The sequence below is a fragment of the Pseudoalteromonas sp. NS-SX12 genome, assembly GCF_057367955.1.
In genome coordinates, this window is the sequence record NZ_CM170634.1 from 115,344 (window position 1) to 173,014 (window position 57,671).

Consider the following 57,671-nt stretch of genomic DNA (forward strand, 5'->3'; position numbering starts at 1 on the left):
CATATCGCCCATTTATCAACCACCCCTGCTCCCGGTCAAAATTATCTCGAGAATCAATTAGACGGTGACCTAACTGTGACACTGAAAAATCATAAATCGAAGTCCCCTTATCTAAACTTGTACCATCAACCACAAACTGCTCCTGCTTGCGTTCGACTTGTCCTTGAGGACCATACAAAATCAATTCGAAATCGTTAGAACCAAACAATAGCTCTACATTTTCAAATAAGTAACGACCATCAGTGATCGAGTTTTGTTGAGCTAGCAATAAACCATTTCGATACAACTCAACATCCCAATTATTTTGAACAGGACCACTAATTGTGATTTTGTTATTTTCTTTTTGCTGAAATAGCGGGGCATTACTTAATTGAAACCCGCGAGAGTAATCACCACGCTGATTTGTACCTACTTTTGATGCAATAACATCACCCAAGCTAAAATTTGTTGCACTTATAGGCCCAAATAAATCTGCATTAATTGACTCCCGATTAAATGTAAACCGCGAGTCTGTTAAAAGATCATCATTATCACCTGTAAGAAAATATTCAAAATTACTAAAAGCTAAATCAAAGGCACCTAAAACAGAATAGGATGAACGCGTGTTTTCGTTATCTTGCTGGACATTCAACTGCACATCAGCAACAGGAGATGAAATAGCCTTATATGGACTCTCTTTCCAAGGCATAACTGATTTTTGTTGATTTGAGTATTGTGTAATTTGTTTTGAATTACGTTTAATTTTCTCGATGGAAGGTATTTTATTTTTTGTAGTCAGATAAACTCTAAGAAGTCGATAGTCTACACTTAGCTCAAGGCCAAACCAATCCTCTAGCAAACCGCCGTCGACATACAAATAACCATTAATTTCTTGAATATCAGGCGAGTTAATCTGAAATTTGTCGTCACCAACCACTACATTGAATAGTGACGATGTTTGCTGACTTACTAGAAAGTAATTTTGTTCAGTGTAGAACCATCCATTTGCATTTGTACCATTGATTTGAATTGCAAAGCCAAGTGTTTCAACCAGACTCAATAACTCAAACGAGACGCCATTCGCCGTTTTTACACCGAATAACTCTCCTAAATACTGCTTTTCGAAAAAAAGAGAAAGAAATAGCTCCTCACCAAGAGGAATTTCACTGACACTTTGAGCATCTTCAGATAAATCTATAAAAATATTTTCATCAAGCTCAGTTTGATATTTTAAAGCAATCTGGTTGATAAGCTGCTTAACCGATTCGGCATTCGCAATGCTACTAAAGGTTAAGCACAAAACTATTATAACTAGTTTAAGCAAGTTAAACATAACTAAGGTTTTATAATATCTTTTGGTGTAGTAAAGAATGATGTCTCAGCAAATATTTTATTTTTATATTCCTTTTTTCCCCTGTAAGTTACTTTAAACTGCCCAGGCTGCAGTAAAGCACTATTATCAATCAAGGGGATTGTAACAAACCTTTTATTTGAATCGGGATAAAGTGCAATATCATTTATAACTGCAGCTTTTATTGCCTTACTAGCACCTTGAGGTGTGAAGTAAGCTTCAATTATTCCAAAAGTACTTTTACCCGATGTACGCTCAAACTCAAGCGCTAACGATCCTTTACCATCGCGATGTAATAATGAGTGATTTGTGATTGCTAATTTTGCTTCCCTGTTTGTATTCCTAACGATAACAGGAACGTTGTAGCTCAGAATCATATTAATTCGAATACCAATGTTGTCCGTTACTTTTTTCTGTTCATTGGGTAGTGCTTTAAAATGCAAATATGAACGATATTCTTTGTCTTCAAGGTTACTACTGCGGCGCAAAGCTACTTTGATAATCTGTCTTTCGCCTGGCGCTAAGCGAACTTGCTTGGGGCTTACACGAACCATACTTTGAATACTCGTATCGAGAATCTCTGGTGGCAATATTTGCTTTAAACTACCGTCTGGGTTCATCACCTGATCAAGCCACTCTAAGCGGTAACTCTTTGTCTGGTCAGTTGTATTGATAACAACCAATTGAGCGGTTCGTTGCCTCTCATCGAAAACAACTCGTGTTGGCGAAATCATTAACGCTGCATTAGCAAAGTTTGACCAAATAAAAAGTAAAACAAAAAAAACTTTCCAACTCATTTTTAATCTCTTTTAAAACGTAATATCAATTGCAACAGTTGCTTGATAACCACCATCAAAAAAAGCGCTACCATCACCACTTGTTTGTAATTTACCACCAATAAAAAACAAAGCTTGCCCCCTATTGTCTGTTGATATAACCGCTGGATAATCCAAATTCACCAAGTTGAAACTTGCACCACTCAACCCTTGATTATGTGAAAAGTCATTAACAACAGTGGCATTAATATTCAAAGCAAGATTAGCGCCAAGATTTTCAACAAAAAGTTCTGCACGATTTCCGGGAATGATGACAAACAGGTGGTTGGTGCTTTGAATTGTATTATTACGTGTAACTATAAGTTCGCTAACACTCGTGTTATTAGCTACTGCAACTTTACCAAAGGATAGTGGCTCAACAACTGTGACTTCTGCTATTAAACTGCTGGAAACGAAAAGAGTTAAAGAAAGGAGTGCTCTATAAAACATATAAAAAGGGAATCAAAAAAGTGATTCCCTTTTATACACTAAAAAGTTTAGATTATTCAATAAATCGATGTTTATTGATAATTTACTGTCATTACGAATGAGCCTTCATAAGCAGCATCTACATATGCTGTACCTGCAGCATCATCTGTTGAAAGAGTTGCACCTACATTAAAAGTAACAGCTCCAGTTGCGTCTGCTTGAAGGTCACCAGCAGCAGCATATGCTGTGTTAGCGTTAGGGCCTGATGTAATGTAGTAAGTAAAGTTGGTTACATCAAACACAGATGTGCCTGGAGGAGCTGCAGACGCAGCTAATGAAGCATCAGCTGGGTCTGTGATAGTAAGTGTAGCAAATGGGCTAACACCTGAAATGCTAAACGCTCCTGGAGCGCCAGGTACTAAAACTGCCAAACTAGCCACTGTCGCATCAGTCGACGTTGGTGTACCTGTAGGAGCATTTGGATCCGCACTAAGTACATAACTAGCAACCTCAGTACCAGTTGCATCAGCCGTAGCTCTTAGTGTACCAAAATCTAAGTCTGCATCTTTAGTCAAAGTAAACGCATTTTGTACAGTAATGCCAACATTAAAGTTAGCTGTTTCTGCTGAGGCAACAGAAGAAAACGCAAACATACCGGCCATAACACTGGCACCTAAAACCTTGATTTTTTTATTCATCGGTTTTTCTTTCCTTATGTAAATTTGGATTAAGCTCAGCCCCAACTTGTTAAGGCTTAGATACTTAGTCGGCCAACATTTACTTAACTTTAGCAAAAAATACACTTTTTTTAGCTTAACTTACAAATGCCACCCTTTTTCATTAGTAGGTAACAAAATGCTTTGGCTTGTTCAATGCTATTAAAACCCAAAACCTGTATATCATACAGCGTAATATCTCTCTGCTGCCTTGTGCTCGTCTCAACTTGCAAAACAGAGAGCAAATCAGGAAATTTGGTAACCAGTTTATCTTTTTGTTGAGTGGCTCTAACACCACTAAGGTAACTGCCAATCGTAACAGATATCTCCGATTTCGACGTCCCTTTCGGCGCTACTTCCTTATTTATTGTCGTTTCTTCAATTACGTCATCTTTTAAAGCACCATGAACGACAATATCTTTTTCAGAGTTGAGTGCCTGTGGCAAATCTGAGAGCTGGTTGTTCGCAGATATAGCTTTTACTAACATTTGTAAATCTGACTCTAGCGCTGATAGTCTCTCCAGCTTTTTCTGTTTAGTTTGCCACTCATTATACTGCTGTGATACTTCTTCAAGAGATACTTTTTCCCCATTATTAGTTACAAGTGTAACTTCAGATGAAGCGCATGATATTAAAAATATCACCATCCCAATAACAAATACGTTTGTTGCTCTCACTATTTCAAACCTTTTTTGGCAATTCCTGAAAAATATCAGCAAAAAAAATGCCACTTTGAAGTGGCATTCTCAAAAAGCATTGAAAAACTAAAGTAACGACTGAATGTGCGCCTTTAACTCATCTTTAAGTTCATCACGACGCAGTGCATATTCAATATTAGCTTTCATATAGCCAAGCTTTGAGCCACAGTCGTGGCTTTTACCTTTCATGTAGTAGGCATCGACTTGCTGCTCTTTCATTTGCATTGCAATGGCATCGGTAAGTTGAATCTCATTTCCAGCGCCCAATGGCGTTTTCTTAAGGAGCGGCCAAATGGATTTATCTAAAACGTAACGCCCTACCACAGCAAGATTAGAAGGTGCTTCATCGCGCTTTGGCTTTTCAACAATATTTTTGATTGCTGTACTGCCACCAGGTAGTAGTTCATTGCCGTTAATATTCACAATACCAAATTTATCCACGTCTTCATCAGCAACCTTTTCAACCATTATTTGACTGTGGCCAGTTTCATTGAAACGGGTAATCATGTCGGCAAGATTATCTTTATTTAAGTCGCAGCTCGCGTTATCTAAAATTACATCAGGTAACACCACGGCAAACGGCGCATCGCCGACAATTGGTCTGGCACACTCAACAGCGTGCCCTAACCCCTTTGCTTCACCTTGGCGTACGTGAATAATTGTCACATCTTTTGGACAAATCGCCTGAACTTCTTCAAGTAATTGACGTTTAACACGGCGTTCTAACGTCGCTTCCAGCTCAAAACTCGTATCAAAGTGGTTTTCAATCGAGTTTTTACTCGAGTGCGTTACCAATACGATTTCTTTGATGCCAGCTGCGGCAACTTCTTCAACAATATATTGAATTAATGGTCTGTCGACGATCGGAAGCATTTCTTTTGGAATAGCTTTGGTTGCTGGCAACATACGTGTGCCTAAGCCTGCTACAGGAATGACTGCTTTCATTATTATTCTCTTCCTTAATTGTAGTTATACGGCAAATGGGTATTTAATCGCCTCGTGATATTGATAGCCTTCCACTGTAAAATCATCGGTGGTCACCCACGTTTCAATATCTTCTAGCGTTTTAATATTTGGATTAATGGTTAAGCTTGGTGATTCAAACGGCTCGCGTTTTAGCTGCACATCACGCATTAACTCAAGTTGGTTTTCATAAATATGGGCATTTACAATTTTATGGTATGCCTTACCCGCTTTTAATCCGCAGATTTGTGCCATTAATGCTAATAAAACAAAACACTGAATCTGATTAAAATTAAGACCAAGCGGCACATCACAGCTGCGCTGGTAAGATGTTAAGTAAAGCGTATCACCTAACAGCGAAAAAGTATGAGTGTGCATACATGGACGTAAACAGCCCATATCAAACTCACCTGGATTGTAAAAAGTTAAGATTTCGGCGCGATCATCAACGCCATTTTTAAGGTTATCAACAATCTTTTTCAATTGATCGAGCGTTGTACCATCGGGCTTTTGCCAAGCACGCCCCTGAACACCATAAACACGGCCCATATCATCTTCACCTTTACGGTGCGGATTGTTTAGCCACGCACTATTTTCATTCGCATTGGCGTTCCAGGTATTACAACCAATTGCTCTAAATTGTGCGGCGTTATCGTAGCCACGTAAATAACCCAATAACTCGGCAATCGCCGCTTTATAAAAGCTTTTACGTGTCGTAATTAATGGGAATTTGTTGTTGGCAACATCGTACTCTAAATCAGCATTAACGACGGTTAAACAACGAATTCCCGTACGTTTATTTTCCACCCAATGGCCTTCATCAACAATACGCTGACATAACTCTAAATACTGTTTCATGCGTTACACTCTTTTTGTTGGCGTTTTGCAGCCCAAAACATTAAACCAAGGCCAGCTAAAATCATTGGAAGCGACAAAATTTGCCCCTGCGAAATAATACCGCCATAAAGGCCTATATGTGCATCGGGTTCACGGAAATACTCAACAATAAATCTAAAGAAGCCGTAGCCAAATAAGAATAAGCCACCAATAACGCCTTCAGGGCGCGGCTTTCTATTTACAAACTGAATGATCGCAAAAAGCACTAAACCTTCTAAAATAGCTTCGTAAAGTTGCGACGGGTGGCGCGCCACAGGGCCACCTGTTGGAAATACCATCGCCCACGGCACATCAGAGGTGCGGCCCCATAACTCACCATTAATAAAGTTACCTATGCGGCCGAAAAACAGACCAAGCGGTACAAGTGGCGCAACAAAGTCACCTACTCCCAACAAGGTTTTATTTTGTTTTTTGGCAAACCAGGCAATCGCCGTTACCACACCAATTACACCACCATGGAACGACATGCCGCCTTCCCAAATTTTAAATAAGTACAGTGGGTTTTCTAAGAAGTAGCTAAATTGATAGAAGAATACATAACCAAAACGGCCGCCTAAAATAACGCCAAGCATACCGTAAAATAATAAGTCACTCGTTTGCTCTTTAGTCCAACCACTATTTGGTTTGCTTGCCGCGCGAGATGCTAAAAATGAAGCTGTCACAAACGCAATCAAATACATCATGCCGTACCAGTGTACTTTTATTGGACCTATCTCAATAAACACTGGATCAATATTTGGAAAATCCACTTATTTCCACCTTTCCTTTTTAACTACTTAACATTCTAATTGCGACAATCACTAACAGTGCCGCAAAAATACGTTTTATTATTTTTACTGGTAAATACTGCGCCGCTTTTGCACCAAACTGTGCAAAAAACGCCGACGTTAACACAATTCCGATTAATGCGGGTAAATAAACGAAACCAATAAAGCCTTCGCTTACATCATGGTATTGCAAACCTAAGCTAATATAACCGACTACGCCAAAAGTAGCGATTAAAATGCCACTCAATGCCGCACAACCGATGGCTTTTCGCATATCGAGTTTAAAATGCGTTAAAAATGGCACTAATAACGCACCGCCGCCGATGCCCACCATGCCAGACACCGCACCAATAACACTGGTTCCCAAAGTTAAAATACTGCCGTGAGGCAATGCTGATTGTGCTTTTGGTTGATGCGGTAAAATCATCCGTAGAGCGATAAAAATAACGCAGCTGGCAAAAATCAACTGTAGCGTATCGTTACTGATACCTGTGGCAATCACGCCACTTAATAATGCACCAACTGATACACCAACTAATACCCAAGGGGCTATTTTCCATGGAATATTTTGATTTTTATGATGAGCGTAAGCAGAGCTTGAGGAGGTAAATATAATCGATGCCAGCGATGTAGCGATAGCAACGACCATAGCTTGATCGGCAGGCACTAAATTTAGCGCTAATAGAAGGTAGCTCAACACCGGTACAATAATTAATCCACCACCAATACCAAGCAGTCCAGCCAAAAATCCAACCAAGCAGCCAAGCGCCATACAACTAAAAAAAACTATCGAAATATCAGACATGAACAACCTAAGTTTTAGTGGACTGCGCTAGTATACAGAATTTGGCTTAATTTGTGATGAATTATAAATTCCCTTAATAACCGATGCACTTGTTTTGCGTTTTTTGCCGCCAGACAGGTTACTAACAGTTGTTCCATATCGCTGGCGTTTAAGCGTCGTAATACGTATTTCACTTTATTAATCGCGCTTGGACTCATACTTAAATCACGATAACCCATAGCCACTAACAACAGCGCGCCTTCAGGGTCGGCAGCCAGCTCACCACACAAACTAAAAGGCAATTCATAGTCAATGCATTGAATGGCAATATCATTTAACACTCTTAAAATTGCAGGATGGTAGCTGTCAAATAAATTAGCAACGCGTGCGTTAGTTCTATCAACCGCCAGCATATATTGCGTTAAGTCATTACTTCCCACCGAGCAAAAATCAACGCACTTAGCCCACTCAGGTAATAAATAAACACTCGAAGGTACCTCAAGCATAATACCTACTTGTGGCATTTCTAACTTTCCTTGCTCAGGAAGCCACTCATCTTGCAACTCAAAAAAGGCTTGTTGAATAAGGCGCTTTGATGACTCCACCTCATTTACGTCAGCCACCATAGGCAACATAATTTTTAAATTACCAAGCCCCATATTGGCTTTCAGCATGGCTTTTACTTGCTCTAAAAACAGTTCAGGGTGATCTAAACTAATACGAATACCACGCCATCCTAAAAATGGGTTTTCTTCCGAGAAACTAAAATAGCTTAAGCATTTATCACCACCAATATCCAAGGTACGCATGGTCACAGGCGACGGGTGATAGGCAGCTAGTATCTCTCGATACCAGGCTTCTTGTTCTGCCAAACTTGGAAATGCATTTTGTTGCATAAACCAGGCTTCGGTACGGTATAAACCTATGCCATCCAAATATTTGGCATTTATCAGATCATTTGAAACTTCAAGCCCAGTATTGGCATATAAGCTTATTTCTTCCCCATCAAGCGTAACCGCCTCAAGCTGATACTCGGCATCAAACGCATCGTGTAAACGCGCATCTTCTCGCTTTAACTTAGCATATTCGCTTATAAGCGCTTTGGTGGGCGAAATATAAACACGGCCAGCATACGCATCTAAAATTAAAAACTTATCTGCCACATGGGAAATCGGTAAGCCAGATAACCCCCAAATTGCGGGAATACCCATTGCACGCGTCAAAATAGACGCATGTGAGTTTGCCGCACCACTGATGCTCACTACCCCTGCTAACATCTCTCTTGGAATTTCCGCAAGCATAGTAGGCGTTATGGTATCGGCGACCAAAATAATTGGCGCATCAAAATGATGCTTTTTATATTCACTGTTAAGCAAATGATGTAATACGCGAATACCAATATCTTGAATATCAATGGCGCGTTCACGAATGTAGGTATCTTGCATTGCCATAAATTGAGCAACCAAGCCTTCAATCACTAACTTTAATGCACTTTTAGCACACCAGCCTTCATAAATTTTAGCTTCAACTTGGTCGCCTAAACTCTTTGCTTCAAGCAGTTGTTCATAAACGGTAAACACCGCCAACGTTTCTTGACCAAGATCGCTATCAAGTTGCGCAGCCATGCGGCGAAACTCTTTACGCGTGGTTATAACTGCGTGGTGGAAAAGTCGAATTTGTTCGCTATGAGCGTCGCATTTCATCAACTCTAATTGACTAAAATCGATACTTGGCGCCATCACATAGGCTTTACCAAGTGCGATGCCTGGGGCTGAGCTTAATCCTTTTAAACAGGTAGTCTTTTGCTCAGATTCACTAAATTCGAGTAAATGCTGGATTTCCGCATTCGCTAACTGCGCTGCCAATTGAGCTGATAAGGTAACTAAAAAAGACTCTTCATCTTGACTGAAAACTCTTGCGAGTTGTTGCTGCACCACGATAACACCGAGGATCTTGCCTTGATGCACAATCGGTACTGCTAAAAACGCGTTATAGTTTTCTTCGTCAACTTCAGGTGCAAGTTTGAATCTTGGGTGGGATTTTGCAAAAGCAAGGTTGATGGCTTCTTCGCGCTGGGCAACTAACCCAACTAAACCTTCGGTGAAACCAATTCTAAATTCACCAACCGCTTTAGGGTTAAGACCATCTGTTGCCATCAAAACAAATGCGTCTTGTGCATAATCAGCAAAATAGACCGAGCAGCACTGTGTTTTCATAGTGCTTTTAACACTTGAAACAAAACACTCAAGCGCCGCTTTCAAATTACTTTGCTGCGACACTTTTTGTGCGATTTCTCGTAATGCTGTAAGCACAGTTACCTCATTAATTAGCGCCTGTTCCGCCAGCCTTGGTCTTTTTTATGAAATGGCATTGCATGAGGTGCAAACTCTTTCATAACGCGGCGGTAAACATCTCGTTTAAACGAAACAACTTGGCGTACTGGATACCAGTAACTGACCCAGCGCCAATCATCAAATTCAGGATGATTGGTTTTAGACAAATCAACGTCTTCATCGGGACAGCGTAATTTAAGTAAAAACCATTTTTGCTTTTGACCAATACACACTGGACTTGAATCTCGGCGAATTAAACGCTTTGGTAACTTATAACGTAACCAGTGTTTAGAGCTTGCAATGATTTCAACGTCTTCGGGTTTTAATCCAACTTCCTCATTCAGTTCTCGGTACATGGTTTGCTCGGCAGTTTCACCTTGGTCAACTCCACCTTGTGGAAATTGCCACGAGTGTTGACCATAACGTCTAGCCCAAAATACCTGTCCCTGATTATTACAAATAACTATTCCAACGTTGGCACGGAACCCTTCGGCATCTATCACCCGCATGTGCCTCTTTTAATTCTTAATATAGCTCGATTGTTCCATAATCCGTATCTAACAGCAAATGAAAAACCAGCATATACTCAGGTTACCCACAAGTTGTGAATAAAACTAAAAATAAACGCACATTTCTCAAACAAATCCACAATCATCTCTTCAAAAAGCACACTTCTCCACAGATTCTGTGGATAACATTGTTTATATTTGTGTATTTAGTGCATAAATACAGCAGAGCAGTTGGTAAAACCACAACACCATAAAAAATATTTCTTTATATATCAGTCAATTAAGCGAGTTAATCACAATAAAATAGGCACACTCAAAAAGCAGTGCATTTTATAACCAAATAAAACAATCCTTTAAGGTTATCCGTAATCGGTAAATTTGCTAAACTGCGATTTTAATTTATCGCGCTTACTGTATGAATAAACCCTTACCACCTGCTAGCACCTCTGAACTTATGACGCGCGTTAACGATATCGCTGGTTTAACGTTAGGAGAAGTAGCAGCAAGCTATGCATTCAACACACCGGAAAACTTATTAAGAGAAAAAGGCTGGATAGGCCAACTTATTGAATATGTGTTGGGCGCGACCGCAGCTTCAAAGCCTGAACCTGACTTTGAGAATTTAGGTATAGAACTTAAAACATTACCCATTTCATACAGTGGCAAACCGTTAGAAACAACTTATGTGTCAATTACACCGCTTACCAATTTACACGGTGTAACGTGGCAAAACTCAGTTGTGAAAAAAAAGCTGGCGCATGTTTTATGGTTACCGATTTTATCAGAGCGCGACCTAGCACCAACAGACCGCATTATTGGCAATGGTTTTTTATGGCAACCAAGTGCGTTGCAAGAGACACAGCTAAAAAAAGACTGGGAAGAACTGACCGAGATGATTGCGCTTGGCAACATTGAACAGATTAACGGTCATTTTGGTCAAGTACTGCAACTGCGCCCAAAAGCAGCCAATAGCAAAGCACTTACCCAAGCTATTGGACCTAATGGCAAAGAAATTATGACCTTGCCACGGGGGTATTATTTAAAAACAGAATTTACCCGGCAAATATTAGCCGAACAGTTTGGTGCTGGGTAAAAGAAAGCGTTTAGAGTTCAAGATTAAGAGAGAAAATCTGAAATCTGAAACCTGAAACCTGAAACCTACAAAATAAAAAAACCGCTGCAAAACAGCGGTTTTTTTCAGCTACAAATTAAGTGTCAATTACTGACCTTTAATTTCGCTACGACCATTGTAAATCGCTTTTTCAGCTAGCTTTTCTTCGATACGAAGAAGTTGGTTGTACTTAGCAACACGGTCAGAACGACACAGTGAACCAGTCTTAATTTGGCCTGCCGCAGTACCCACAGCTAAATCAGCAATAGTTGCATCTTCAGTTTCACCTGAACGGTGTGAGATAACTGCTGTAAAGCCAGCTTCATGCGCCATTTGAATTGCTTCAAGTGTTTCTGTAAGTGAACCGATTTGGTTGAATTTGATTAAGATTGAGTTACCAATCTTTTCATCAATACCACGCTTTAAGATCTTAGTATTGGTTACGAATAAATCGTCACCAACTAGCTGTACTTTGTCGCCGATCTTATCGGTTAGTACTTTCCAACCTGCCCAGTCGCTTTCGTCTAAGCCGTCTTCAATTGACACAATTGGGTAACGTGCAGAAAGATCCGCTAGGAAGTCAGCAAAACCCTCTGAATCGAATACTTTTCCTTCACCTTTCAGGTCGTACTTTCCGTCTGTGTAAAATTCAGATGAAGCACAGTCTAGCGCAAGCGTTACATCTTCATTCATTTTGTAGCCAGCAGCTTCAACCGCTTCAACGATTACAGCAAGTGCTTCTTCGTTAGATGATAAGTTAGGTGCAAAACCACCTTCATCACCAACAGCTGTGTTTAGGCCACGTGCACTAAGTACTTTCTTCAGGCTGTGGAAGATTTCTGCACCCATACGAAGTGCTTCTTTAAAGTTAGGTGCGCCTACTGGCTGAACCATGAACTCTTGAATGTCTACGTTGTTATCCGCGTGCTCACCACCGTTGATGATGTTCATCATAGGTACTGGCATTGAGAACTTGCCCGGTGTACCGTTTAGTTCTGCAATGTGTTCGAATAACTCTTGGCCTTTGTCTTGTGCTGCTGCTTTAGCGTTTGCAAGAGAAACAGCTAGAATCGCGTTCGCGCCCAGTTTTTCTTTGTTTTCTGTGCCATCAAGATCAATCATGATGCCATCAATGTCTTTTTGCTGGTGAGAGTTTTTGCCGATTAAAGCGTCAGCGATTGGACCATTGATGAAATTCACCGCATTTAAAACACCTTTACCTAAGTAACGGCTCTTGTCACCATCACGAAGTTCTAGTGCTTCGCGGGTACCCGTTGATGCGCCCGATGGTGCACATGCACGACCCCAAATGCCGTTTGCTAAATGTACTTCAGCTTCAACAGTTGGGTTACCACGTGAATCCATTACTTCACGACCAATGACTTTTACGATTTCAGACATCTTATATCCTCTTTCCCATAAAGGTTGTTGTGCTAAGCCTGCGAAGGGTTCAAAATCACAGGCAGTTAAAATAAAAAAGCCGCGACACAGGTCACGGCTTAGTAATTAATTTTCGTCTTTTTGTTGCGCGTATGCTGCACCCACGAAGCCTTCAAATAAACGGTGGCCATCGCGAGGTCCTGAGGTAAACTCAGGGTGGAACTGAGCTGCTACAAACCACGGGTGGTTCGGATGCTCAATCATTTCTACTAGCTTCTTATCTTCTGATAAGCCAGAGAACACCAAGCCAGCTTTCTCAAGTTGTTCTACGTAGTGGTTATTCACTTCATATCTGTGACGGTGACGTTCGAAGATTTCTGGCGCGCCGTATACTTCACGCGCTTTAGTGCCTTCAACTAAGTGACACTTTTGCGAACCTAAACGCATTGTCCCGCCAAGGTCAGACTCTTCAGAACGCTGTTCAACGTTACCTTCTTTATCTAACCACTCAGTAATTAAGCCAATTACTTTATGTTCAGCGTCTGCATCGAATTCTGATGAATTTGCGCCTTCAAGGCCAGCAACATTTCGTGCAAATTCAATTAAAGCAACCTGCATACCTAAACAAATACCTAGGTATGGTACTTTGTTTTCACGTGCGTATTGTGCAGTTAAAATCTTACCTTCAACACCACGACCACCAAAACCACCCGGTACTAAGATACCGTCAAGGCCCGCAAGCATCTCAACGCCTTTTGTTTCAACGTCTTGTGAGTCTACATACTTAATATTAACCGTTACGCGGTTTTTAAGGCCTGCATGCTTAAGTGCTTCGTTAACTGATTTGTAGGCATCTGGTAATTCAATGTATTTACCAACCATACCAATCGTTACTTCACCGTTTGGATTAGACTCTTGATATAAAACTTGCTCCCACTCAGCAAGATCCGCTTCAGGTCTTTCAATGTGGAAACGACGACATACTAAATCGTCAAGACCTTGCGATTTAAGAAGCGCAGGAATTTTATAAATGCTGTCGACATCTTTTAATGAGATAACCGCTTTTTCTTCTACGTTTGTAAATAACGCAATCTTCGCACGCTCATTCGCAGGAATTTGGCGATCTGAACGACAAATAAGAATATCAGGCTGAATACCAATCGAACGTAACTCTTTTACTGAGTGTTGTGTTGGTTTGGTTTTCACTTCGCCTGCAGCACCAAGGAAAGGCACTAGTGTTAAGTGCATATATAATGCAGCTTCACGGCCAAGCTCAGTACCCAGTTGACGTAATGCTTCAAGGAAAGGTTGTGATTCAATATCACCTACCGTGCCACCAACTTCAACGATAGCAACATCATAACCTTCTGCACCATCCAGTACACGGCGTTTGATATCGTTTGTAATATGTGGAATAACTTGAATAGTTGCGCCAAGGAATTCACCACGACGCTCACGACGTAATACGTCTTCAAATACACGACCCTGCGTAAAGTTGTTACGCTTGGTCATTTTAGTGCGAATAAAACGCTCATAGTGACCTAAGTCTAGGTCAGTTTCAGCACCGTCTTCAGTAACAAATACTTCACCGTGCTGAATAGGGCTCATAGTGCCAGGATCAACATTAATGTAAGGATCAAGCTTTAGAATCGTTACGTTTAGACCGCGCGCTTCTAAAATTGCAGCCAATGATGCTGCAGCAATACCTTTACCCAAGGAGGAAACGACCCCGCCTGTAACGAAGATAAATTTTGTATTCATGTGAACCCTAAGATGTCAGGAATTAATAGACAATATTGCCGTTAAAGGCAATCAACAAGACGGGAAAACATTATACTAAAAGTTGCCATTTTGCTCAAATGAAATTTACGCTTTCTCAAGCTTTTTAACACGCTGCCAAACCGCTTCCATTTCTTCAAGGCTTGCTTCTTTAATTGGTTTTGATTTCGTAATGGTTAATTCAACTGAATTAAAACGCCTTACAAACTTATTATTAGCGTTACGCAGTACCTGCTCAGCGTTAAACCCTGAATGGCGAATTACATTTACTAAAGCAAACAGTAAATCCCCCAACTCTTCAGCTAACTTTTCATCTGGCCCGTGTGATTCTAACTCTTCGCGTACTTCTTGAAACTCTTCTTCTACTTTATCAAGCGCGCCTTTGACTGATGGCCAATCAAAGCCAACACTGGCAACTCGTTTTTGAATTTTTTGCGCGCGAGTCAACGCTGGTAATCCATGTGGGATATCATCGAGGGTATTCGTTTTTGACTTTTGTTTACGCTCAGCCGCTTTTTGCTCTTCCCAATTCGCTTTTAACTGCGCTTCAGAAAATACCTCTTGATTGGCAAATACATGAGGGTGGCGGCGCACTAATTTATCGCAAATGGCCGCAACAATATCGTCAAAGTTAAATAACTGCTGCTCTTTGCCAAGTTGGGCATAAAAGATAATTTGAAACAGTAAATCACCCAACTCATCTTTAAGTTCAAGCAAATCCTCTCGCTCAATGCAATCGGCTACTTCATAGGCCTCTTCAAGAGTGTGCGGCACAATTGAGGCAAAATCTTGTTGCAAGTCCCAAGGGCAACCACCATCGGGGTCACGCAGTTTGCTCATTATATTAAGCAGAATTTCAATATTATGACTTTGACTCATTAGGTTCTTACCGCCGAAAAAACGCCATCAACTTGCGATAGCTTAACTAACAGTTTATTCATCTGCTCGATATTGTTGATTTCAATCTTCATTTCAAAAATCGCGGTTTGACGCGCATTATTGGTTTGCAGATTCATATTCAGCACATTGGTTTTCTCGTTAGCAAGCACTGACGAGATATCACGCATTAACCCTTGGCGATCGTTTGCTTCAATGCGAATCGTTACCGCATAGTGCTCACACACTTCATCGGCCCAACTCACATCAATAAAACGCTCAGGAAATTGGCTTCGTAAATGTTCTAACTGCTCACAGTCACTACGATGCACTGCAATGCCGCGCCCTTGAGTTATAAAACCTTGTACGCTATCGCCCGGCACTGGCTCACAACACTTGGCAACATGGCTCAATAAACTGCCTACACCATCAACAACAATACCGTTTTTATCGCCTTTGCGTGGTTTTGTTGATTTACGGAACTTGGGTAGCTCATCATCTTGCGGTAGATGTTTATTTTGTAAAAAGTTAATCAGCTGGTTTATGCGCACATCCGCAGCACCAACCGCAACTTGTAAATCTTCTATCGAATTCAAGTTAAAACGCGTCAATGCAGGTTTTAAGTCTTTGGTTTGCAAACTCAGTTTAGCAAGTTCCGCATCCAAAATTTCTTTACCAGCGGCAAGGTTTTTATCGCGGTCTTGTTGCTTAAACCAGTGATGAATTTTAGAGCGTGCGCGTGACGATTTTACATACCCTAAAGATGGGTTTAGCCAATCACGACTTGGATTAGGTTCTTTCTGCGTAAGAATTTCAACTTGGTCGCCAGTGTGAAGCTCATGAGTAAACGGCACAATTTTGCCGAACACTTTTGCACCAATACAGCGGTGTCCAACATTCGAGTGAATGTAATAAGCAAAATCAAGCGGTGTCGCGCCCTTTGGTAAGTCGAGAATATCGCCGCGCGGCGTAAATACGTATACACGGTCTTCCACAACTTGGTTTTTAAGCTCTTCAGCAAACTCTTCGTCGTCGACAACTTCTTCTTGCCACTGTAGTAACTTTCTTAGCCAACTGATTTTTTGTTCGTAACCTGAATTTTTACCTGGCAATGAACCTTCTTTATAAAGCCAGTGCGCGGCAACCCCAAGCTCTGCATCTTGGTGCATCGCTTGGGTGCGAATTTGAATCTCAACAGTTTTGCCTTCGGGTCCAAATACAACCGTGTGAATAGATTGGTAGCCATTAGCTTTTGGTGTGGCAATGTAATCATCAAACTCTTTATTGAGATGACGCCAGTTAGTATGCACAATACCTAGCGCTGCATAGCAATCTTGTAATTCGTTAACCACTACGCGCATGGCGCGAATATCAAATAGCTGATCAAACTCGTAATTTTTGTTTTGCATCTTTTTATAGATGCTGTAAATGTGTTTCGGTCGACCGTAAACTTCAGCTTCAATACCTGACTCAGCAAGCTTAGCTTTTACTAATGCCACCATATTGCTCATGTAACTTTCACGCGCAATGCGCTTATCATCGAGTAATTTAGCGATTTCCTTGTATTTTTCTGGATGAAGGTAACGCAGTGAAAGATCTTCAAGCTCCCACTTTAATTGACCAATACCCAAACGGTTCGCCAGTGGTGCAAAGATGTTGTCCGTTTCTTTGGCGGCAATTACCCGCTCTTCTTCAGAGGCGTTTTTTAGTTCGCGCAATAAACACACTTGCTGCGCGAGTTTTATTACCACAGCGCGCACATCTTCCACCATTGCCAATAGCATACGGCGAATATTATCAATTTGCGTACTGCCTTTGCCCTGGAAGCTTAGCGCACCGAGCGCCGCCATTTGTTCAACACCTTTTAAAAGTTCTACAACTGATCTTGAAAAATGCTTGCTTAAGTGTTCTTTATCGAGCTTGCCGTTTAAATAAAGCGGCGTTAGAAATGCGGTTAACAAGGTTTCGGCATCCATATTAAGCTCTGCAAGAATTTCGACAATTTCTTTGCTAGCAGGCAAACTGCTTTCAAATTCGTCGTCTAATTTTTTTTGCTCGCAATATGCTAGGCAATAATCATAAGCACGCTCAAGCTGCTGTTGCTTATCGTCGCTTAAGGCCAACATCTCTAGCCACGCTTGAAAGCCCTCTAGATTAGCAAGTAAGTGCGATTGCCTAATGGATACCATGTCTATTAATTCTCCTTTTCAAACAACGCCATCGTTTCAATATGGGACGTATTAGGAAACATATTCATCAATGAAATTTTACTCACCTTAAAGCCCGCGTTAATTAAAAGCTTGCTGTCACGTGCCATGGTTACTGGATCACATGCAACGTAAAGTATACGAGAAAAACGCTTTAATTTAAGTTGAGTTAGAATATCAAACGCCCCCATACGCGATGGGTCTAGCAATAGTACCGAATACTCACGATTAAACCAGTCTTGCGACTTAATATTTTCAGTTAAATCTTGGCAATAGAAATCGATATTGGTTAGTTGGTTATGTGCTGCGTTGCGTTTGGCAAGCTTAATTGCTGAAGCGACCCCTTCCACCCCAACAACACTATTCGATTGTGTTGCAAGTGGTAAGGTAAAATTACCAACACCGCAGAATAAGTCGAGTACATTGTCTTGTTTAGTGAGGTTCAGCCACGTAAGTGCCTGTTTAATCATGGCTTGATTAATCTCGGCATTGACTTGAATAAAGTTATCAAAACCAAAAAACAAGGTTAATTGATAATCATCCAACTGGTAGCAAGGTAATTCATCGCCTGTAAAAGTACCTTTTTCACTATTTAGCACCAACTGCCAATCATTTTCATGACAAATACGCTGGAGCTTTGCAATATCGCTATCTTTAAGCGGCTTAGTATGGCGCACAATTAAATAGTTACCGCTTTGCACCGAACACAATTGCAAATGTGAAATCGCATCACCTGCCTTCAACTCTGGGAGCAAGTTACGTATTTCGGTAAAAACCGATTGCCAAGGTTTAACGAGCACGTCGCAGCGTTCGATATTAATGATTTTCTTTGATTGCTTTTGTCTGTAGCCAACCAAAAAGTTATCTTTTTGCTTATCGTAAATCACCGCAATACGGCCACTACGACGATAATGAGTCGGGTTGCTTGCTAGCGCATCACACCAAGGTAAATTATTTACCTCGGCGAATTTTTCAAACAATTTAGTTACTGCGGCCTGTTTTTCAATTACTTGCTGAGCAACTTCTAAATGCTGCAATTGGCAACCGCCACATTGACCGTAATGTTGGCAAAATGGCGCAACGCGATGCTCGCTTGGCGTAATCACTTTTACTGTTTGGTATTTTTCGAACTTACTTTTATTCGCCAATTGTTTAGCTAAAACAGTTTCGCCTGTTATTGCCCCTTCAACAAATGCCACTTTTTTATTGCTACGCGTTACACCTAACCCTTCATGGTTCATTGAGTCGATGTTTAATGTTTGTTTCTCTGCTGAAAGTTGCTTTTTTTGCGGTTTAAAAAACCTTGCCACTGTGATTACCCTATAAATTGTTTGCCTAATATCGCTTTAGTCTTTAACCTTAACTCAGTGTCATAATAATTTATTATAACAATCGCACCCGATGAGCAGATTTGGCTTAAGAGACTGGATAATACTATTAACTTTAGTACCCACCTTAACGGTAGGTATTATCCTAGGCAGTTATTTTACCTTAACTCGCTATCAAGAACTCAACGATTTTCTCACCGAACAAGGGCAAACCATTTCCACACCGCTGGCAAAAGCCATAGAGCATGCGCTAAACAGCAACAATATTGTTGAATTAAAGTCGGTTATTAGCGATACACACAATCAACACGCGCCACTCATAAAATCAATTGTATTATTCAACGCCGATCATGAACTTATTCTCACCAGTAACTATTACCCAGAGATAGAAGAGTTTAAATTTGAAAACGGCAACGCATTGCCAAAACAGCTTTATATTAAACAATTTGAAAAAAGCATTCTGTTTTCGCTACCAATTTTCGATAAAAACGCACTGTCACAAGACAGCTTATTAATTTCCCAACATTTACCAGTAAAAGCCTATGTAAACGTAGAAATTAGTAACGATCGCGCAGTAATTGCACGCCAAAGTGCTTTGCTGTTTAGTATTGTGATTATTGGTTTAGCCGTAGCCATCGCGTTAGTAATTGCGTTTCGTTTTTCAAATCGCTTAAGCGACCCAATCAAAAAATTAGTGTTTGCAGTTGATCAGCTAAAAAGTGATGAATTAGAAACCGGTCTCGATGAGCGTATGGCAGGCGAGTTTGAAATTTTAAGACGCGGACTCAATGATATTTCGGCCAATATGGTTACGCAAAAAGATGAAATGCAGCGCCATATCGACCAAGCCATTAGCGACTACCGCGAAACGCTTGAACAATACGAAACACAAAATATTAAGCTAAATTTTGCCAAACGCGAGGCGCAAAGAGCAAACCAAGTTAAATCTGATTTCTTAGCGAAAATGAGTCATGAGCTCAGAACGCCACTTAACGGTGTTATTGGCTTTACCCGCCAGTTATCTAAAACACCACTCAATAAGCACCAAAAAGATTACCTCGATACCATTGAGTTTTCGGCTAAAAGCCTGCTCACAATTATTAGTGATATTTTAGATTTCTCTAAGCTTGAAGCGGGTGCGATGGAACTTGAGCATATTCATTTTCAATTGCGCGACACCATTAACGAGGCACTCACTTTATTAGCGCCGAACGCCCACGAAAAGCACATTGAATTATCACTATATGTTGCTGATGGGATTTCAGACCATGTGATTGGCGACCCTACCCGCTTTAAACAAATTTTAATCAACCTTATTAGTAACGCGATTAAGTTTACTGACAATGGCAGTGTTACTATTGACGTAACCGGCCGTATGTTAAGCGACCATAAGCAAGCACTGCTTATTTCTGTCAAAGACACCGGCATTGGCATCGATAGCAATAAACAAGATTCGCTGTTTTTGGCGTTTGGTCAGGCCGATTCCAGCATTACCCGTAAGTTTGGTGGTACCGGTTTAGGTTTGATTATTACCAAACACTTAGTTGAAGCAATGGGCGGTAAAATTTCCTTAAATTCAGCGCTAGGCAAAGGCAGTTGCTTTACCTTTAATGCTGAACTTGAAATTCCAAAACACCAATATGCGGTAGATTTACCACTTGGTCCGTTAGAGCAAAAACGCGTGTTATTCTTTGAACCGTTTGAACACAGCTTTGAAGCCGGCAAAGAATTGTTAGAAAGCTGGCAGTTAAATATGACTGCATGTGCAACATTCGGCGAATTGGAAGAAGCGCAAAATCAGGCGTTTAATTTTGATATTGGCCTGCTTGCTGTGAACATTGACCCCAACGACCTACACGCATGCCGCGAACTAATTAAGCGTGCACGGGAAAAATGTGATTACCTATACGTATTAGTTAATACCATATCGCATAGCTATCGCGAGGTGGTGATTAATGCCGGCGCCGATGCGTGTTTGTCAAAGCCAATGAACCATCGCAAGCTGTGCCATACACTTGCCGCCCCATACAGACTTGATCACCCAACTATTAGCACTCCGGCAACAGATAAAGAAACATTGCCATTAAAAGCGCTTGTGGTGGATGATAACGATGCTAACTTGCGCTTAATGTGTGCACTACTACGCGACAAAATTGAAAGTTTTGATACCGCACATAATGGCGCGCAAGCGGTTAGCCTTGCAAAAAGCCGTAAGTACGATGTGATACTGCTTGATATTCAAATGCCGATTATGGATGGCGTAACCGCATGCAAACTCATTTTGGAATCGTCTCTTAATGAGCAAACACCGATTATTGCAGTGACTGCGCATGCCCTTGCTAGTGAAAAAGAATCGCTGTTAAGCAATGGCTTTACCAGTTACTTAACCAAACCGATCGATGAAGAAATTTTAATGAAAACCATCGCAGAGTTTGGTTCAAAAGATTATCAACCGAAAGTACAACCTGCCAAGTTAATTAGCAGCGAACCACCGTTTTCGAGCAATATGATTGATTGGCAGTTAGCATTACAACGCGCTGGCGGAAAAGAAGATCTCGCGAACGAAATGCTGAGCATGTTACTGCTAAGCATTCCCGAAACACAAAAGTTAATTAGCGAAGCCTTTGGCGATAATGACAGTAAAGAGCTATTAAGTATTATCCATAAATTTCATGGCGCCTGTTGTTACACTGGTGTGCCCAAAATCAAAGATCTCGCAGAAACCATCGAAACCGCGTTAAAACAAGCACAAGCGCTTAAAGACATCGAACCGGAAATATTTGAGCTGCAAGATTGTTTATCGAGTTTAATGCAAGATGCTGGGGCAATTCAGAATGTAGAGTAAAAGTTTACTGTTAAAGTAGAGTGAAGATTTTGACGGGGACTTGTGAGTTTAATCTCTTCTAAATAATGGAATAAGTGCTGGAATGTCGCTGCTTCTAAAAGCAGCGACAAACACAATTTACATTCTTGCTTCTAGCATTAAGCGTTTCATATCTGAAACCGCTTTTGCTAAGCCATCAATCGCTGCACGCGCAATAATTGCATGGCCAATATTAAGCTCGTAGATTTCTGGAATGGCGGCGATTGGTTTTACATTATGATAATGCAAACCGTGACCTGCGTTTACGGTTAAACCTAAATCTGCTGCGTATTTACAACCAGCGGCGATACGCGCGAGTTCTTCATCACGGTCTTTATCGTTTTCAGCGTCTGCATACGCGCCGGTATGAATTTCAACGAATGGCGCTTTTACTCGAGCACATGCATCAAGTTGCGCTTCAATTGCATCAACAAACAGCGATACTTTAATACCGGCTGCACTGAGTTTTGCAACTGCATCGGCAATTTTTGCTTCGTTGCCAACTACATCTAGGCCGCCTTCGGTGGTAAGCTCTTCACGTTTTTCTGGCACTAAACATACGTATTCTGGATTTACCTCAAGCGCTATACCTATCATTTCATCGGTAACGGCCATTTCTAAATTCATACGTGTTTGAATGGTTTTTGCCATTACATATACATCACGGTCTTGAATATGACGGCGGTCTTCACGTAAGTGAATAGTAATACCATCCGCACCAGCGTGCTCTGCAACGGTTGCTGCATGTGCTGGGTCTGGAAATTGCGTGCCACGGGCTTGTCTTAACGTTGCGATATGGTCAACATTGACCCCTAATAAAATATCTTTCATAAATTAAGATCCAAATAATTCTCGGCTTTTCAGTTTTTTATACCCTAAAAGCGGATTAAGTAAATAGCGTGCCAGTTGTTTTGCTAATGTGCGCGTTAGCTTATCAGAAAAGTCTAAGCATGCAATTTGTTGTATTTGCTTTCCACTTAAACCTCGGCGACTACCTTTTAACGACAACCAACCTAGTTCATTTTGATACTGGTAGTACGTATCATCTTTCAATTCAGAGCCGTGAGCGTCAAAAGAAAAATCTAACCCTACACCTAGCGCTTCTAATAATTGAAATTCAAACGAACGTAAAATGGGTTCGTAGTCTTCATCATTCGCTAACTGCGTTAGATGCTGATGATACAGCTCATATATTTCATCAAGTGGTTCATTGATAGGTGTTAAGCGAGCGGTCAATTCATTGAGATAAAAACCACAGTACAAGGCTTTATTTTTGAGTGCGACAAGACTCTCTAGTTCGTATTGGTTTAAGTATTTGATATCGCCTTTGCCAACATATTGTACGCTAAGGCGACTAAATGGTTGCAGATTGGCTTTTTGTTTGATGCTGTTGCGCCCTTTAATACGGGCTAACAAGCGAAGATGACCAACACCTTGTACCAACAGGTCCAACATTAACTGCGAGTCGCTAAATGGACGTGAATGCAGTAAATAAGCTGGCACAAAGTGTTGCATTGATTAGGCCTTAGTCTTCACCATAGCCTAAGCTGCGAAGTGCGCGTTCATCATCAGCCCAACCTGATTTCACTTTTACCCAAAGTTCTAAGAACACTTTATTATCAAGCATATCTTCAAGATCTTTACGTGCTTCGCGGCCGATTACTTTAAGCTTTTCGCCTTTATTACCAATCACCATGCGTTTTTGTGTTTGGCGCTCAACCAAAATTAAGCCATTAATTTGCCAAACGCCGTTATCCATCCATTTAAACTGTTCAATTTCAACAGTCACGGAATACGGTAGCTCGTCACCCATAAAGCGCATTAATTTTTCGCGAATCACTTCTGCCGCTAAAAAGCGCATTGAGCGATCGGTTACGTAATCTTCTGGGAAGTAAAATTCACATTGAGGCAAAGTGTTATGAACGTGCTGTTTGATTTGCTCAACGCGTTTGCCGTGCTTTGCTGAAATTGGGATCATATCAAGGAAATTACCTTTCGTTGCTAACCACTGCAAATGTGGTAGTAACTCTTCTTTTTCCTTAACGTTATCTTCTTTGTTAATAGCAAGAATGACAGGCACGCCACTGCCCATTACCTTAGTAAGTACCATCTCATCGTCGTCAGTCCAACGGGTACCTTCAACCACAAAGATAATCAGTTCCACGTCACCAATTGAGCTGGATGCAGCGCGGTTCATTAAACGGTTAATTGCGCGTTTTTCTTCGCTGTGAAGACCTGGAGTATCAACATACACGGCTTGGTATTTGCCTTCAGTATGAATACCCATAATGCGGTGACGCGTAGTTTGCGGCTTACGTGAAGTAATACTCACTTTTTGCTCAACCAAACGGTTTAACAGCGTTGATTTACCCACATTTGGGCGGCCCACAATGGCAATCATGCCACAGTGAGTATCAATTGGCGCATCTAACAGGTCTTTATCAAGCGTCATCTTTAATCATCTTCAATGCAAGCTCAGCTGCTTTTTGTTCTGCTTTACGACGCGAACTTCCTTTAGCTACTACTTGAGGTTTATTCTCAATTAAGCACTCAACCGTAAATACTTGGTTGTGTGCTTGGCCTTTAGTATCAATTACATTATAGCTAGGCAGAGGGATCTTGCGGGCTTGCAGATACTCTTGTAGCAAGGTTTTTGGGTCTTTTTGATTATGCCCTGGGGTAATTGCTTGTAAACGCGTTTGATACCAGTTAAGTACTAATTCACGACATGTTTCAATGTCTGAATCTAAAAATACAGCACCTATAATTGCTTCAACGGCATCAGCAAGCGTTGATTCACGGCGATAACCACCGCTTTTCAGCTCACCCGGACCAAGGCGAAGAAAATCGCCAAGTTCAAATTCCACACCAAATTCCGCCAATGTTTGACCGCGTACTAGCGTTGAGCGCATACGGCTTAAATCGCCTTCACGGGCTTTTGGAAATTGATGATACAAAGCATCAGCTATAACGAAGCTCAAAATCGAGTCACCTAAAAACTCAAGGCGCTCATTGTGAGCACCTCGGTAACTTCTATGGGTCATTGCTTGCTCTAGCAAGCGAACGTCGTTAAAGCTGTAACCTATCTTCTTAAATAATAAGTTTACGTCTTTAGTCATTATTAACTTGTTAAAAGATTATTGAATTTTGCCAAGGCGTTCAAAGCGCACACCAGTTGGCACCCAAGACGGTAATACACTGTCTTCGTCTTCTGAAAAAGTAAAGCTCATCCAAATAAATACTGCTTTACCTACTAAATTTTCTTTTGGTACAAAACCCCAAACACGGCTATCTTGGCTGTTATCGCGGTTATCACCCATTGCAAAATAATGGCCTTCTGGTACACGCCATTCGTCTTGTGCCGTACCCGCTTGCTGATAATAGCGACCTGATAATTCGGGCATTGCTGGGTTAATTAAAATATCGTGTGTTAAACCTGAAAGCTGTTCTGTCGCGCGAATTTGTGGCACACCAGCGAGCATAAACTCACCTTGATTTACCAGTTCACGTTCCATTTTATTAAACTGACCACAAGTTAAGCCTTGGCTATCACTTTGCCCTGCATCACATTTAGGTTTAATGTAAATTTCTTTATTGCGATAAATAATGGTATCGCCCGGTAAACCCACTACACGTTTAATAAAATCAATTTTATCGTCTTCTGGGTATTTAAATACAAACGGGTCACCACGCTCTGGCGTGCCAACATCCATCAGTTGCGAGCGCCAAACTGGGTCTTTTACACCATAAGAGTATTTTTCCACCAGAATGAAATCACCTTTTAACAAGGTTGGCATCATTGAGCCCGATGGAATTTGAAACGGTTCATACAAAAACGAGCGGAAAATAGTAATGGCGGCAACCATAGGAAAAATCGACTGCGCTGTTTCAGCAATTGAGTGCTGCGGTGCAATCTGCTCGATCACTTCTTCAGTTAACGGCACACCACTTGCGCCTTGCGCCACGGCAATACGCTCTTTACGCTTGGGTGCATAAACTAAGTGATCGATTAACCAAATTAGGCCCGAACCTAAGGTCAACAATACTAAAAATATTGAAAAATAACCCGCCATGTCATTAACTCCTTACTTGCCCACTTTCAAAATGGCTAGGAAGGCGTCTTGAGGTACTTCAACATTACCGAGTTGTTTCATACGCTTTTTACCTTCTTTTTGTTTTTGTAATAGCTTTTTCTTACGTGATACGTCACCACCGTAACACTTCGCGATTACGTTTTTACGAAGTTGTTTTACAGTAGTACGTGCAATTACGTGCCCGCCAATGGTTGCTTGAATCGCAATATCGAACATCTGACGCGGAATCAGCTCTTTTAATGCTTCCGCTAATTGACGACCACGTGATTGAGATGCATCACGGTGACAAATAATTGCCAGTGCATCAACACGGTCACCATTGATAAGAATATCAACGCGAACCATATCGGCTGGTTGGAAATGCTTAAAGTTATAATCAAGAGACGCGAAACCACGACTGGTTGACTTCAATTTATCAAAGAAATCCATTACTACTTCACCCATTGGCATTTCGTAAGTAATCGCTACTTGGTTGCCGTGATAAGCCATTTTTGTTTGCATACCGCGTTTTTCAACGCACAGGGTAATTACGTTACCAAGGTACTCTTGTGGCACAAGAATATTTGCTTCAACGATTGGCTCACGAATTTCTTCAATATTACCAACTGGCGGTAAATCAGACGGGTTGTCGATGTGAATAACGTTGCCGCCCTTTTCAACAATCTCATACACTACCGTTGGTGCAGTAGTAATAAGGTCCATGTCGTATTCGCGCTCTAAACGCTCTTGGATAATTTCCATGTGTAGCATACCCAAGAAACCACAACGGAAACCAAAACCTAGCGCAGTTGAGTTTTCTGGCTCATAGAATAACGACGCATCGTTTAAGCTTAGTTTTGATAGCGCATCACGGAAGCTTTCATATTCGTCTGATGAAATTGGGTACATACCCGCATACACTTGCGGTTTTACCTTTTGGAAACCCGGTAATGGAGCATCAGCTGGCTGACGTTGCAAGGTGATGGTATCACCTACTGGTGCACCGTGAATATCTTTAATACCCGCAATAACAAAACCTACTTCACCCGTTCTTAATGTGCCGGTTTCAGTTTGTTTTGGCGTGAAGATACCTACTTTGTCGGCGATGTGAACTTGACCATTTGACATGATCTGGATTTTATCGCCTTTTTTCAGCTCACCGTGTTTAATACGCACAAGTGATACAACGCCCTGGTATGGGTCAAACCATGAATCGATAATCAGCGCTTGTAATGGTTTTTCTGGATCACCTTCTGGTGGTGGAATATTTTTAACAATGTCTTCAAGTACCGCGTCGATACCTAGACCTGTTTTTGCACTACATTGGGTTGCACCCGTTGCATCAATACCTACGATATCTTCAATTTCTTCTGACACGCGATCTGGATCAGCTTGCGGTAGGTCGATTTTATTTAGAATTGCGAGTACTTCTAAATCCATTTCAATTGCGGTGTAACAGTTAGCAACTGTTTGTGCTTCTACACCTTGACCAGCATCAACTACTAATAATGCACCTTCACACGCTGCTAATGAACGCGAAACTTCATAGGTAAAGTCAACGTGTCCAGGTGTGTCGATAAAGTTTAGTTGGTATGTTTCGCCGTCGTTTGCAGTGTAGTTTAGCGTAACACTTTGCGCTTTAATGGTAATACCACGCTCGCGCTCAAGGTCCATTGAATCCAGTACCTGCTGTTGCATTTCGCGATCAGATAAACCACCACAGACTTGGATTAAACGATCCGATAAAGTCGATTTACCGTGATCAATGTGGGCAATAATAGAAAAGTTACGAATGTGCTTCATATGTTGGATTCAATACTTCTAAATAAATAGGGTTCAAAATCAAAACGCCGATTTTACCCTTAATTTGGGCTAATCACCATTAATTTGCGTGATTGGTAAGCTGATTGGGTGAATTTTTTTTATTTTAATGCGATTTTTAAGGCCCGTTTGCTTCGCTTTTGCTAGCAAAAACCCCGTATAACCACCTAGCATTGCAGATAAAATTTGCCACCCTTCACTAACCACCAAGACATTCGCCGCAACTATGGTAAACACTAAAGCAAGCAGTAAAGGCACCATGTACGTCCACAACGACATTTTAATGACATGAGAATCATCTAAGGTTAAATCGACTTTTTGCCCGACTTCAAGGGCAGCATCACTTACAATCGTAAGTTCTGAACGTTTATTGGCAAATAGTTTAGCAAAGGTAAGCGAGCCGCATTTACCATCACAACCACTGCATGCTTGAGGTTTAGGTAATGCAAAAGTGACCAAAGTATTCTCTACTTTGGCCACCGTAAACGTTTTTTCAATCATTAGTTAGCGCGTTGAACTGATTCTGCTACTAGTTTAGCAGTCATTGGCGGCAATTGACCAATCACAGAGACTTCATAGCCTGGTGCTTGATGAATAAATACCGTTGTAGCACCTGCCGAAAGCGCTTTGCTGCGACTATTACTGGCAAGCGGTCTTTGAATAAAGACCGACACTTCAATTAACCCGTCACTATATAAATAGTAATCGGCAAGCTCACCGTTTAAGTTTAACGTTTGACGCTCTGATTTTACCAGTGCGAAACCGGCAGGCATCGCATCAACTTGCCATGTTTCAATACTTTGCTCTTCTTTTACAGCGGTTACTGGCGCAGGCAGGTTTTGCTGACTCATTTCGATAAGTTCAACACTCGGTTGTTCACTAAAACTAACGTTAGTCATTTGCAGCTGCTCAACAATTTCGCCGGCTGCCGACACATAGGCTGTTTTAAGTGGCAGCTTTGAATGCTCATCAAGCCACAACCAGTAGTTGAATTTTGCTTGGTCTTTAGATTCGATACGTACTAACTGCGCTACACGACCTGATATCCGTGACTTACCACCAATTGCAAAATGATAATTCGGTTCCAGTTCACTGATATCGTTAAAAATAATACTTGGGATCGGGCCAGCTAAAGACGAGCTATTTAAAGAATAAGGTGGGTTTTGTGGCTCGAAGTAGGTAACTACATTACCAACACGCAACATTTCAACACCCGCACCGTCGAGTAGACTTAGGTGCTCAAGTTCGGTGCCTTTGTAATTTGCATGTCGCCACGCGTAAGGTTCTATATTATTTCGCCCTTTTACAACTACAAACGAGGCGGTAAAGTTACTGTTTTTGACCGTATTGGCCATTTCTAATAAAAGCTGTTTCGCTTCATTAGGTTCAGAAGCAAAGCTTGGCAACGCAACTACAAGCCAAGCTAAGACAACGAATATTCGCATCTACTGATTGTTCTCCAACTCGTCTTCTTTCGCTTTTTCAGCTTGAGCAATACGCGATTGTCTTTGATGCTCTAATAACAGCGCACCTAGACGTTTTTCTTCAAGCTCGCGCAGTCCTTTTTGAGCGGTTTCAAGCGCAGGTTCAGTTGAATAACTTACTGGCGTTGCAGTACCACCAAAAGGCATGGTTTCTAAATTTTGCAGTTGTGGCTCAGGGCTAATGATATCTGCATCCTTGGGAACAGATTGCACGCCAATTACCGCAACAGCAGCAACACTTGCTGCAATTGCCATTTGGGCAAACGGTTTTTTCCAATTTGAGATTGCGACTGTGCTTTGTTGATTTACCGCAGCAACTTGCTCAGTAACGCTTGGCGCTTCTGGCACTTGGCTGTAGGTTTCTTCTTGTTCTAATGCCAGTGCAACTTGATCTGCGATATCGATTTGAATAAGTTCTTTGCCTTCGCCACGCATTACATCACCAATCAGTGAATAACGCGATGCAGCGTGCTCTAACTCATTCCCCAAATGTCGGCTTTCGAGGCTGTGTTCGTCATCAAACAGTGCCGATATTTGTTCTTTTCGTTTCTCATTCAAATTAGTCATAAAGTGACCTATGCATTATTTAAAATTGGATTAAGTCGATTATCGATTGCCTCGCGAGCACGGAATATCCGCGATCTCACTGTCCCGACAGGACAGTCCATTATCATGGCAATGTCTTCGTAACTTAACCCCTCTAATTCGCGTAATGTAATTGCCGTTTTAAGATCATCCGGTAAGCCGTCAATGGTCCTAAAAATTACCTGCTTTATTTCATCGCTTAGCAACAAGTTTTCTGGTGTTGAATTACTTCTCAGTGCATCAGCGCCATCATAAAATTCTGCATCATCCGCATCAACATCGTTGGCTGGCGGACGGCGCCCTTGTGAAACTAAATGATTCTTAGCACAGTTAACAGCTATACGATAAAGCCAAGTGTAAAAAGCACTGTCACCGCGAAAACCCGGTAACGCTCTATATGCTTTAATAAACGCTTCTTGTGCAATATCAGAAACATCTCCATGGTTAGAGACGTAACGTCCAATTAAGTTCGCAACTTTGTTCTGATATTTTTTAACTAACACATTGAATGCGTTTTTATCACCCTGCTGAACTTTTCTTACTAGCGCTAAATCCAAATCCTGCTCGCTCATTCGAGCCGGTACTCCTCTTAATTTATAATCTTTCTCTAGTTCCCAAGAGTAATGTCACAATATAGGACTCAAGGAGTTTGAAAAAGTTCGAAACATTTTATAAAAACTTTAAATCAATTTATCTTTGCTAATCTTAAACATAGATAAATAGACTGTCACAGGGTCACTTTAACACTTTTCCTTAAGCAAAATTAGCATAAAATCACGTTATCGCTATTTCTTCGCTGTTTTTCACATTCTTATACTACCTTACAAATAGGCTGTGCGACTTTTGTCTTTTTATCATTGTCATAATTAATGTTATTATATGCCAAATAAATTACCTGCATTGTAAAGTGATACCTGTATGACAAATACACCACAGTTAACAACCGATGTTGTCATCGTAGGAAGTGGTGCTGCTGGACTAACCTTAGCGCTTACCTTAGCAAATCACTGTCACGTCACCGTATTAAGTAAAGGGCCATTAACTGAAGGCTCAACTATGTATGCCCAAGGTGGCATCGCCGCAGTTTTTGATAAAGAAGACAGTGTTGAATCGCACGTTGAAGACACCCTCGCAGCGGGCGGTGGACTATGTGATCGCGACGCCGTTCATTACACTGCAAGCAACGCTAAAACATGCATGAAGTGGCTAATAGAACAAGGCGTACCATTTGATATGGATAAAAACGCCCTTGGCAAAGAGCGCTACCATTTAACCCGCGAAGGCGGTCATAGCCACCGTCGTATTCTGCATGCAGCTGATGCAACCGGTAAAGCTGTACAAACCACGCTTATCGATCGCGTAAAAGAGCATGAAAACATTTTATTGCTTGAACGCTATAATGCAATTGACCTAATCACCGATGAAAAACTGAATAACACCGGCAAACGCTGCCACGGTCTATATGTTTGGAATCGCATTACCGAACAAGTTGAAATTATTAGTGCTCGTTTTGTCGCACTTGCCACAGGCGGCGCAAGTAAAGTCTATCTATATACATCAAACCCTGATGTTTCTAGTGGTGACGGCATTGCAATGGCGTGGCGTGCAGGCTGCCGTGTCGCCAACATGGAATTTAATCAATTTCACCCAACCAGTTTGTACCACCCTGAATTACAAAATTTTTTAATTACTGAAGCGATGCGCGGCGAAGGGGCGTACTTAAAACGTCCTGATGGTTCACGCTTTATGCCTGATTTTGATGAGCGCGCCGAACTGGCGCCGCGTGATGTGGTTGCGCGCGCCATCGATTATGAAATGAAACGCCTTGGCGCTAACTGCGTTTATCTCGATATCAGTCATAAAGATAAAAACTTTATTATCGACCACTTCCCCACTATTTACGCAAAATGCTTAAGTGTTGGCCTCGATATTACCAAAGAAGCAATTCCTGTGGTTCCAGCGGCTCATTATACCTGTGGCGGCGTAATGACAGATTTTAATGGCAAAACCGATTTAGATAATCTTTATGCCATTGGCGAAGTCGCTTATACCGGCCTGCACGGCGCTAACCGCATGGCGAGTAATTCACTGCTTGAGTGCATTGTATTTGCGCAAGCTGCCGCCAAGGATATTATGGCTAAGCTTAATTCAGAACATAGTGCACCAAGCATTCCAAACTGGGATGAAAGTCGTGTGACAAATTCTGATGAAGAAATTGTTATTACTCATAACTGGCACGAACTGCGTTTATTTATGTGGGACTACGTTGGTATTGTTCGCACCACCAAGCGCCTAGAACGAGCGCTTCGTCGCATTGAGTTACTGCAACAAGAAATTGATGAGTACTACACTAATTTTAGAGTGAGTAATAATTTATTGGAGCTGCGTAACCTAGTTCAAGTGTCTGAGCTCATTATTCGCAGTGCGCTTGAACGAAAAGAAAGCCGCGGTCTACACTATACCCTTGATTACCCAAATCAAACTGAAAACCCAACGCCTACCGTGCTACACAAAAACGCATCAACTTAAACATCTCGATAAACGGCTCTCAGTAGCCGTTTTTTATCTTTTGTAGATAACTTGTTTAGCAAAATCAGTTTACTACACTTACTTTTTTGCCCTTTAAAGCGAATTAATACAAACCATGCAGTTACAATACTAAACGGACTTATTTCACCGATTTTATTGCCGTCGTGCTGACACAATACACGCTCATCTTCGAGTAACAAATAACAGTCACTTACTAACGCTCTTTTTAGCTTAAAGAAACAGATAATACTAACCAATACGAGAAACACTAAAACAAGTAGAGCGGAGAGAATATTTTCAGTGGGGAGTAAAGCAAAGAAAAATACAGGCAGGTTAATGCCGAGATAAACACTCGGCACAATGCTAGATTTTGCGACGTATAACCTATACGCGGACACGATTTAAAATCGTTTTAACCATGTAATCTAGCTCAGCGTCTTCACATTTTTCATGCCCCATAAACCAAGCAAATAAATCAGGGTCATCGGCCGCAAGTAAGCGTTGAAAAATTGCTTTGTCATTATCTGTTAATGCGTCGTAAGCTTCATCAACAAATGGTCTTAGCAACACATCAAGTTCCAACATACCGCGTCGACACGCCCAACGTAATTTAGCCTTGCTATCTAAATTGCTCATTTTATACCTCGTTAATTCACGCATCTTAATAGTAGCAAAAGCTAAGCATGCAATCATCAGGAATCTAAGTTAAAATCAAGGCATTAATTTTCAGTGGTAGGGTATTATGATAGTCGCTTCTCGCATTTCAGAAAAAATCATTCAAATTAGCGGACAAGACCGCAAGTCTTACCTGCACGGACAAGTTACACAAGACCTTAATTTATTAAACGACACGACCTTTTTATGGTCAGGGCATTGCAATGCAAAAGGTAAACTTTGGTCAGTACATAAGCTAATTGCGGCAAACGACGCTTACTTGATGTTAGCAAGTGACATTGAAGCCAAGCAAAGCTTTAGTGAACTTAAAAAATACGGTGTTTTTTCAAAAGTAGAATTTGCCCTAAGCGAGCAGCTTATTAGCCTTGGTGTAACAGCGCAAACCACCAGTGAAATTGAGTCTGCATTGGCGATTTCATTTACCAGCCACAATTTAGTGCAATTTGAATTAGGTTATGCGCTAAAGCTAGCCGAAGGCTTAGTGCAACTTGTTATTGAAAAAGAAAAACAGGCTGAACTTGAAGGCAAAATTACACTTACAAATAATGAAAATGCATGGCTTGCAGCTAATATTAAAGCCGGATTACCGCGCCTAAATGCTGAAACACTCGATGAGTTTGTTCCGCAGATGGTCAATCTGCAAGCGATTGGTGGAATTAGTTTTAATAAAGGCTGTTATACAGGCCAAGAAACGGTCGCGCGCATGAAATACCTAGGCAAAAACAAGCGTGCAATGTATAGCTTATTTGCCGCCGAACAACACATTGAAACAGCAAGCGACGTTGAAGTTCAGCTTGGTGAAAACTGGCGTAGAGCCGGTAAAGTAATTAACACTGCGGTTACCGATGAAGGCACATATATTCAAGCGGTACTGCCAAACGACACATCTGAGCAAGCTCAGTTACGCGTTAAAGATCTTGAAGAGTCACGCCTTAGCGTGAGTGCTCTTCCTTACACACTTGAAGATTAGGTTTAATATGAAAATTGCACAGCAAAAAGTAGTAAAGCTTCATTACTCAGTAATGGACAAAGACAACAATGCCATCGACAGCTCATTTGATAACGAGCCGCTAGAGTTCATCATTGGTTCGGGTTTTTTAATTCCAGGTCTTGAAAATGCACTTATTGATAAGCAAGCTGGCGATACCTTTACCGTAGAAGTTGCAGCAAAAGATGGCTATGGCGAGCGTCACGACGGTTTGATGCAAGCAGTACCTAAGTCAATGTTTGACGGTATGGATATTGAAGTAGGTATGCAATTTCGCGCAACGACCGATGACGGTGAGCAAACTGTTGTAATTATCGATATTCAAGAAGACGATGTGATTGTTGATGGCAACCACCCGCTTTCTGGTATTGATTTAACATTTGATGTTGAAGTACTTGAAGTACGTGACGCGACAGAAGAAGAATTGGCACATGGCCATGTTCATGGTGAAGGAGGCTGTGGTTCACACCACGATCACAAACATGATGAAAATGGCGGCTGTTGTTAATTTACAGCTCTGACAATAAAAATAGCGCTTTAGGGCGCTATTTTTTTTGCTTATCTAATGCGGCGATTAAGCCAGCTTGATCGTTTGTACCAAGCCTAATTTTTGTTTCATCTTGCAGCACTAATTCAACCGCCTTAAAACCGTGGGCTGAATACACAAACCCATCATGGCTAATGCGTAAACCAATGCCATGTCGCCATGAATTCTCCACAGCCTGATACGAAACAACCTCTGACAAAGGTAACGTTTGACCAAACCAGCCAAAAGCAAAACCCCATTTTATTGTGTTATCTTTTACTGTAACTGTCATGCCATGAAATAAAAATGCCACCAGTACCACAAAACCTGAAAAAATCAGCAGACCTGTAATCGGGCCGATTAAGTAAACCGCCAATAAGGTAAATGAAAAAATCCACGAAAGCAGCAGTAAAATAGCCCAGGCGATTTGTTTATGAGAATAGGTCATTAATATTCCAAGTTAGTTGAAGCTAAAAACAAAGGTAGCACTGGTTTCAGCGTCGTAATTGCGTTTGCCTTCTTCAGGCATGGTGTTGTAACGATATAAATATGAAAACTTAAGACTAAGTGCCCCACTGATTTGGCTCACCAATGACGTCTCAGATTTGATGCGGGAGTTTAACCCACTTAACGAATGCTCCGCACTGATATCCTGATTAAAGCGCGTGCGTTTACTTACGATTCGCTCCCACTGCAAAGCTAATCGCAGCAAGTAACCTAAATCCGATTCATCGGTTTCACTGACCTGATAATTAACCCCAGGACCAACATCTAAATCAATGCTGTCTTTACGATTTTCTAAAAAGCGCCAACCGTAACCAGCAACAAAGCTCGCTTGCTTTTCGATACCGCTAAATCTATCAAATTCATAATCACCGTATAAAAACAGTGAGTTATTTTTGTCTTCAAGTAAGTAGTTACTTTGCAATGAAGTGAAATAACGCGTGGCAGACAGCTCATCGCCTTCGTCATTATCGTTATCTTTTTTTACCAAGGAATCAAACTTCAATTGGTTGCGCCAATTATTGAGATCTTGCATGATGTTAGTTTTGAGTTTTGCACTAGCAGTATTAGTGTTACCAGTCGTTACAATAAAGCCCAGTTCTAAATCACCAAACAAAAGTCGCCCTTTATTTTGCTCATACCTTTCGTCACTTGGGGTTTCGCCATACACGGCAAAGTCTTCAAACGGATCCGGATCCGCAGCGAGCAATTTAGAACAAAAAAGAATACAATAAAAAAACACAATCCAACGCATTTAATACTACTCTAACTCTCAATCCACCTAAGCTAAAAAACCAGTTTTATAAAAAGAACTACTTCCACAATACGTGAACAAAGGGCGCTGCTTTATCACGGCTAATTAAAATGCGCGCAAATAACACATCTTGGTTTTCAAACTCTAATCCCACCAGCACTTGAATATACAGTTCTGGTTCAATTTCAAATTCCGTAAATTCTTGCCATGACTCATCCGGCTCACTTTCTTCAATAAAACCTAAATCTTCACGATATTGATTAAACTCAACAATATCTTGTTCAGACAAGTTGTCTGGTGCCAATTCAAGAAACACTTCATACGCGTGATTAGTCGCTTCTTCAATTGTCCATAGGTGATCTTGGTTGCTCATAACTCGACTCTTCGCAATTTTTGATAATTATATCAAAACAAAAAAGGCAAAGAAGTGCTTCTTTGCCTTATATTTTGTGATTTTAACGCAGGCTACCGACTGTTAGCCTAAAATTCAGCTAATAGCAGGTCGTCCTGTGCAACTGTTACTCATGTGCTAGCTTTGCTTTCACCTTTTCACGCATACTTTGAATCAACGCATAGAATATTGGAATTAACAAAGTACCAAAAATAGTCGCAGCCAACATACCAGCCAGTACGGTTAAACCTAAACTAACACGGCTACCCGCACCTGCACCGGTTGCAAATACTAATGGTAAAACCCCAAGTACAAACGACAGTGCCGTCATCAATACTGCTCTAAAACGCAACCTTGCAGCATTCAGTGCCGATTCAAAAATACTGTGGCCCGCTGCGCGTTGTTCCATCGCAAATTCGACAATTAGAATGGCGGTCTTAGTGGATAAACCAATCAAGAGTATTAAGCCCACCTGCGCATAAATATTGTTTGCCATTCCAACCGTATAAAGCGCACTCATCGCACCAAATATCGCTAACGGTACGGCCGCAATTACCGCAAACGGAATCGTCCAACTTTCGTACTGTGCAACCAAGAACAAGTAAACAAAGATAATCGCTAAACCAAATAGCAATGGCGCTAAATTACCAGCTTGAATTTCTTGCTTCGTCTGCCCTGCCCAATCATAAATGTAGCCTGTTGGTAATTGCGCAGATAACTCTTGCATCACCTTAATTGCTTCACCACTTGAGTAACCTGGCGCAGGCTGACCAGTGATACTTGCACTGCGATATAGGTTAAAGTGATTTACGCTAGTCGGGCCCAAAATTGGTTCAAGACTCGCAAGTGTCGTTAGCGGTACCATTTCACCACTACTAGCACGTACATAGTAGTTATTTAAGTCAGATGGATCTTTACGGAACTCAGTTTCGGCTTGAATAACAACCTGATAAGTACGGCCAAATTGGTTAAAGTCGTTAATGTACAGCGAACCAAGTTGCGCTTGTAAGGTGACAAACACGTCGCTTAACGCCACACCTTGCGCTTTGGCTTTATCACGGTCAATTTCTAAGAAATACTGCGGTACATTAGCGCGGAAAGTACTAAATACGCTAGCTAATTCAGGACGCTGATTAGCCTCATAAATTAAGCCATTCATCACCTGTGCTAAATCAGCAGGCGCTCGCCCTTCGCTGTCTAGCAATCTAAATTCAAAACCTGAACTCGTACCTAAACCTGGAATTGGCGGTGGATTAAAGACAAAAATTTGCGCATCTGGCATTGCAAACATCTGTCCCATTAAACGTGGGATCACTTGCTGTAAGCCAAGTTCTGGCGCAGTTCGATCTTCCCAGTCTTTCAGCACAATTACGCCAAGACCATTATTTGAACCAGGACCACCAAGCAGTGAAATACCCGATACGGTAATAATATCGGTTACCGCAGGATCAGCTAAGATGGTTTCGCTTACTTTCGCCATTACCTCAGCAGTACGGCCGCTGGCTGCTGCATCTGGTAATTGCACATCTACAAACAAAAAGCCTTGATCTTCCGCTGGTACAAACGCGGTAGGAACCGCTTTGGTTAACCAACCTGTTGCAGCGAATAGCAACACTGTTACTAAACCTACACGCGCTGAGCGTTTTAACAACCAACTAACTGTCGATGAATATTTAGAAGTAGAAGAAATGATGCCTTTTTCTACGGGTGCTAGCCATTTAATTGGCTTCATTGCTTTTTCACTTAGTAACAAAGTACACAGTGCTGGGCTTAACGTTAATGCGTTAATTGATGAAATAAGTACAGCAAATGAAATTGTTACTGAAAACTGTTTATAAAGCTCACCGGTAATGCCCGGCATAAATCCAACTGGCACAAACACCGCAAGCAGTACTAGAGTTGTCGCGATAATTGGCCCTGAAACCTGCTCCATCGCTTTGCTTACCGCTTCTTTAATTGGCAGCTTTTCTTCTTTTAAAATTCGTTCAACGTTTTCAATAACAACAATGGCGTCATCTACCACGATACCGATAGCCAGTACCAAACCAAACAAGGTAATCGTGTTAATTGAATAACCCATCAACATCATAAAGGCGAACGTACCAACCAACGACACTGGAATTGCCACTGACGGAATTAGCGTTGCGCGCCAATTTTGGAGGAATAAAAATACCACTAGAATTACCAGCGCAACTGCTTGATAAAGCGTTACCACTACTTCTTCTATCGAACGGTTAATAAATTCAGTTGTATCATAAGGCATGCTGTAATGAAGGCCATCAGGAAAACGCTCAGAGAGAATTTCCATTTGCTTTTTCACATTCGCAGCCACTTCAGTCGCGTTAGCATCTGGCAGCTGATAAATAACTAAAAACGCGGTATCTTCACCATTTAATTTGGCAGTAAACGCGTAATCTTTAGAACCCAATTCAATACGACCAATATCCGACAAGCGAATAAAATCACCATCGTTTGTAGCTCTAATAATGGTATCGCTAAATTCATCTGGGGTTTTTAGGCGACCGCGTGCCTGAATGGAATATTCAAACTGCTGATTTTTCGGAGCGGGACTGGCGCCTAACTTACCCGCAGCAACAATTAAGTTTTGCTCTCGCAGTGCATTTTGCACATCCGCCACGGTGACACCAAGCGACGACATTTTGTTTGGATTTAACCAAATACGCATTGAATAGGTTTTTTCACCCATTACTTCAGCGTTTGCAACACCCGGAATACGCCCTAGAGGCTCTGTTAAATAGTTTGTGGCGTAGTTACTCAGGAAGATTTCATCAAGATTTTCTTGCGTGCTGTAAAGCGTCACTCCCAATAACATATTGCTGGATTGTTTGCGTACAACAACGCCTTGACGTTTTACTTCTTCAGGTAAGCCAGCTTCGGCAAGTGCAACGCGGTTTTGCACATTCACTTGCGCCATATCATCGTCAGTACCAACTTTAAAGTACACGGTAATACTAGCAGTACCGTTATTAGCGGCCGTGGATTCAATATACAGCATATCTTCCACCCCATTGATTTGCTCTTCAATGGGGCGGATCACCGACTCCTCAACAACCTGAGCGCTCGCTCCTGGGTATACAGCAGTCACCTGAATTTGTGGTGGCGTAATTTGAGGGTACATATTCACTGGCAACAAATACAACGAAATTAAGCCAGCTAAGGTAATTACAATTGAAATAACCAGCGCAAATTTGGGCCGATTAATAAACGTTTTACTAATCATTTACGCCCCCTATTCTGCGCTGTTTGTGATAACACCGGTTACCGTATCAACATTTTTTTCAACTGGGTTTACTTCAACACCTGGGCGCACTTTTTGCAGCCCTTCAATAATAATGCGCTCACCCGCTTCAATGCCCGAGTTAACGACCCACATAGCATTAATGCGACGACCTAAATCTACATGTCGTGTGCTCACTTTGTTGTTGTCATCAACCACCAATAAGAACTTACCTTGCTGATTTTCTTGTACCGCAGCTTGTGGCACTAACGCCATAGACGATTTATTTTTGCTCTCAGCAATCAGCTTTACAAATAACCCAGGTAACACAATACCATCTGGATTTGGAAAAGAGGCTCTTAGCTCAACCGTGCCGGTGTTGCGGTCTATTTTTGTATCGGCAAAATCTAGCACACCAGCCTCGGCATATTCGCTGTTATTCGGTAAACGAATTTTTAAATCGAGAGGTACTTGATCAGGACTTTCGATATTTCGGTGTTCTTGTAAGTAGGTAGTATAAAGTGCCTCTTCAACCGAAAAATTAACATAGATAGGGTCCGTTGAGGTGATGTTTGCCAGCACACCACTTTGCGGGCTTACAATATTACCAACATCAATATTTACGCGACCAATTTTCCCATCAAACGGCGCGACTATTTCAGTATAACTTAAATCCAATTTAGCTTTTTTAAGTGCCGCTTCGCCCGCTTTTACCGCTGCTTGCGTTTGCGCAGCATTGGTAATCAGCTTGTCTAAATCAGATTGTGAAATAAAACCTTTATCAGCGACTTCTCTACCACGTTTTAAATCGCGGGCAGCACCTGCTGCACCAGCTATTTTTGATTTTAGGTCCGCATCAGATTGCGCTAAAAACGCCTCGTATTCGCTAGGATCAATTTTTAGCAGTAAATCGCCTTTTTTAACTTCAGAACCTTCAACAAATTTTCGCTCTATTAACTCACCTTGCACACGGGTTGTAATATCCGCTTCTTTCGACGCTTCGGTGCGCGCAGTAAACTCACGATAAGTGCCAACTTGGTCATTATTAACGGTATAAACCGAGACCGCTGGTGCTGGCGCTTGTTGCACAACTTCTTCCTTTCCACAACCCGTCAAGGCCATCGGCCCTAACAACACACAGCTGACAAAAAACGCAGCTTTGGTTGGGGAACTAATATTTTTATACTTGGACGTAAACATGCAACTCTCCCTTATCACAAATAGAGCAAATTTTTATTCTCGATGAAAAATCCGAAATTTCTAATAATATCTTCTGGTTATCAATCATAATACGACTGCACATTAATTGTAATTTAATATTTAACAAAATCTAATCAAATCAGTAAGTGGTGTTTTTAGCCATTTGTCAGAGCGGCTATTTTGCTGGAAAAATATGAACCTAGGGTGAAGTTACGCGCTTTACAGACATAGTAAGACACGTTAATCTCGAACAACCCAACAGGTCGGATGAGAATAATAATGAGCCACCTTGTCACCTTAAATATTGAAGCTGGCGTTGCCACCGTCACATTTAATCGCCCCGATAAACTCAACGCACTGAGCTATGAAAGTTTTGTACAGCTAGCACGCATTATTAAACAATTGAAAAAAGAAAAGTCGTTAAGATTAGTGATTATTGATGCCAACGGCAGTGATTTCTGTACCGGCCTTGATGTAAAAAACATCAGCCGCTCTCCTACTAAAATGTTAAAACTGCTATTCAAATGGCTTCCCGGTAATGCAAATCTAGCGCAGCGAGTCACCATAGGATGGCAAGAAATTAAAGCGCCGGTGATTTGTAAAATTCATGGCCGCTGTTTTGGTGGCGGTATGCAAATCGCGCTTGGCGCAGACTTTCGTTTAGCGAGTAGCGATGCCCAATTTGCCATTATGGAATCGCGCTGGGGATTAACACCAGATATGGCAGGCAGTGTCATGTTGCAAGGCCTAATCCCTTACGACCAAGCCTTAAAGCTCACTCATATGGCCGAGCCAATTAGTGCTGACACTGCTCAAGCAGTCAATTTAATTACACAAGTATGCGACGATTTAGATCACGAATGCGAGCAATTAAAGGCGGCATTATTAGCACAATCGCCCGATGCGTTAGCTGCAAACAAACGCACTTATCAAAAGCGTATGCTCGCAAATCGCCGCCAATTGTTAGCAGCTGAAACATTTAATCAAATACGTATTCTACGCGGCAAAAATGTAAAACGTGCCATTAGCAATCGCTTAAAAGGAGAAACTAAGCCTTTCGACAATTCGGCTAATTGGTAGCGACTAAAGAACAGTATACTGACCTGCAAGCTGTGATAGGCTATTGCTATGAAATACATTGTTAGTTTAACAATTCTAGTAACAGCATTAGCCCTTGGTCATGGCCTGCTGTATATACTGAATTTTAGTTTTCCCCCAGCAGTGCTCGGTATGGGCATTTTGTTGCTTGTGCTCAAATTAAATATTGTGTCACTAAAGCAATGTGAGGCGATTGGCGCATTACTGCTGAAATACTTCCCACTTTTTTTCATTCCCGCTGGTGTTGGCATCATTCAGCATTTGGACCTTATTAAAGATAACCTGCTTTTAATTGTAATCTCAATACTTACCGCTACGGTAGGCACCTTATTTATTATAGGAAAAGTCGCAAGTCTGCTTTTTGCATCTAGCGATAAGGAACAGTCATGAGCCTGCTTTTGATTGTTTTGTCTCCGCTTTGTTTTTTTACCTTTAAATGGTTGCAGACCCATTACTTAAAACACAGCCTTTGTAACCCTATTTTATTAAGCATTGCGTTTATTAGCGTGATTTTAGTGTGGGGTGAAATTCCCTACACTGAGTTTGCCACAATTAACACAGCGTATTTTTGGTTACTTGATTTAGCAATTGTTGCGCTAGCGATCCCACTATACAAAGAATCGCGCACTATAAAACAGCATACCTGGCGCTACATTTTATGCAGCGCCACCGGCGTTTTGGTGTCATCGATAATTGCCATGCTTGTCGCCTTTTTGCTTGGCGCCAATGAACAACTTATCGCAAGCCTTGCACCCAACGCAGTAACAACCCCCATTGCCATTGAGGTTAGCAATCAACTTAACGGAATAAGTGCTCTTTCGGCAGTGATTGTTATTTGTGTCGGTATTTTTGGCGCTGTTTTTGGCTTACCGCTACTCAAACTATTTGGCGTAACACATATACCCAGTCAAGGCTTAGCGCTTGGAGCAGCTTGTCACGCAGTGGGTACAGCACGTGCCATTGAAGTTGATGAACGTATGGGCGCATTTGCATCCGTTAGTTTAGTATTAAGCGCCATATTGACCCCACTTATTATCCCTGTAATCTATACCTTAATAGAACTGGTACTATTAAACTAACTAGTCGGTAATCACATGTTACTAATACGCTTTTTTATTATAGGAGTTGTACTTGCCATGGCTGGATGCGCAACAAAAATAACGCCAAACACAAGTACACCTAGCTATGCTAAAGAGCCAGCGAAAACAGGTCGATTAGCTGAATTTATTAGCGATTTAACACATGATAAGCAAGGACAAACCGGCGTTTATACGCTTGGGCAAGGAGTCGATGCCTTTGTGTCACGCGTGAGTTTAATCAATGCGGCAACCAGCAGCATTGATCTACAGTATTACATCTACAATAACGACATTACCGGCAACCAAATCAACTATTCGCTATACAACGCCGCGGAGCGTGGTGTGCGAGTAAGGCTATTACTTGATGACCTAAAAGCCTCAGATAACAATCCTCAGCTACATATTTTAAACCAACATAAGAATGTTGAAATTCGCCTGTTTAACCCCTCGCCAAATCGTCGTAATAAAGCACTTGGCATTCTGACCGATTTTGCAAGGCTCAATAGTCGCATGCACAATAAATCGCTCACGGTAGATAGCTTGGCGTCGGTGATCGGCGGACGAAATATTGGTGACGAATATTTTAGTGCCAGTCACGAAGTAGAATTTGGCGACTTTGATCTATTGCTCATTGGTGAAGCGACACACGATGTAAATACGCAATTTGACGTTTACTGGAACAGTGAACACAGTTACCCATTGTCTGTGTTTCATCCTAGACGTTATTCTGATGAAGAAACGATTGCGATTTTATCTGAATGGGAAGAACAAATAACCGATACGGAACAATCGCAAACCGAGTATATTCAGGCGTTAACTCAATCACAATTTTTAGAGTACTTATCTGAAGGAGCCTTGCCATGGTCATGGGGTAAAGCCGATGTACTTTACGACCCGCCAAGCAAAATCAACGAAAGAGGTCTAACAAGTCCACTCCTTGACGAACTAGAAAGCGCCTTTGCCAATACCCAAAAAGACCTATTTATTATCTCGCCCTATTTTGTACCTGGCGATGGTGGCACAAAATACTTAATCGATATGGTTGAGCGTGGCGTAAATGTAACGATTCTTACGAATTCATTAGCCGCCACCGACGTTGTTGCAGTGCATTCAGGTTACGCCCCTTATCGCAAAGCGCTGTTAAAAGCAGGTGTTACGCTTTATGAAACAAAAGTAAAACCGAATTTTAAACCGTCAGCATGGCGCGGCTCTACTCAGGCGAGTTTACACGCTAAATCAATTATCTTTGATAAACAGCAAACCTTCGTCGGTTCATTAAACCTCGACCCTCGCTCAATGTTTATCAACACTGAAATTGGCGTGCTGTTTGAAAATGAGGTACTTAGCAGCAAAATTGTTAGCGCATTAAACGATGCCGTGGCAAATTCAGCTTACCGTGTACAGCTCGCTGACGACAAGCTAATTTGGCTTGATATGGATACGCAAAAAACCTTTAAAAGTGAACCAGATGCCAGCATTTGGCGTAAGATAGGCGCATGTTTTTTCCGCTTATTGCCTATTGAAGATCAACTCTAACCGTCGACTAAAGTTGACTTTAGAGACGACTGGTCTAATAATACCCACAAAGTGTGTACGTAAATATTAACCCGAATTATGAATAAGCCCGATACCAAAGAAGCGATATTGGCGGCAGGTCATGCGCTGATCATCGAAAAAAGTTACAACGGATGTGGCTTAAAAGAAATCCTTGATAAAGCCGGAGTGCCAAAAGGTTCGTTTTATCATTATTTTAAGTCAAAAGAAGATTTTGGCCTTGCACTCATTGAGCGTGCCCAAGACCAAAGCCATGACTTTATGCGTGAATACCTGCGTGATCGAAAATTCTCGCCACTGCAGCGCATTCATAACTGGTTTAAACGCATTCAGCAATTTCATGAAGAAGATGGTATTGACTGTGAGTGTTTAGTGCCCAAGTTGATTTTGGAGCAATCTCAACTCAGTGAAAATATGCGTGGCGGCATAAAATGCGCGCAAGACTTAGTGCACAGCATGATGGCGCAAACCATTCGCGAAGCGCAACAAGAAGGCGAAGTAAACAAAAACCTCGACCCACATAAAATTGCCGCATTTCTGTTTAATGCCAGCCATGGTGCAGCAATACAAATGCAAGTAGAACGCTCAACCGAGCCATACGACAACTTTGTTGAAATTATTTTTGAATCGATTTTAGTGCCTTAATTGGCACTTTTTGTTTGCCTGCCAAAGCCTTCTCTAGACCACTTGGTCTAAAAAATAATTTTAAAATATAAACAACAATTTCATCGACTTACCTTAAAAACTCAATTTTAAATCGCTATTCAGCCCAAATTCATCTTGCAACATCTGCCAAATTGAATGACAATTCACTAGACGACTGGTCTACTCAATTGGAAATTACAATGACATCTCCACTTTCTTTTAAATATATCGCAGCAACATTGAGCTTATTGTTGCTGGTTTTCAACGCAAATGCGCAAGTCGTTCGCTTTAGTGAAGCAAGCGAAGCACAATTGCAACCACGTAAACGTGTTGTCGGCACGTTAAAAGCATTCAATCAAGCTAATGTCGCTTCAGTAGAATCAGGTAAAGTAGTTAAAGTACTGGTTAATGAAGGTGATGTTGTTGTAGAAGGTGACGTGCTGGCAATACTCGATACACGCCGTTTAGACGCTGAAAAGCAGCGTTTACAAGCGGAAAAAATGCTAGCAGATGCTAACCTTGCATTAGCAAAAGCAGAATTTACGCAAGCAGAAGAAGACTACCTTGCTTATAAACAGTCAGCGCAAAAAAGCGCCGTATCTAAGCAGCGTCTAAATCAAAGTAAAACCCTCACTATTGCAAATCAAGCACGTGTTATCGCTGCAACACAAGCGATAAAGGCACTGTCTGCACAGTTAAACGCATTGCAGGTGCGTATTGATGATATGTCAATTCGCGCACCATTTGATGGCCAAGTAACTAATCGTCTAGCTGAACTAGGTCAATGGTTAGGCAGTGGCGATCATGCATTTACTTTAACCTCTCTCAATAAATTAGAAGCCTGGTTAGATGTGCCAGAACGTTTTGCCTTTTTAGCAGGTCAAGCACCAAGCGAAATTGCCTTGCAGATTGGCGATGAGCTAGTTCAAGCGGGCAATATTAAAGTACTTAATAGTGTTGATGAACGCGCTCGTACTTTCCGCGTGATTGGTCAAGTAAATGGCAACGGTTTAATGCCGGGCATGTCGGTAAGTGCCTGGTTACCAGAAGGTAAACCTCGCACCACACTTATTGTACCAAAAGATGCATTAGTGAATCGTGGTGGTAATTACTTAGTTTATAAAGTAGTACTGCAAGGCGACAAGCAAATTGCACAACCAATTTCAGTTAACGTGCAGTTTCACCAAGGCGACAAGGTGGCAGTTTATGCACCACAACTTGCACCAACCGACAAAGTTATCACTGAAGGCAACGAGCGTCTAATGCCAGGCCCTGTTGTTGCGGTAGCAGATACCTCTAACGGCAATCAACAACATTTAAAGTAGGCACGTTATGAAGATTGTAGAAAGCGCGGTTAAACAACCTATTAGTGTAATCGTTGCTGTAATTTTATCGGTACTGGCAGGCATACTCGCCTTTACCCAAGTACCCGTTCAAATGACCCCGTCAGTTGATTCAGTAGTCGTCAGCGTGCGTACCTTTTGGGAAAACGCAAGCCCTGAAGAAATTGAATCGGACGTGGTGATTGAGCAAGAAAAAGTATTATCCGATGTAAACGGACTAATTTCTTTAACCAGTATCAGCCAAACCTCTGCCGCTCAATTGCGTTTAGAGTTCGAAACTGGCACCGATATTAAACAAGCACAAGCAGAAGTAGTACAAAAGCTTAACGAAGTACCCGCCTACCCTATGGGCGTATCGGAACCGACCGTTGAAGGCGTTGATCCTATGTCGGTGGATTACATCGCCTGGGTAGGCCTTGCGGCAACCGATCCGAGCTTTGATAACACGACTTTGTATGATTTTATGGAGCGTCGATTACGTCCGCGCCTTGAAAACATCAAAGGTATTTCTAAGGTAGGAATTTTAGGTGCTCGTGAACAAGAGCTGCAAATTCAAATTGACCCCGTCAAACTAGCCAATTTTGGTATTACCTACAGCCAACTAGTAGACGCGATTCAAATTACTAACACCAATTACTCAGGTGGTCGTTTGCCCGACGGTAAAAATGATATTCGCGTGCGCGCTATGGGTCGCTTTACCGATGCGGCAACCATTGAAAATATCGTTATTCGCAAAGACAACCGCGGCCCGGTTTATGTAAAAGACATCGCAACAGTAAAACTCGATTACAAAGATATGCGAGATTGGGTACGTGCCCGTGGCGTTAAAATGCCATTTTTCAACTTTCAGCTGGCGCATGGTGCTAACTTACTTGAAACCATGAACTCGCTAAAAGCGGAAATTGCTGAACTTAATAAACCTGATGGTATGCTCGAGCAACACGCTAAGAAGCTAGGCGTAAATGGCACTTTTGAGCTTGTTACTACGTGGGACTCATCAAGCTATGTTGAAAACGCCATTGATTTAGTACAAAGCAATATTATGGTCGGTGGCTTACTTGCCGTAATTACGCTACTGCTATTTTTGCGTTCGCTGCGCACTATTGGTGTTATCGCTATCGCAATTCCAATTTCAGTGATTGCGTCTGTGGTAATTTTGGTTGCCCTGGGCCGTTCAATTAACATCGTATCGCTTGCGGGCATGGCATTCGCGGTCGGTATGGTGGTTGATAATGCCATTGTGGTAATCGAGAATATTTTCCGCCATTTAGAAATGGGCAAAAAGCCGCTTAAGGCCAGTGTTGAAGGCACGCAAGAAGTTGCCGGTGCCGTATTTGCGTCAACCATGACAACGCTCGTCGTATTTGTGCCAATTTTAACCATTGCCGATAGCGCTGGGCAGCTTTTTCGCGATATATCACTTGCCATCATGGCAGCAGTCTTTATTAGTTTTGTCGTATCTGTCTTAGTTATTCCGGTAGCGGGCGCTTACTTTTTACGTGCGCGCAGTGAGTCAAAACAAGTAAAATTAAGAACTGGTAAGCTGGCTGAACTTGAGAAAAAAGCAGCTAAGTTACCAAACAAAATTGGCGCCTTATTTATCGCAATTTCGAGCACGACAAAACGCAAAGTTACCGTTGTAACTAGCTTTGCAGTCGTAACTCTTGTGGGTATTGCGCTACTTATTCCACCGCTAGATTACTTACCAAAAGGTAACCGTAATTTTGCTTTTGGTTTTATGGTACCGCCGCCGGGTTATAACCTTGATCAAGTATCAGAAATCGGTAATCGCATTGAAAAAGTGATACGCCCAGCTTGGGAAGTCACCGGTGATAAATTCCATGCAGAAACCGTTATTCGTGGTGGTGAGCCAGATTTAACGCAAAGTACACCAGATATTCAATTGATGGATGGCAGCACCATTAAAGCGCCTGAAATTGACCACTACTTTTTGGTTGCGATGGACGGTCAAATTCTCCATGGCATGATCCCGAAAGAAGCGGATAAAACCATTGATGCGGTAGACTTTCTAAACCAAACATTAATGGGCGTAAACGCACCCGATGTAATTGGCTTTGCTTTCCAGTTCCCACTTTTTAACACGGGTGGTACAACGGGTAGCGCGATTCAAATCGACTTAGTGGGTGATGATTTGCAGCAAATTACTAATGGCGCAACGGCATTACTGTTTAAGTTAATTGGAAATTATGGTCCTTATGCAACCATTCCAGAACCCGCTAACTTTTTATTACCAACACCAGAGCTTTCAATTAAGCCGCTAGATGAGCGTTTAGCAGAGCTCAACATGACACGTCGTGATTTAGGCCTAGCTGTGCAAGCAAACGGTGATGGCATTATTATGATGAACAGTTTTGCGGTTGGCGGTGAATTAAAAGATCTTAAGATTGTAACCAACGCGCAGCAAGATGATTTCCCAATTGATGCATTGATGCAAGCGCCATTGGCTACACCGCAAAGTCAAGTAGTAGATTTACAGTCACTTGCGCTTGTTGAACGCACGCAAACCGTTGACCAAATTAAGCACGTTTCACGTCAGCGCGCGGTAACCTTACAGTTTACACCGCCTGCAGGCATGCCACTTGAGCAAGCGATTGCCTCTGTTAACAGTATGGTTGAAGAACTACGCGGTGCGGGTGCGATTTCACCGGCTGTTGAAGTCAACCTAGCTGGTAGTGCCGGTAAACTGGCTGACCTTAAAAAGTCGCTGTTAGGTGATGGTAGTTTGTTTGGCACCTTGAGTTCGAGCCTATTTTTGGCAATGTTTGTCGTGTATCTGGTAATGGTTATTTTATTCCAAAACTGGAAATACCCATTAGTAATTATGGTAAGTGTACCGCTTGCAACACTAGGTGGCTTTATGGGCCTTGCTGCTGTGCACTGGGCAAGTGTGTTTGACCGCTATACGCCAATTCAAAACCTTGATGTGTTAACGCTATTGGGTTTCGTAATTTTAGCGGGTGTGGTTGTAAACAACGCAATCTTAATTGTGCACCAAGCACTTAACAATCTGAAGTACAAAGGGTTAAGCGCACAACTGGCAATTAAAGAGTCGGTTGAAAGCCGTGTCCGCCCTATTATGATGTCAACACTTACCTCGGTTGGCGGCATGCTACCACTGGTGTTAATGCCAGGTGCGGGGAGTGAGCTATACCGTGGTTTAGGTGGTGTTGTGGTTGGTGGCTTAGTGGTTTCAACAATATTCACTTTGATTTTAGTGCCAGTCATATTAAGCTTCTTACTTAAGGATTCTGATATTAAACAAAATTCAGAAGACACCGATTTACGGACAGCCGCTTAGATATGGAAATCTAAATTGATGACTGACCAAAAATCCCAGCACTTGCTGGGATTTTTTATGCCTAAATAACACACACTATTGCAACAGCTCGACAATCTTTGTCTATAGTAATTAAGTGGCTTGTTAAAAATAAGCGAACTAATGATTGAAATAGATAACAAAATACTGAGCGATGTTGCAGCTGGTTTCACCATTCCAGCTAAGCCTGATATTTTGCAAGCATTGCAAGATGAGCTAAACCACGAGCCCGAACTTTATCGCGTTGCAGACATTATTGCCGCTGACGTGGCAACATCAGCTGCCGTACTCAAAATTATAAACAGCCCTTACTACGGCCTTGCTAGAACAATAAGTGATATCCGCCAAGCCGTAATGTTTTTAGGTCTTGAGAATATTACCAGCTTAGTCACCGGCTATTTACTTAAACAAGCCTATGACCAAAGTAAATGCTCGTTACCACTAAATCGTTTTTGGGATAACGCTAACGACATCGCTAATGTGTCGTGTATTATTGCGCAACATTTAAAATCGCCCCTACCACCCGAAAATTTACACTTAATTGGTTTGTTTCACGATGCGGGTACACCCGCGATGGCAATTCGCTTTGAAGGCTACACCCATTTACTGCAAGAGCACCGTGAAAATGACAGCAACCCGTTAATACATAAAGAAGAAAAGAAATACAAAACCAATCACGCGGTTGTTGGCTACTACTTAGCCACGAGTTGGAACTTACCTAAACAAATTTGCCAAATAATACTGCAACATCACAGTAATGATTTTTTTAATGCCTCAAACGATAAATTTGAGCGCAGTTGCTTTGCTTGTTTACGCTTGGCTGAAAACCTAGTACATGTCGCTAGGCACTTTCGCCCTGAACCACAATGGCACGCAATAGAACAGCGAGTATTAGACACCTTACAACTCGATGAATATGACTTCCAAGATCTGAAAGAAGATGTAGAAGAGTATTTAATTTCATCGCATTAAGAATAACTAACAAATTCAACAGGATTTACAGCCCCTTGAAAACAAAAAACCCAGCACATGGCTGGGTTTTTTTATAAGACATTGCTTAGTCCGCTTGCGGGCGCATATGCGGGAATAAGATTACATCTTTAATCGTTGGTGAGTCAGTAAATAGCATTACTAGACGGTCGATACCAATACCTTCACCTGCTGTTGGCGGTAAGCCATACTCAAGTGCTTGGATATAGTCATCGTCAAAGTGCATTGCTTCATCATCACCGGCATCTTTCTCTTCAACCTGACGTGCAAAGCGTGCAGCTTGGTCTTCTGCATCGTTAAGCTCAGAGAAACCATTTGCTAATTCACGGCCACCAACGAAGAATTCGAAACGGTCAGTGATAAATGGGTTTTCATCGTTACGACGTGCAAGTGGCGACACTTCCCACGGATACTCTGTGATGAAAGTTGGCTGAATTAGTTTGTGCTCAGCGGTTTCTTCGAAGATCTCACATAAGAACTTACCTGCACCCCATACACATTTCTCTGGTACTTTTACGTGTACTTTCTTCGCGTAAGCGACTAGCTCTTCGAAGTGGTTTTCAGGATCTTTGAAGATATGCGCGATTTCAGCTGCATCTGGACCAAACTTGATGATGGCATCAGCCATTGATAAACGCTCGAACTTGCTACCGAAATCATATTCGATTGTTTCAACAACTTCACCTTCAGCGTTTTTAACTGTGTTAACAACCGTTGTTGTACCAAGTACATCTTGTGCAACGGTACGTAACATGTCTTCCGTTAAGTTCATTAGGTCGTTGTAGTCAGCGTACGCTTGATAGAATTCAATCATTGTGAATTCTGGGTTGTGACGCGTTGAAAGACCTTCATTACGGAAGTTACGGTTAATTTCAAATACGCGGTCAAAACCACCTACCACTAAACGCTTAAGGTAAAGCTCTGGTGCGATACGTAAGTACATATCGATGTCTAACGCGTTGTGGTGAGTTACGAATGGACGCGCCGTTGCACCACCAGGAATAACCTGAAGCATTGGCGTTTCAACTTCCATAAAGTCACGTTCAGCTAAGAAACGACGAATACCTTCAATCACTTTTGAACGAATACGGAACGTCTCACGGGTATCCATGTTAGTGATTAGGTCAACATAACGCTGACGGTACTTCGCTTCTTGGTCTGTTAAACCGTGGAATTTTTCTGGTAATGGGCGCAGTGACTTAGTTAGTAGCTCGTACTGAACCATATCTACGTAAAGGTCACCTTTACCTGATTTATGAAGTGGACCCGATACACCGATGATGTCACCGATATCAAGCTGACCATACTTCTCTTTTAACTCTTTTTGTACGTCTTTAGATGCATACGCCTGAATACGACCTTTCATATCTTGAAGTACAAGGAAAGGACCACGTTTTGCTAAAATACGGCCCGCTACTGAAACTTGGTGGTCTAACTCGACTAACTCTTCCTTCGATTTATCACCAAACTTAGCTTGTAGATCTGCTGTGTAATTTTCACGGCGGAAAGTATTCGGGTGACCATTAGCTGAGCAATTCTCACGAATCGCATCTAGCTTGGCACGACGCTCTGCAATCAATTTATTTTCGTCTTGAATTTGATCTGTCATGTTATAGCTCTAAGTTGCTTGGTTTAAATTAAAGGCCAGATTTCAGGCTGGCTTCGATAAACTTATCTAAATCGCCGTCTAATACGGCTTGAGTATTGCGGTTTTCAACCCCGGTACGTAAATCTTTGATACGAGAATCATCCAGTACGTACGAACGAATTTGGCTACCCCAGCCAATATCCGATTTTGCATCTTCTTGTGACTGCTTTTCAGCATTCTGTTTATGCATTTCAAGCTCAAACAATTTTGCTTTTAACTGCTTCATTGCCTGTGCTTTGTTTTTGTGTTGCGAACGGTCATTCTGACACTGTACTACCGTATTGGTTGGTAAGTGAGTAATACGTACAGCAGATTCTGTACGGTTAACGTGCTGACCACCCGCACCCGATGCACGATATACGTCAATACGCAAATCGGCTGGGTTAATATCAATTTCAATATTGTCATCCACTTCAGGATAAACAAACGCCGAAGCAAATGATGTATGACGACGACCTGTTGAATCAAATGGGCTTTTACGTACTAAACGGTGAACACCTGTTTCAGTGCGCAACCAACCGTAAGCATATTCACCTGATACACGTACCGTAGCACCTTTAATGCCGGCAACATCACCATCGGTCGCTTCAACGATTTCCGCTTTAAAGCCTTTTGCTTCAGCCCAACGTAAATACATACGCAGCAGCATGTTACACCAGTCTTGTGCTTCAGTACCGCCCGAGCCTGACTGTAAGTCGATATAAGCATCGTTACCATCTTGCTCACCAGAGAACATACGACGGAACTCTAGCTTATCAAGTTGCTTCATTAAGTCTTCAAGCTCAGACTCTGCTTCTGCAAAGGTGTCTTCATCTTCTGCTTCAACAGCAAGCTCAACTAAGCCTTCAACATCTTCTGCACCTTGGTCTAAGGTATCAATCGTGTCAACAATCGCTTCTAAGCTCGATTTTTCACGACCTAACGCCTGCGCTTTTTCTGGTTCATTCCAAACCGCAGAATCTTCTAATTCGGCATTAACTTCTTCTAACCGCTCTTTTTTTAGAGGGTAGTCAAAGATACCCCCTAAGTTGGTCGGTGCGCTCGCGAATTTCCTTGATTTGATTAATCACAGGATTCACTTCAAACATTACATCACTCCAACTTGTGTTTTGCCTTAATTCTTGGCAATAATCAAAGGCGGGAATTTTAGCAAAAAAAAATGGTTTTGATTAGATTCAAAACCATTTTTTCGCATAAATATTTCTTATCTATGCTAATTGTATTTCACTGACCAATAATTGCAGCGAAAACTTACCTCTAAACTCATTAATATCAAGTTGATAGGCTAAACGTACTTTTTCAGCTGCGGTATTTGGCCACGCCCTTAAATCAACATTGAAAGCAATCGCGTCAACATCTAAACCCGATGCATGTCGCAATACTAATTTTAAATGTTTTTCGCCCACCATACGCTGTTGAATAACATAAAAAACATCGTCAAATAGTGGCTCAGCAAAGCTCTGTCCAAACGGGCCAGCTTGCTTAAGCTGGTTAGCAAAATTCAAGTTAAAACAATCAGCTGGCAAATTACCATCGGTTAATATCACAGCGTGCTTATCTTCTTCGGCAAGCGTGTTTGCTACCGCGTCTGTGTAAACTTGCTTAAAGCGCGAAAAGTCACTTTCTAAAATCGATAATCCTGCCGCCATTGCGTGACCACCAAATTTTAAAATTAAATCGGGGTGTTTTGTTGAAATTGACTCTAACAAATCACGCATATGCAGTCCTGGAATAGAGCGGCAGCTGCCTTTTATTTCACCATTTTCACCCTGTGCAAAAATCACCGTGGGGCGATGATATTGCTCTTTTAAACGTCCCGCCAGAATACCAATAACACCTTGGTGCCAATCGTCTTGATATAGACACACTGCATCTGGAATTTCTTGTGATTGAGACACTAAGCGTTCTAGCACCGCGTTAGCTTCAACTTGCATACTTTGCTCGATTTCACGGCGTTCTTGGTTTAATCCATCAAGTTCCGCGGCAATGCGTCTTGCCTGATTGCAATCCTGACTCAGTAAACAAGCGATACCTAAACTCATATCATCTAAGCGCCCTGCCGCATTAAGCCTTGGCGCAATCGCAAAGCCAAAGTCACTGGCTTGCAGTCGATAACTATTTCGGTTGGCAACTTCGATTAGTGCTAAAATCCCAGGGCGGGTGCGCCCTGCGCGAATACGTGCCAAACCTTGGTATACCAAAGTCCGGTTATTAGCATCGAGCGGCACTACATCGGCCACCGTGCCCAGCGCAACAATATCCAAAAGACTCGCTAAATTAGGTTGCGCTAAGCCGGAGTTTTCAAAATAATTTTGTTCGCGCAGTGTGTGACGAAGTGCCACCAGCAAGTAAAACGCAACACCACATCCAGCCAGAGCTTTAGATGGAAACTGACAATCAAAGCGGTTTGGATTAACAATTGCGTCAGCGTTAGGAAGCTTTTCACCTTGCAAATGGTGATCGGTTACAATCACTTGAATACCCGCCTGCTTACAAATCTCAACTCCCTGCAAGCAAGAAATGCCGTTATCAACTGTGATAAGAATATCCGGCTTAATTTGCACTACTTGTTCTGCAAGTTGAGGGCTTAAGCCATAGCCTAAGTTAAAACGGTTTGGCACTAGGTAATCAACATTTTGAAAGCCAAACATTGGCAGGCCTTCCATTAACACCGCGGTACTGGTTGCACCATCAGCATCAAAGTCACCGACGATTAAAATTTTGGCGTGGTTTTGCAGCCCATTAATTAAGATATTTGCGGCAACATCAATATCTTTCAATAAACGAAAATCAAGTAATGACGCAGCGCCATTATCGAGTTCAGTATTGTTTTTGATGCCACGAGAGGCATAAATTTGTTTAATAACAGGGTGAAGCGATGCGTCTAAATGACTGTCGTCAACGCGTGCACGTGTTTGAATTGTTTTTTGCATGAACCGTTTTTAATAATCTCAGACTAAAAAGGGCCTTAACGGCCCTAAATTCGCTAAAAAAGTTATCTTAACCTTTTTTGCTATCAAGAATTTGCTTTAACTGCGCCGCTGGCTGGTAACCAGGAATAAGCGTACCATCTTCTAAAATGATAGCTGGTGTACCCGTAATACCAAAGCTTTGACCCATTTCAAACTGCTCTTTTACCGGTGCATCACAGGCTGCTACGTCTACTACGTCATCACCCGCTTTTGCATCTGTAAGTGCTTTAGCCGCATCTTTTGCGCACCAAATATCTTGTAAGTCGTCATAACCTTTACTTGGAATACCTGCACGCGGGTAAGCAAGATATTGCACCGTAATGCCTGCATCTAGGTAATCTTCTAACTCACGGTGTAATTTACGACAGTAACCACAAGTAATATCTGTAAAGATTGTTACCTTGTATTTTTCATTTTTAGCTGGGTAAACAATCATTGAGTCTGCAAATTGTTTTACGCCTTCTTTACGTAAGTTGCCAAGTGCAACTTCCGTTAAATTTTCTTTGTTTTCAAGGTCAAGTAACGTACCTTGCAGTAAGTATTTACCATCTGCCGTGCTGTAAAGTACGCCGCGATTGGTTAATACTTCGTACAAACCTTTTACTGGCGTTTCTGCAACACCACTTGCTTTTAAACCAATTTTTTCAAATTCCGCAATGATTTTCGCTTCGATTGGATCAACACTCGCTGCTGCGACACCATTTGCTGAAATATTAAATGCCGCACTCAACAAAGCAGCTGCGATTGCTAGTTTTTTCATTTGCTTTCTCTATTTTTAAATACTGGGGCTTATAAATATTTAGACCGTACTAAGCCACATAAAATTCCGTATTTTGTCATCAAGCCCTTGGATGATGCGTCTGATGAATGGATTTTAACCTTTCTTTTGCTACATGAGTATAAATCTGTGTGGTCGATAAGTCACTATGGCCTAACATCATTTGTACAACACGTAAGTCAGCACCATGATTGATCAAATGTGTGGCAAATGCATGACGTAAGGTGTGTGGCGATAATTCCGTTTGAATATTTGCAACTAATGCATAGTGTTTTATGCGATGCCAAAAGGTTTGCCGCGTCATACCTATGCCGCGTTTTGACGGAAAAACAAAGTCGGTTGCATGTTTAATTAACTGCGGTCGTGCCAGTTTAATAAAGGCTTCAATGTATTCAAGCGCCACTTCTCCCATCGGCACTAAACGTTCTTTATTGCCTTTACCTTTCACAAATACCACAGCTTGACGCAGATTGATTTGCTCCATACGCAGGCCAACTAATTCACTTACGCGAAGTCCTGTTGCATATAACAGTTCAAGCATGGCTTTATCTCTAAGCTCAATGGGTTCTTCAAGATTAGGCGCATCAAGCAAGGCTTCTACTTCTTGTTCTGTTAAAGTTTTAGGTAATGATTGACCTAGCTTTGGCTGTTCAATATGGGCAAGCGGTGAACTAGAAAGTTTTTTCAAACCAATAAAATACAAATAAAAGCGTTTTAACGCACTTTGTGCCCGAGCGGTGCTGCGCGCTGTAAAACCATTTTCTCGACGATAAGCTAAATAATCGAGAATAATGCTTTCATCAACATCAAAAAGTGATGTTTTCGCAATAAAAATCGCAAACTTATTTAAATCACTACGATAAGCTGCCAAGGTATTTTCACTTAAACCTTGCTCAAGCCATAGAGCATCTAAAAATTGCTCTATCTTTTGGCTATTTTCAACACTTGGGGTTTGTTTTTCTGTCAATGTATTAATAACACATAGGTTAAGGTAAACTAGCGCCTATCATATCAAGCTCACGGCAACGCACAAATTTAATATGAAAATTGGTTTATTTTTCGGCTCTACAACCTGTTACACCGAAATGGCTGCAGAAAAAATTCAGCAAATTATCGGTGAAGACATCATTTCACTGCACAATATTAAAGACGAGCCACTGAAAAACGCAGAAGATTTCGATTTCGTAATATTTGGCATTTCCACTTGGGACTTTGGCGAGTTACAAGAAGATTGGGAATCAATTTGGGACGATATTGAATCGGTTAATTTAAGCGGTAAAACCATTGCACTGTTTGGTATGGGCGACCAACAAGGTTATGGTCAATGGTTCCAAGATGCCTTAGGCATGCTGCACGACAAAATTAAACCACAAGGCGTGACCTTTTTAGGCTATTGGCCGAACTCAGATGATTACGAATTTGAAGCGTCAAAAGCACTAACCGAAGATGGCACACAGTTTGTTGGCTTGGCACTTGATGAAGACAGCCAGTACGAAAAAAGTGATGAGCGCATTGCTACTTGGGTTGAGCAAGTGATGACGGAATACGCCGAAACGCTGTAACTGCGTTCCTCAAAAGTTCAAATAGAAATCTCGGCACAGTTGTTTATACGCTGTGCTGTACTCCCCACTCTCAGCATGAATAATCAATTCTTCTTCAACTAACATTTGCAAC

At 41.7% G+C, this 57,671-nt stretch carries 53 protein-coding genes (2 of these 53 cut by a window edge); 14 read left to right on the forward strand and 39 right to left on the reverse strand.

Annotation, left to right across the window (positions count from 1 at the left end; translation table 11 throughout):
- The 11 genes from AC2IOM_RS00615 to rppH form a co-directional block, all read right to left on the reverse strand.
- A protein-coding gene (locus tag AC2IOM_RS00615; RefSeq protein ID WP_486358801.1) for an SdrD B-like domain-containing protein crosses the window boundary here: on the reverse strand, positions 1-1,312 show its 5' end (the start). It extends 1,649 nt beyond the left edge of the window; the window shows 1,312 of its 2,961 coding nt (coding positions 1-1,312); its start codon is at positions 1,310-1,312; its stop codon lies beyond the left edge, outside the window.
- A 2-nt stretch (positions 1,313-1,314) separates the two neighbouring features.
- Positions 1,315-2,127, reverse strand: coding sequence for a fimbrial biogenesis chaperone (locus AC2IOM_RS00620; protein ID WP_486358802.1), 813 nt, complete (start codon positions 2,125-2,127; stop codon positions 1,315-1,317).
- 12 nt (positions 2,128-2,139) lie between these two features.
- Positions 2,140-2,595 carry a hypothetical protein gene (locus tag AC2IOM_RS00625; RefSeq protein ID WP_486358803.1) on the reverse strand — a complete coding sequence of 152 codons (456 nt, stop codon included), beginning with the start codon at positions 2,593-2,595 and terminating at the stop codon, positions 2,140-2,142.
- 71 nt (positions 2,596-2,666) lie between these two features.
- The gene (locus tag AC2IOM_RS00630; protein WP_486358804.1) at positions 2,667-3,272 is read right to left on the reverse strand and encodes a DUF4402 domain-containing protein; all 606 of its coding nucleotides are present in this window, start codon (positions 3,270-3,272) and stop codon (positions 2,667-2,669) included.
- 110 nt (positions 3,273-3,382) lie between these two features.
- The gene (locus AC2IOM_RS00635; RefSeq protein WP_486358805.1) at positions 3,383-3,967 is read right to left on the reverse strand and encodes a hypothetical protein; all 585 of its coding nucleotides are present in this window, start codon (positions 3,965-3,967) and stop codon (positions 3,383-3,385) included.
- Between the two features lie 87 nt (positions 3,968-4,054).
- On the reverse strand, positions 4,055-4,933 hold the full coding sequence (gene galU, locus AC2IOM_RS00640; protein WP_486358806.1) for a UTP--glucose-1-phosphate uridylyltransferase GalU: 879 nt from the start codon (positions 4,931-4,933) through the stop codon (positions 4,055-4,057).
- 24 nt (positions 4,934-4,957) lie between these two features.
- Positions 4,958-5,809, reverse strand: coding sequence for a thymidylate synthase (locus AC2IOM_RS00645; protein ID WP_010560752.1), 852 nt, complete (start codon positions 5,807-5,809; stop codon positions 4,958-4,960).
- The gene (lgt, locus tag AC2IOM_RS00650; protein WP_486358807.1) at positions 5,806-6,597 is read right to left on the reverse strand and encodes a prolipoprotein diacylglyceryl transferase; all 792 of its coding nucleotides are present in this window, start codon (positions 6,595-6,597) and stop codon (positions 5,806-5,808) included. Before lgt ends, AC2IOM_RS00645 begins: the two co-directional genes overlap by 4 nt.
- 19 nt (positions 6,598-6,616) lie before the next feature.
- Positions 6,617-7,420, reverse strand: a complete 804-nt coding sequence (locus AC2IOM_RS00655; RefSeq protein ID WP_010560754.1) for a sulfite exporter TauE/SafE family protein — start codon at positions 7,418-7,420, stop codon at positions 6,617-6,619.
- Positions 7,421-7,434: 14 nt separating this feature from the next.
- Complete coding sequence (gene ptsP, locus AC2IOM_RS00660; RefSeq protein ID WP_486358808.1) at positions 7,435-9,711, reverse strand: phosphoenolpyruvate--protein phosphotransferase; 2,277 nt, start codon at positions 9,709-9,711, stop codon at positions 7,435-7,437.
- 14 nt (positions 9,712-9,725) lie between these two features.
- Positions 9,726-10,235 carry an RNA pyrophosphohydrolase gene (rppH, locus tag AC2IOM_RS00665; protein ID WP_010560756.1) on the reverse strand — a complete coding sequence of 170 codons (510 nt, stop codon included), beginning with the start codon at positions 10,233-10,235 and terminating at the stop codon, positions 9,726-9,728.
- A 421-nt stretch (positions 10,236-10,656) separates the two neighbouring features.
- Between rppH and mutH the strand changes: the two genes are divergently transcribed.
- The gene (gene mutH / locus AC2IOM_RS00670) at positions 10,657-11,334 is read left to right on the forward strand and encodes a DNA mismatch repair endonuclease MutH (protein ID WP_486358809.1); all 678 of its coding nucleotides are present in this window, start codon (positions 10,657-10,659) and stop codon (positions 11,332-11,334) included.
- Between the two features lie 126 nt (positions 11,335-11,460).
- Here the strand turns inward: mutH and eno are convergent, their stop codons facing one another.
- The 5 genes from eno to rlmD all read right to left on the reverse strand — a co-directional run bounded on the left by eno (position 11,461) and on the right by rlmD (position 18,904).
- Positions 11,461-12,753, reverse strand: coding sequence for a phosphopyruvate hydratase (gene eno / locus AC2IOM_RS00675; protein WP_010560758.1), 1,293 nt, complete (start codon positions 12,751-12,753; stop codon positions 11,461-11,463).
- Between the two features lie 105 nt (positions 12,754-12,858).
- Complete coding sequence (gene pyrG, locus AC2IOM_RS00680; protein WP_100912894.1) at positions 12,859-14,493, reverse strand: CTP synthase; 1,635 nt, start codon at positions 14,491-14,493, stop codon at positions 12,859-12,861.
- Between the two features lie 105 nt (positions 14,494-14,598).
- Positions 14,599-15,390, reverse strand: a complete 792-nt coding sequence (gene mazG, locus AC2IOM_RS00685) for a nucleoside triphosphate pyrophosphohydrolase (protein ID WP_486358810.1) — start codon at positions 15,388-15,390, stop codon at positions 14,599-14,601.
- Positions 15,390-17,576 carry a GTP diphosphokinase gene (gene relA, locus AC2IOM_RS00690; protein ID WP_486358811.1) on the reverse strand — a complete coding sequence of 729 codons (2,187 nt, stop codon included), beginning with the start codon at positions 17,574-17,576 and terminating at the stop codon, positions 15,390-15,392. Before relA ends, mazG begins: the two co-directional genes overlap by 1 nt.
- A 5-nt stretch (positions 17,577-17,581) precedes the next feature.
- Complete coding sequence (rlmD, locus tag AC2IOM_RS00695) at positions 17,582-18,904, reverse strand: 23S rRNA (uracil(1939)-C(5))-methyltransferase RlmD (protein ID WP_486358812.1); 1,323 nt, start codon at positions 18,902-18,904, stop codon at positions 17,582-17,584.
- A 91-nt stretch (positions 18,905-18,995) separates the two neighbouring features.
- On the opposite strand from rlmD, the gene barA reads away from it, so the two are divergent.
- A complete protein-coding gene (gene barA, locus AC2IOM_RS00700) occupies positions 18,996-21,767 on the forward strand; it encodes a two-component sensor histidine kinase BarA (RefSeq protein WP_486358813.1) in 2,772 nt (923 codons plus the stop codon).
- Between the two features lie 117 nt (positions 21,768-21,884).
- Here the strand turns inward: barA and pdxJ are convergent, their stop codons facing one another.
- The 10 genes from pdxJ to rpoE form a co-directional block, all read right to left on the reverse strand.
- Positions 21,885-22,616, reverse strand: coding sequence for a pyridoxine 5'-phosphate synthase (pdxJ, locus tag AC2IOM_RS00705; RefSeq protein ID WP_486358814.1), 732 nt, complete (start codon positions 22,614-22,616; stop codon positions 21,885-21,887).
- A 3-nt stretch (positions 22,617-22,619) separates the two neighbouring features.
- On the reverse strand, positions 22,620-23,300 hold the full coding sequence (gene recO, locus AC2IOM_RS00710) for a DNA repair protein RecO (RefSeq protein WP_486358815.1): 681 nt from the start codon (positions 23,298-23,300) through the stop codon (positions 22,620-22,622).
- A 10-nt stretch (positions 23,301-23,310) separates the two neighbouring features.
- Positions 23,311-24,237: a GTPase Era gene (era, locus tag AC2IOM_RS00715; protein WP_010560766.1), complete on the reverse strand. Its 927-nt coding sequence runs from the start codon at positions 24,235-24,237 to the stop codon at positions 23,311-23,313.
- Entirely contained in the window at positions 24,227-24,904 is a 678-nt protein-coding gene (rnc, locus tag AC2IOM_RS00720) for a ribonuclease III (protein ID WP_010560767.1), read from the reverse strand. The genes era and rnc overlap by 11 nt, the downstream gene beginning before the upstream one ends.
- 18 nt (positions 24,905-24,922) lie before the next feature.
- Positions 24,923-25,858 carry a signal peptidase I gene (gene lepB / locus AC2IOM_RS00725; protein WP_486358816.1) on the reverse strand — a complete coding sequence of 312 codons (936 nt, stop codon included), beginning with the start codon at positions 25,856-25,858 and terminating at the stop codon, positions 24,923-24,925.
- 12 nt (positions 25,859-25,870) lie between these two features.
- On the reverse strand, positions 25,871-27,661 hold the full coding sequence (gene lepA, locus AC2IOM_RS00730; RefSeq protein WP_010560769.1) for a translation elongation factor 4: 1,791 nt from the start codon (positions 27,659-27,661) through the stop codon (positions 25,871-25,873).
- A gap of 69 nt (positions 27,662-27,730) precedes the next feature.
- Positions 27,731-28,180 carry a SoxR reducing system RseC family protein gene (locus AC2IOM_RS00735; RefSeq protein ID WP_486358817.1) on the reverse strand — a complete coding sequence of 150 codons (450 nt, stop codon included), beginning with the start codon at positions 28,178-28,180 and terminating at the stop codon, positions 27,731-27,733.
- Positions 28,180-29,124 (reverse strand): MucB/RseB C-terminal domain-containing protein, encoded by a 945-nt coding sequence (locus tag AC2IOM_RS00740; RefSeq protein WP_010560771.1) that lies wholly within the window; start codon positions 29,122-29,124, stop codon positions 28,180-28,182. Before AC2IOM_RS00740 ends, AC2IOM_RS00735 begins: the two co-directional genes overlap by 1 nt.
- Entirely contained in the window at positions 29,125-29,730 is a 606-nt protein-coding gene (locus AC2IOM_RS00745; RefSeq protein ID WP_486358818.1) for a sigma-E factor negative regulatory protein, read from the reverse strand.
- A gap of 8 nt (positions 29,731-29,738) precedes the next feature.
- On the reverse strand, positions 29,739-30,320 hold the full coding sequence (gene rpoE / locus AC2IOM_RS00750) for an RNA polymerase sigma factor RpoE (protein ID WP_486358819.1): 582 nt from the start codon (positions 30,318-30,320) through the stop codon (positions 29,739-29,741).
- 346 nt (positions 30,321-30,666) lie between these two features.
- Between rpoE and nadB the strand changes: the two genes are divergently transcribed.
- Entirely contained in the window at positions 30,667-32,277 is a 1,611-nt protein-coding gene (nadB, locus tag AC2IOM_RS00755) for an L-aspartate oxidase (protein WP_486358820.1), read from the forward strand.
- Here the strand turns inward: nadB and AC2IOM_RS00760 are convergent.
- Positions 32,274-32,477, reverse strand: a complete 204-nt coding sequence (locus AC2IOM_RS00760; protein ID WP_486358821.1) for a hypothetical protein — start codon at positions 32,475-32,477, stop codon at positions 32,274-32,276. The genes nadB and AC2IOM_RS00760 overlap by 4 nt on opposite strands.
- Before the next feature lie 184 nt (positions 32,478-32,661).
- A complete protein-coding gene (locus tag AC2IOM_RS00765) occupies positions 32,662-32,913 on the reverse strand; it encodes an FAD assembly factor SdhE (RefSeq protein WP_010560776.1) in 252 nt (83 codons plus the stop codon).
- Between the two features lie 106 nt (positions 32,914-33,019).
- On the opposite strand from AC2IOM_RS00765, the gene ygfZ reads away from it, so the two are divergent.
- Entirely contained in the window at positions 33,020-33,922 is a 903-nt protein-coding gene (gene ygfZ, locus AC2IOM_RS00770; protein WP_486358822.1) for a tRNA-modifying protein YgfZ, read from the forward strand.
- 7 nt (positions 33,923-33,929) lie between these two features.
- Positions 33,930-34,448 carry an FKBP-type peptidyl-prolyl cis-trans isomerase gene (locus tag AC2IOM_RS00775; protein ID WP_010560778.1) on the forward strand — a complete coding sequence of 173 codons (519 nt, stop codon included), beginning with the start codon at positions 33,930-33,932 and terminating at the stop codon, positions 34,446-34,448.
- Between the two features lie 37 nt (positions 34,449-34,485).
- Here AC2IOM_RS00775 and AC2IOM_RS00780 read toward each other — a convergent pair whose 3' ends face one another.
- From AC2IOM_RS00780 to AC2IOM_RS00800, 5 genes are all read right to left on the reverse strand, one after another.
- The gene (locus AC2IOM_RS00780) at positions 34,486-34,914 is read right to left on the reverse strand and encodes a hypothetical protein (RefSeq protein ID WP_010560779.1); all 429 of its coding nucleotides are present in this window, start codon (positions 34,912-34,914) and stop codon (positions 34,486-34,488) included.
- Positions 34,915-34,926: 12 nt separating this feature from the next.
- On the reverse strand, positions 34,927-35,724 hold the full coding sequence (locus tag AC2IOM_RS00785) for a DUF481 domain-containing protein (protein ID WP_486358823.1): 798 nt from the start codon (positions 35,722-35,724) through the stop codon (positions 34,927-34,929).
- 58 nt (positions 35,725-35,782) lie between these two features.
- Positions 35,783-36,097, reverse strand: coding sequence for an HI1450 family dsDNA-mimic protein (locus tag AC2IOM_RS00790; protein WP_054978582.1), 315 nt, complete (start codon positions 36,095-36,097; stop codon positions 35,783-35,785).
- Between the two features lie 145 nt (positions 36,098-36,242).
- A complete protein-coding gene (locus AC2IOM_RS00795; protein WP_486358824.1) occupies positions 36,243-39,356 on the reverse strand; it encodes an efflux RND transporter permease subunit in 3,114 nt (1,037 codons plus the stop codon).
- Positions 39,357-39,365: 9 nt separating this feature from the next.
- Positions 39,366-40,553 (reverse strand): efflux RND transporter periplasmic adaptor subunit, encoded by a 1,188-nt coding sequence (locus tag AC2IOM_RS00800; RefSeq protein WP_010560783.1) that lies wholly within the window; start codon positions 40,551-40,553, stop codon positions 39,366-39,368.
- A 279-nt stretch (positions 40,554-40,832) separates the two neighbouring features.
- Between AC2IOM_RS00800 and AC2IOM_RS00805 the strand changes: the two genes are divergently transcribed.
- The 8 genes from AC2IOM_RS00805 (at position 40,833) to AC2IOM_RS00840 (ending at position 50,581) form a co-directional block, all read left to right on the forward strand.
- Positions 40,833-41,633 carry a crotonase/enoyl-CoA hydratase family protein gene (locus AC2IOM_RS00805; RefSeq protein WP_486358825.1) on the forward strand — a complete coding sequence of 267 codons (801 nt, stop codon included), beginning with the start codon at positions 40,833-40,835 and terminating at the stop codon, positions 41,631-41,633.
- A gap of 48 nt (positions 41,634-41,681) precedes the next feature.
- The gene (locus AC2IOM_RS00810; protein WP_486358826.1) at positions 41,682-42,041 is read left to right on the forward strand and encodes a CidA/LrgA family protein; all 360 of its coding nucleotides are present in this window, start codon (positions 41,682-41,684) and stop codon (positions 42,039-42,041) included.
- Positions 42,038-42,730, forward strand: coding sequence for an LrgB family protein (locus AC2IOM_RS00815; protein WP_486358827.1), 693 nt, complete (start codon positions 42,038-42,040; stop codon positions 42,728-42,730). Before AC2IOM_RS00810 ends, AC2IOM_RS00815 begins: the two co-directional genes overlap by 4 nt.
- Before the next feature lie 15 nt (positions 42,731-42,745).
- The gene (locus tag AC2IOM_RS00820; RefSeq protein ID WP_486358828.1) at positions 42,746-44,266 is read left to right on the forward strand and encodes a phospholipase D family protein; all 1,521 of its coding nucleotides are present in this window, start codon (positions 42,746-42,748) and stop codon (positions 44,264-44,266) included.
- 78 nt (positions 44,267-44,344) lie between these two features.
- The gene (locus tag AC2IOM_RS00825; protein ID WP_054978589.1) at positions 44,345-44,929 is read left to right on the forward strand and encodes a TetR/AcrR family transcriptional regulator; all 585 of its coding nucleotides are present in this window, start codon (positions 44,345-44,347) and stop codon (positions 44,927-44,929) included.
- Positions 44,930-45,129: 200 nt separating this feature from the next.
- Positions 45,130-46,254, forward strand: coding sequence for an efflux RND transporter periplasmic adaptor subunit (locus AC2IOM_RS00830; RefSeq protein WP_237130008.1), 1,125 nt, complete (start codon positions 45,130-45,132; stop codon positions 46,252-46,254).
- 7 nt (positions 46,255-46,261) lie between these two features.
- The gene (locus AC2IOM_RS00835) at positions 46,262-49,591 is read left to right on the forward strand and encodes an efflux RND transporter permease subunit (protein ID WP_486358829.1); all 3,330 of its coding nucleotides are present in this window, start codon (positions 46,262-46,264) and stop codon (positions 49,589-49,591) included.
- A gap of 141 nt (positions 49,592-49,732) precedes the next feature.
- The gene (locus AC2IOM_RS00840) at positions 49,733-50,581 is read left to right on the forward strand and encodes an HDOD domain-containing protein (RefSeq protein ID WP_100912870.1); all 849 of its coding nucleotides are present in this window, start codon (positions 49,733-49,735) and stop codon (positions 50,579-50,581) included.
- Between the two features lie 85 nt (positions 50,582-50,666).
- Here the strand turns inward: AC2IOM_RS00840 and lysS are convergent, their stop codons facing one another.
- From lysS to xerD, 5 genes are all read right to left on the reverse strand, one after another.
- The gene (gene lysS / locus AC2IOM_RS00845) at positions 50,667-52,208 is read right to left on the reverse strand and encodes a lysine--tRNA ligase (protein ID WP_138633934.1); all 1,542 of its coding nucleotides are present in this window, start codon (positions 52,206-52,208) and stop codon (positions 50,667-50,669) included.
- 28 nt (positions 52,209-52,236) lie between these two features.
- Positions 52,237-53,335, reverse strand: a protein-coding gene (prfB, locus tag AC2IOM_RS00850) for a peptide chain release factor 2 (RefSeq protein WP_486358830.1) whose coding sequence is annotated in 2 segments (ribosomal slippage) — positions 52,237-53,259 and positions 53,261-53,335 — 1,098 coding nt in all. Because the reading frame shifts where the segments join, the coding sequence is not laid out codon by codon here.
- A gap of 120 nt (positions 53,336-53,455) precedes the next feature.
- Positions 53,456-55,180 carry a single-stranded-DNA-specific exonuclease RecJ gene (gene recJ / locus AC2IOM_RS00855; RefSeq protein ID WP_486358831.1) on the reverse strand — a complete coding sequence of 575 codons (1,725 nt, stop codon included), beginning with the start codon at positions 55,178-55,180 and terminating at the stop codon, positions 53,456-53,458.
- A gap of 67 nt (positions 55,181-55,247) precedes the next feature.
- The gene (gene dsbC / locus AC2IOM_RS00860) at positions 55,248-55,979 is read right to left on the reverse strand and encodes a bifunctional protein-disulfide isomerase/oxidoreductase DsbC (protein ID WP_486358832.1); all 732 of its coding nucleotides are present in this window, start codon (positions 55,977-55,979) and stop codon (positions 55,248-55,250) included.
- 79 nt (positions 55,980-56,058) lie between these two features.
- Positions 56,059-56,964 carry a site-specific tyrosine recombinase XerD gene (gene xerD, locus AC2IOM_RS00865; protein WP_486358833.1) on the reverse strand — a complete coding sequence of 302 codons (906 nt, stop codon included), beginning with the start codon at positions 56,962-56,964 and terminating at the stop codon, positions 56,059-56,061.
- 73 nt (positions 56,965-57,037) lie between these two features.
- On the opposite strand from xerD, the gene fldB reads away from it, so the two are divergent.
- The gene (fldB, locus tag AC2IOM_RS00870; protein WP_486358834.1) at positions 57,038-57,559 is read left to right on the forward strand and encodes a flavodoxin FldB; all 522 of its coding nucleotides are present in this window, start codon (positions 57,038-57,040) and stop codon (positions 57,557-57,559) included.
- Positions 57,560-57,568: 9 nt separating this feature from the next.
- Here the strand turns inward: fldB and AC2IOM_RS00875 are convergent, their stop codons facing one another.
- Positions 57,569-57,671: the end of a tRNA1(Val) (adenine(37)-N6)-methyltransferase gene (locus AC2IOM_RS00875; protein WP_486358835.1), read on the reverse strand. 602 nt of this gene lie beyond the right edge of the window; only the last 103 of its 705 coding nucleotides appear in the window; the start codon falls outside the window, past its right edge; the stop codon is at positions 57,569-57,571.

Coding starts and splice junctions, on each gene's coding strand:
- AC2IOM_RS00805 (WP_486358825.1), top strand. CDS start 40,833: ATGAGCCACCTTGTCACCTTAAATATTGAAGCTGGCGTTGCCACCGTC.
- barA (WP_486358813.1), top strand. CDS start 18,996: ATGAGCAGATTTGGCTTAAGAGACTGGATAATACTATTAACTTTAGTA.
- AC2IOM_RS00795 (WP_486358824.1), bottom strand. CDS start 39,356: ATGATTAGTAAAACGTTTATTAATCGGCCCAAATTTGCGCTGGTTATT.
- AC2IOM_RS00810 (WP_486358826.1), top strand. CDS start 41,682: ATGAAATACATTGTTAGTTTAACAATTCTAGTAACAGCATTAGCCCTT.
- AC2IOM_RS00625 (WP_486358803.1), bottom strand. CDS start 2,595: ATGTTTTATAGAGCACTCCTTTCTTTAACTCTTTTCGTTTCCAGCAGT.
- lepA (WP_010560769.1), bottom strand. CDS start 27,661: ATGAAGCACATTCGTAACTTTTCTATTATTGCCCACATTGATCACGGT.
- rnc (WP_010560767.1), bottom strand. CDS start 24,904: ATGACTAAAGACGTAAACTTATTATTTAAGAAGATAGGTTACAGCTTT.
- mutH (WP_486358809.1), top strand. CDS start 10,657: ATGAATAAACCCTTACCACCTGCTAGCACCTCTGAACTTATGACGCGC.
- ygfZ (WP_486358822.1), top strand. CDS start 33,020: ATGATAGTCGCTTCTCGCATTTCAGAAAAAATCATTCAAATTAGCGGA.
- nadB (WP_486358820.1), top strand. CDS start 30,667: ATGACAAATACACCACAGTTAACAACCGATGTTGTCATCGTAGGAAGT.
- AC2IOM_RS00745 (WP_486358818.1), bottom strand. CDS start 29,730: ATGACTAATTTGAATGAGAAACGAAAAGAACAAATATCGGCACTGTTT.
- AC2IOM_RS00800 (WP_010560783.1), bottom strand. CDS start 40,553: ATGTTTACGTCCAAGTATAAAAATATTAGTTCCCCAACCAAAGCTGCG.
- lepB (WP_486358816.1), bottom strand. CDS start 25,858: ATGGCGGGTTATTTTTCAATATTTTTAGTATTGTTGACCTTAGGTTCG.
- AC2IOM_RS00775 (WP_010560778.1), top strand. CDS start 33,930: ATGAAAATTGCACAGCAAAAAGTAGTAAAGCTTCATTACTCAGTAATG.
- AC2IOM_RS00785 (WP_486358823.1), bottom strand. CDS start 35,724: ATGCGTTGGATTGTGTTTTTTTATTGTATTCTTTTTTGTTCTAAATTG.
- mazG (WP_486358810.1), bottom strand. CDS start 15,390: ATGAGTCAAAGTCATAATATTGAAATTCTGCTTAATATAATGAGCAAA.
- fldB (WP_486358834.1), top strand. CDS start 57,038: ATGAAAATTGGTTTATTTTTCGGCTCTACAACCTGTTACACCGAAATG.
- AC2IOM_RS00840 (WP_100912870.1), top strand. CDS start 49,733: ATGATTGAAATAGATAACAAAATACTGAGCGATGTTGCAGCTGGTTTC.
- recO (WP_486358815.1), bottom strand. CDS start 23,300: ATGCAACACTTTGTGCCAGCTTATTTACTGCATTCACGTCCATTTAGC.
- AC2IOM_RS00790 (WP_054978582.1), bottom strand. CDS start 36,097: ATGAGCAACCAAGATCACCTATGGACAATTGAAGAAGCGACTAATCAC.
- AC2IOM_RS00765 (WP_010560776.1), bottom strand. CDS start 32,913: ATGAGCAATTTAGATAGCAAGGCTAAATTACGTTGGGCGTGTCGACGC.
- era (WP_010560766.1), bottom strand. CDS start 24,237: ATGACGCTTGATAAAGACCTGTTAGATGCGCCAATTGATACTCACTGT.
- AC2IOM_RS00620 (WP_486358802.1), bottom strand. CDS start 2,127: ATGAGTTGGAAAGTTTTTTTTGTTTTACTTTTTATTTGGTCAAACTTT.
- lysS (WP_138633934.1), bottom strand. CDS start 52,208: ATGACAGATCAAATTCAAGACGAAAATAAATTGATTGCAGAGCGTCGT.
- pyrG (WP_100912894.1), bottom strand. CDS start 14,493: ATGAATACAAAATTTATCTTCGTTACAGGCGGGGTCGTTTCCTCCTTG.
- AC2IOM_RS00820 (WP_486358828.1), top strand. CDS start 42,746: ATGTTACTAATACGCTTTTTTATTATAGGAGTTGTACTTGCCATGGCT.
- recJ (WP_486358831.1), bottom strand. CDS start 55,180: ATGCAAAAAACAATTCAAACACGTGCACGCGTTGACGACAGTCATTTA.
- AC2IOM_RS00835 (WP_486358829.1), top strand. CDS start 46,262: ATGAAGATTGTAGAAAGCGCGGTTAAACAACCTATTAGTGTAATCGTT.
- AC2IOM_RS00830 (WP_237130008.1), top strand. CDS start 45,130: ATGACATCTCCACTTTCTTTTAAATATATCGCAGCAACATTGAGCTTA.
- rpoE (WP_486358819.1), bottom strand. CDS start 30,320: ATGAGCGAGCAGGATTTGGATTTAGCGCTAGTAAGAAAAGTTCAGCAG.
- AC2IOM_RS00740 (WP_010560771.1), bottom strand. CDS start 29,124: ATGCGAATATTCGTTGTCTTAGCTTGGCTTGTAGTTGCGTTGCCAAGC.
- eno (WP_010560758.1), bottom strand. CDS start 12,753: ATGTCTGAAATCGTAAAAGTCATTGGTCGTGAAGTAATGGATTCACGT.
- AC2IOM_RS00780 (WP_010560779.1), bottom strand. CDS start 34,914: ATGACCTATTCTCATAAACAAATCGCCTGGGCTATTTTACTGCTGCTT.
- AC2IOM_RS00655 (WP_010560754.1), bottom strand. CDS start 7,420: ATGTCTGATATTTCGATAGTTTTTTTTAGTTGTATGGCGCTTGGCTGC.
- galU (WP_486358806.1), bottom strand. CDS start 4,933: ATGAAAGCAGTCATTCCTGTAGCAGGCTTAGGCACACGTATGTTGCCA.
- relA (WP_486358811.1), bottom strand. CDS start 17,576: ATGGTATCCATTAGGCAATCGCACTTACTTGCTAATCTAGAGGGCTTT.
- AC2IOM_RS00630 (WP_486358804.1), bottom strand. CDS start 3,272: ATGAATAAAAAAATCAAGGTTTTAGGTGCCAGTGTTATGGCCGGTATG.
- dsbC (WP_486358832.1), bottom strand. CDS start 55,979: ATGAAAAAACTAGCAATCGCAGCTGCTTTGTTGAGTGCGGCATTTAAT.
- AC2IOM_RS00735 (WP_486358817.1), bottom strand. CDS start 28,180: ATGATTGAAAAAACGTTTACGGTGGCCAAAGTAGAGAATACTTTGGTC.
- AC2IOM_RS00825 (WP_054978589.1), top strand. CDS start 44,345: ATGAATAAGCCCGATACCAAAGAAGCGATATTGGCGGCAGGTCATGCG.
- AC2IOM_RS00815 (WP_486358827.1), top strand. CDS start 42,038: ATGAGCCTGCTTTTGATTGTTTTGTCTCCGCTTTGTTTTTTTACCTTT.
- AC2IOM_RS00645 (WP_010560752.1), bottom strand. CDS start 5,809: ATGAAACAGTATTTAGAGTTATGTCAGCGTATTGTTGATGAAGGCCAT.
- pdxJ (WP_486358814.1), bottom strand. CDS start 22,616: ATGAAAGATATTTTATTAGGGGTCAATGTTGACCATATCGCAACGTTA.